Origin of the sequence: Sphingomonas sp. CFBP 8765, from assembly GCF_014841445.1 — a bacterium.
Lineage (GTDB): Bacteria > Pseudomonadota > Alphaproteobacteria > Sphingomonadales > Sphingomonadaceae > Sphingomonas > Sphingomonas aerolata.
This window is the reverse complement of record NZ_JACYTY010000009.1, coordinates 1-55,906: the sequence shown is the minus strand read 5'-3', so window position 1 is coordinate 55,906 and position 55,906 is coordinate 1. Positions and strand designations below refer to the sequence as shown.

Annotated in this window: 56 protein-coding genes and 4 pseudogenes; 34 read left to right on the top strand and 26 right to left on the bottom strand. The window is 59.5% G+C overall.

What is annotated here, in order from left to right; translation table 11 throughout:
* Window positions 1–67: 67 nt before the first annotated feature.
* Window positions 68–448 carry a hypothetical protein gene (locus IFT87_RS18000; RefSeq protein ID WP_192191463.1) on the top strand — a complete coding sequence of 127 codons (381 nt, stop codon included), beginning with the start codon at window positions 68–70 and terminating at the stop codon, window positions 446–448.
* A gap of 305 nt (window positions 449–753) precedes the next feature.
* On the opposite strand, the gene IFT87_RS17995 is transcribed toward IFT87_RS18000, so the two are convergent.
* Both IFT87_RS17995 and IFT87_RS17990 read right to left on the bottom strand, forming a co-directional pair.
* Window positions 754–993 carry a hypothetical protein gene (locus IFT87_RS17995; protein ID WP_192191462.1) on the bottom strand — a complete coding sequence of 80 codons (240 nt, stop codon included), beginning with the start codon at window positions 991–993 and terminating at the stop codon, window positions 754–756.
* 696 nt (window positions 994–1,689) lie between these two features.
* Window positions 1,690–2,043 carry a hypothetical protein gene (locus tag IFT87_RS17990; RefSeq protein WP_192191461.1) on the bottom strand — a complete coding sequence of 118 codons (354 nt, stop codon included), beginning with the start codon at window positions 2,041–2,043 and terminating at the stop codon, window positions 1,690–1,692.
* Between the two features lie 451 nt (window positions 2,044–2,494).
* Between IFT87_RS17990 and IFT87_RS17985 the strand changes: the two genes are divergently transcribed.
* Entirely contained in the window at window positions 2,495–2,872 is a 378-nt protein-coding gene (locus IFT87_RS17985; RefSeq protein ID WP_192191460.1) for a hypothetical protein, read from the top strand.
* A gap of 181 nt (window positions 2,873–3,053) precedes the next feature.
* Window positions 3,054–3,329, top strand: coding sequence for a hypothetical protein (locus IFT87_RS17980; RefSeq protein WP_192191459.1), 276 nt, complete (start codon window positions 3,054–3,056; stop codon window positions 3,327–3,329).
* Window positions 3,330–4,253: 924 nt separating this feature from the next.
* Here IFT87_RS17980 and IFT87_RS17975 read toward each other — a convergent pair.
* Window positions 4,254–4,652, bottom strand: coding sequence for a VOC family protein (locus IFT87_RS17975; RefSeq protein ID WP_192191458.1), 399 nt, complete (start codon window positions 4,650–4,652; stop codon window positions 4,254–4,256).
* A gap of 314 nt (window positions 4,653–4,966) precedes the next feature.
* Window positions 4,967–5,170, bottom strand: coding sequence for a helix-turn-helix transcriptional regulator (locus tag IFT87_RS17970; protein ID WP_082441315.1), 204 nt, complete (start codon window positions 5,168–5,170; stop codon window positions 4,967–4,969).
* Window positions 5,171–6,124: 954 nt separating this feature from the next.
* Between IFT87_RS17970 and IFT87_RS17965 the strand changes: the two genes are divergently transcribed.
* Window positions 6,125–6,496, top strand: a complete 372-nt coding sequence (locus tag IFT87_RS17965; protein ID WP_192191457.1) for a hypothetical protein — start codon at window positions 6,125–6,127, stop codon at window positions 6,494–6,496.
* A gap of 1,050 nt (window positions 6,497–7,546) precedes the next feature.
* Here IFT87_RS17965 and IFT87_RS17960 read toward each other — a convergent pair.
* The gene (locus IFT87_RS17960) at window positions 7,547–7,741 is read right to left on the bottom strand and encodes a hypothetical protein (RefSeq protein ID WP_192191453.1); all 195 of its coding nucleotides are present in this window, start codon (window positions 7,739–7,741) and stop codon (window positions 7,547–7,549) included.
* A 453-nt stretch (window positions 7,742–8,194) separates the two neighbouring features.
* Window positions 8,195–8,625: pseudogene (locus tag IFT87_RS20575) on the bottom strand (tyrosine-type recombinase/integrase); the annotation flags it as partial.
* A gap of 271 nt (window positions 8,626–8,896) precedes the next feature.
* On the opposite strand from IFT87_RS20575, the gene IFT87_RS17955 reads away from it, so the two are divergent.
* Both IFT87_RS17955 and IFT87_RS17950 read left to right on the top strand, forming a co-directional pair.
* Entirely contained in the window at window positions 8,897–9,577 is a 681-nt protein-coding gene (locus IFT87_RS17955; RefSeq protein ID WP_183936859.1) for a phytanoyl-CoA dioxygenase family protein, read from the top strand.
* 710 nt (window positions 9,578–10,287) lie between these two features.
* Window positions 10,288–10,542, top strand: coding sequence for a hypothetical protein (locus IFT87_RS17950; RefSeq protein WP_192191456.1), 255 nt, complete (start codon window positions 10,288–10,290; stop codon window positions 10,540–10,542).
* A 137-nt stretch (window positions 10,543–10,679) separates the two neighbouring features.
* On the opposite strand, the gene IFT87_RS17945 is transcribed toward IFT87_RS17950, so the two are convergent.
* Entirely contained in the window at window positions 10,680–11,066 is a 387-nt protein-coding gene (locus IFT87_RS17945; RefSeq protein WP_192191455.1) for a DUF6334 family protein, read from the bottom strand.
* Window positions 11,067–11,921: 855 nt separating this feature from the next.
* Here IFT87_RS17945 and IFT87_RS20935 point away from each other — a divergent pair.
* From IFT87_RS20935 to IFT87_RS17930, 3 genes are all read left to right on the top strand, one after another.
* Window positions 11,922–12,767 (top strand): ribonuclease E inhibitor RraB, encoded by an 846-nt coding sequence (locus tag IFT87_RS20935; RefSeq protein WP_192191454.1) that lies wholly within the window; start codon window positions 11,922–11,924, stop codon window positions 12,765–12,767.
* Between the two features lie 493 nt (window positions 12,768–13,260).
* Window positions 13,261–13,455 carry a hypothetical protein gene (locus tag IFT87_RS17935; protein WP_192191453.1) on the top strand — a complete coding sequence of 65 codons (195 nt, stop codon included), beginning with the start codon at window positions 13,261–13,263 and terminating at the stop codon, window positions 13,453–13,455.
* A gap of 252 nt (window positions 13,456–13,707) precedes the next feature.
* Window positions 13,708–14,049 carry a hypothetical protein gene (locus tag IFT87_RS17930; RefSeq protein ID WP_192191452.1) on the top strand — a complete coding sequence of 114 codons (342 nt, stop codon included), beginning with the start codon at window positions 13,708–13,710 and terminating at the stop codon, window positions 14,047–14,049.
* Window positions 14,050–14,232: 183 nt separating this feature from the next.
* On the opposite strand, the gene IFT87_RS17925 is transcribed toward IFT87_RS17930, so the two are convergent.
* On the bottom strand, window positions 14,233–15,435 hold the full coding sequence (locus IFT87_RS17925; protein ID WP_192191451.1) for a carbohydrate porin: 1,203 nt from the start codon (window positions 15,433–15,435) through the stop codon (window positions 14,233–14,235).
* 174 nt (window positions 15,436–15,609) lie between these two features.
* Between IFT87_RS17925 and IFT87_RS17920 the strand changes: the two genes are divergently transcribed.
* Complete coding sequence (locus tag IFT87_RS17920; RefSeq protein WP_192191450.1) at window positions 15,610–16,803, top strand: esterase-like activity of phytase family protein; 1,194 nt, start codon at window positions 15,610–15,612, stop codon at window positions 16,801–16,803.
* 148 nt (window positions 16,804–16,951) lie between these two features.
* On the top strand, window positions 16,952–17,920 hold the full coding sequence (corA, locus tag IFT87_RS17915; RefSeq protein WP_192191449.1) for a magnesium/cobalt transporter CorA: 969 nt from the start codon (window positions 16,952–16,954) through the stop codon (window positions 17,918–17,920).
* A gap of 210 nt (window positions 17,921–18,130) precedes the next feature.
* On the opposite strand, the gene IFT87_RS17910 is transcribed toward corA, so the two are convergent.
* Window positions 18,131–19,371 (bottom strand): IS3 family transposase gene (locus IFT87_RS17910; RefSeq protein WP_192191448.1). Its coding sequence is split into 2 segments (ribosomal slippage): window positions 18,131–19,024 and window positions 19,027–19,371, totalling 1,239 coding nucleotides; the frame shifts between segments, so codons are not numbered across the junction.
* A gap of 350 nt (window positions 19,372–19,721) precedes the next feature.
* Here IFT87_RS17910 and IFT87_RS17905 point away from each other — a divergent pair.
* A pseudogene (locus IFT87_RS17905) lies at window positions 19,722–20,870 on the top strand (hypothetical protein); the annotation flags it as partial.
* Window positions 20,871–20,944: 74 nt separating this feature from the next.
* On the opposite strand, the gene IFT87_RS17900 reads toward IFT87_RS17905, so the two are convergent.
* A complete protein-coding gene (locus tag IFT87_RS17900) occupies window positions 20,945–21,289 on the bottom strand; it encodes a hypothetical protein (protein WP_192191446.1) in 345 nt (114 codons plus the stop codon).
* A gap of 858 nt (window positions 21,290–22,147) precedes the next feature.
* Window positions 22,148–22,360, bottom strand: coding sequence for a hypothetical protein (locus IFT87_RS17895; RefSeq protein WP_192191445.1), 213 nt, complete (start codon window positions 22,358–22,360; stop codon window positions 22,148–22,150).
* A gap of 787 nt (window positions 22,361–23,147) precedes the next feature.
* Between IFT87_RS17895 and IFT87_RS17890 the strand changes: the two genes are divergently transcribed.
* Window positions 23,148–23,639 carry a DUF4145 domain-containing protein gene (locus IFT87_RS17890; protein WP_192191444.1) on the top strand — a complete coding sequence of 164 codons (492 nt, stop codon included), beginning with the start codon at window positions 23,148–23,150 and terminating at the stop codon, window positions 23,637–23,639.
* A gap of 380 nt (window positions 23,640–24,019) precedes the next feature.
* Here the strand turns inward: IFT87_RS17890 and IFT87_RS21075 are convergent.
* Both IFT87_RS21075 and IFT87_RS17880 read right to left on the bottom strand, forming a co-directional pair.
* Window positions 24,020–24,127, bottom strand: a pseudogene (locus tag IFT87_RS21075) (integrase core domain-containing protein); the annotation flags it as partial.
* Between the two features lie 303 nt (window positions 24,128–24,430).
* Complete coding sequence (locus IFT87_RS17880) at window positions 24,431–25,420, bottom strand: zinc-dependent alcohol dehydrogenase family protein (protein ID WP_192191443.1); 990 nt, start codon at window positions 25,418–25,420, stop codon at window positions 24,431–24,433.
* Between the two features lie 334 nt (window positions 25,421–25,754).
* Here IFT87_RS17880 and IFT87_RS17875 point away from each other — a divergent pair, with 334 nt between their 5' ends.
* Window positions 25,755–26,150, top strand: a complete 396-nt coding sequence (locus IFT87_RS17875) for a tautomerase family protein (protein ID WP_192191442.1) — start codon at window positions 25,755–25,757, stop codon at window positions 26,148–26,150.
* Here the strand turns inward: IFT87_RS17875 and IFT87_RS17870 are convergent.
* A complete protein-coding gene (locus tag IFT87_RS17870) occupies window positions 26,147–26,692 on the bottom strand; it encodes a TetR/AcrR family transcriptional regulator (RefSeq protein ID WP_156363483.1) in 546 nt (181 codons plus the stop codon). The genes IFT87_RS17875 and IFT87_RS17870 overlap by 4 nt on opposite strands.
* Before the next feature lie 273 nt (window positions 26,693–26,965).
* Between IFT87_RS17870 and IFT87_RS17865 the strand changes: the two genes are divergently transcribed.
* Together IFT87_RS17865 and IFT87_RS17860 are read left to right on the top strand one after the other, a co-directional pair.
* A complete protein-coding gene (locus tag IFT87_RS17865; RefSeq protein ID WP_192191441.1) occupies window positions 26,966–27,934 on the top strand; it encodes a zinc-dependent alcohol dehydrogenase family protein in 969 nt (322 codons plus the stop codon).
* Window positions 27,935–28,157: 223 nt separating this feature from the next.
* The gene (locus tag IFT87_RS17860; RefSeq protein WP_192191440.1) at window positions 28,158–28,442 is read left to right on the top strand and encodes a DUF1330 domain-containing protein; all 285 of its coding nucleotides are present in this window, start codon (window positions 28,158–28,160) and stop codon (window positions 28,440–28,442) included.
* 117 nt (window positions 28,443–28,559) lie between these two features.
* On the opposite strand, the gene IFT87_RS17855 is transcribed toward IFT87_RS17860, so the two are convergent.
* Entirely contained in the window at window positions 28,560–29,465 is a 906-nt protein-coding gene (locus tag IFT87_RS17855) for a LysR family transcriptional regulator (RefSeq protein WP_192191439.1), read from the bottom strand.
* 116 nt (window positions 29,466–29,581) lie between these two features.
* Here IFT87_RS17855 and IFT87_RS17850 point away from each other — a divergent pair, with 116 nt between their 5' ends.
* Complete coding sequence (locus tag IFT87_RS17850; RefSeq protein WP_192191438.1) at window positions 29,582–29,911, top strand: nuclear transport factor 2 family protein; 330 nt, start codon at window positions 29,582–29,584, stop codon at window positions 29,909–29,911.
* Window positions 29,908–30,681 (top strand): oxidoreductase, encoded by a 774-nt coding sequence (locus IFT87_RS17845; RefSeq protein ID WP_192191437.1) that lies wholly within the window; start codon window positions 29,908–29,910, stop codon window positions 30,679–30,681. Before IFT87_RS17850 ends, IFT87_RS17845 begins: the two co-directional genes overlap by 4 nt.
* 133 nt (window positions 30,682–30,814) lie before the next feature.
* Here the strand turns inward: IFT87_RS17845 and IFT87_RS17840 are convergent, their stop codons facing one another.
* Window positions 30,815–31,201, bottom strand: a complete 387-nt coding sequence (locus tag IFT87_RS17840) for a winged helix-turn-helix transcriptional regulator (RefSeq protein WP_192191436.1) — start codon at window positions 31,199–31,201, stop codon at window positions 30,815–30,817.
* A gap of 90 nt (window positions 31,202–31,291) precedes the next feature.
* Here IFT87_RS17840 and IFT87_RS17835 point away from each other — a divergent pair, with 90 nt between their 5' ends.
* Window positions 31,292–32,014 carry an SDR family NAD(P)-dependent oxidoreductase gene (locus IFT87_RS17835; protein ID WP_197975349.1) on the top strand — a complete coding sequence of 241 codons (723 nt, stop codon included), beginning with the start codon at window positions 31,292–31,294 and terminating at the stop codon, window positions 32,012–32,014.
* 132 nt (window positions 32,015–32,146) lie between these two features.
* On the opposite strand, the gene IFT87_RS17830 is transcribed toward IFT87_RS17835, so the two are convergent.
* Window positions 32,147–33,022 carry an SDR family oxidoreductase gene (locus IFT87_RS17830; protein WP_192191435.1) on the bottom strand — a complete coding sequence of 292 codons (876 nt, stop codon included), beginning with the start codon at window positions 33,020–33,022 and terminating at the stop codon, window positions 32,147–32,149.
* Window positions 33,023–33,071: 49 nt separating this feature from the next.
* Here IFT87_RS17830 and IFT87_RS17825 point away from each other — a divergent pair, with 49 nt between their 5' ends.
* Window positions 33,072–33,209 carry a hypothetical protein gene (locus IFT87_RS17825; protein WP_197975348.1) on the top strand — a complete coding sequence of 46 codons (138 nt, stop codon included), beginning with the start codon at window positions 33,072–33,074 and terminating at the stop codon, window positions 33,207–33,209.
* A 5-nt stretch (window positions 33,210–33,214) separates the two neighbouring features.
* Here the strand turns inward: IFT87_RS17825 and IFT87_RS17820 are convergent, their stop codons facing one another.
* Both IFT87_RS17820 and IFT87_RS17815 read right to left on the bottom strand, forming a co-directional pair.
* Window positions 33,215–33,829, bottom strand: a complete 615-nt coding sequence (locus tag IFT87_RS17820; RefSeq protein ID WP_192191434.1) for a LysE family translocator — start codon at window positions 33,827–33,829, stop codon at window positions 33,215–33,217.
* Window positions 33,830–33,850: 21 nt separating this feature from the next.
* The gene (locus IFT87_RS17815; protein WP_235518081.1) at window positions 33,851–34,450 is read right to left on the bottom strand and encodes a TetR/AcrR family transcriptional regulator; all 600 of its coding nucleotides are present in this window, start codon (window positions 34,448–34,450) and stop codon (window positions 33,851–33,853) included.
* A gap of 166 nt (window positions 34,451–34,616) precedes the next feature.
* On the opposite strand from IFT87_RS17815, the gene IFT87_RS17810 reads away from it, so the two are divergent.
* The 5 genes and pseudogenes from IFT87_RS17810 (at window position 34,617) to IFT87_RS17790 (ending at window position 37,268) form a co-directional block, all read left to right on the top strand.
* Window positions 34,617–34,916 (top strand): superoxide dismutase, encoded by a 300-nt coding sequence (locus tag IFT87_RS17810; protein ID WP_192191432.1) that lies wholly within the window; start codon window positions 34,617–34,619, stop codon window positions 34,914–34,916.
* Between the two features lies 1 nt (window position 34,917).
* Window positions 34,918–35,420, top strand: a pseudogene (locus IFT87_RS20560) (DUF2867 domain-containing protein).
* A gap of 163 nt (window positions 35,421–35,583) precedes the next feature.
* Complete coding sequence (locus IFT87_RS17800) at window positions 35,584–36,087, top strand: nuclear transport factor 2 family protein (RefSeq protein ID WP_192191431.1); 504 nt, start codon at window positions 35,584–35,586, stop codon at window positions 36,085–36,087.
* A gap of 42 nt (window positions 36,088–36,129) precedes the next feature.
* On the top strand, window positions 36,130–36,897 hold the full coding sequence (locus IFT87_RS17795) for a helix-turn-helix transcriptional regulator (protein ID WP_192191430.1): 768 nt from the start codon (window positions 36,130–36,132) through the stop codon (window positions 36,895–36,897).
* Window positions 36,897–37,268, top strand: a complete 372-nt coding sequence (locus IFT87_RS17790; protein ID WP_192191487.1) for a DUF1330 domain-containing protein — start codon at window positions 36,897–36,899, stop codon at window positions 37,266–37,268. The genes IFT87_RS17795 and IFT87_RS17790 overlap by 1 nt, the downstream gene beginning before the upstream one ends.
* A gap of 152 nt (window positions 37,269–37,420) precedes the next feature.
* Here the strand turns inward: IFT87_RS17790 and IFT87_RS17785 are convergent, their stop codons facing one another.
* On the bottom strand, window positions 37,421–38,323 hold the full coding sequence (locus tag IFT87_RS17785; protein WP_192191429.1) for a LysR family transcriptional regulator: 903 nt from the start codon (window positions 38,321–38,323) through the stop codon (window positions 37,421–37,423).
* Window positions 38,324–38,419: 96 nt separating this feature from the next.
* Between IFT87_RS17785 and IFT87_RS17780 the strand changes: the two genes are divergently transcribed.
* Window positions 38,420–39,529, top strand: coding sequence for an aldo/keto reductase (locus tag IFT87_RS17780; RefSeq protein WP_192191428.1), 1,110 nt, complete (start codon window positions 38,420–38,422; stop codon window positions 39,527–39,529).
* Window positions 39,530–39,927: 398 nt separating this feature from the next.
* On the opposite strand, the gene IFT87_RS17775 is transcribed toward IFT87_RS17780, so the two are convergent.
* Window positions 39,928–41,094: a sensor histidine kinase gene (locus tag IFT87_RS17775; protein ID WP_192191427.1), complete on the bottom strand. Its 1,167-nt coding sequence runs from the start codon at window positions 41,092–41,094 to the stop codon at window positions 39,928–39,930.
* Entirely contained in the window at window positions 41,084–42,382 is a 1,299-nt protein-coding gene (locus IFT87_RS17770; protein ID WP_192191426.1) for a sigma-54-dependent transcriptional regulator, read from the bottom strand. Before IFT87_RS17770 ends, IFT87_RS17775 begins: the two co-directional genes overlap by 11 nt.
* A gap of 110 nt (window positions 42,383–42,492) precedes the next feature.
* Between IFT87_RS17770 and IFT87_RS17765 the strand changes: the two genes are divergently transcribed.
* Genes IFT87_RS17765 through IFT87_RS17745 form a run of 5 tightly spaced genes read left to right on the top strand, consistent with a single transcriptional unit; the run spans window position 42,493 to window position 48,801 of the window.
* Window positions 42,493–43,716: an efflux RND transporter periplasmic adaptor subunit gene (locus tag IFT87_RS17765; protein WP_236701715.1), complete on the top strand. Its 1,224-nt coding sequence runs from the start codon at window positions 42,493–42,495 to the stop codon at window positions 43,714–43,716.
* Window positions 43,717–43,727: 11 nt separating this feature from the next.
* Window positions 43,728–44,408: an ABC transporter ATP-binding protein gene (locus IFT87_RS17760; protein WP_192191425.1), complete on the top strand. Its 681-nt coding sequence runs from the start codon at window positions 43,728–43,730 to the stop codon at window positions 44,406–44,408.
* A 16-nt stretch (window positions 44,409–44,424) separates the two neighbouring features.
* Entirely contained in the window at window positions 44,425–45,108 is a 684-nt protein-coding gene (locus tag IFT87_RS17755; RefSeq protein WP_192191424.1) for a head GIN domain-containing protein, read from the top strand.
* Between the two features lie 29 nt (window positions 45,109–45,137).
* On the top strand, window positions 45,138–47,561 hold the full coding sequence (locus IFT87_RS17750; protein ID WP_192191423.1) for an FtsX-like permease family protein: 2,424 nt from the start codon (window positions 45,138–45,140) through the stop codon (window positions 47,559–47,561).
* Complete coding sequence (locus IFT87_RS17745; protein ID WP_192191422.1) at window positions 47,554–48,801, top strand: TolC family outer membrane protein; 1,248 nt, start codon at window positions 47,554–47,556, stop codon at window positions 48,799–48,801. Before IFT87_RS17750 ends, IFT87_RS17745 begins: the two co-directional genes overlap by 8 nt.
* A gap of 102 nt (window positions 48,802–48,903) precedes the next feature.
* Here the strand turns inward: IFT87_RS17745 and IFT87_RS17740 are convergent, their stop codons facing one another.
* A complete protein-coding gene (locus IFT87_RS17740) occupies window positions 48,904–49,389 on the bottom strand; it encodes a hypothetical protein (protein WP_249403437.1) in 486 nt (161 codons plus the stop codon).
* A complete protein-coding gene (locus IFT87_RS17735; RefSeq protein ID WP_056677420.1) occupies window positions 49,298–49,579 on the bottom strand; it encodes a type II toxin-antitoxin system Phd/YefM family antitoxin in 282 nt (93 codons plus the stop codon). Before IFT87_RS17735 ends, IFT87_RS17740 begins: the two co-directional genes overlap by 92 nt.
* Window positions 49,580–49,980: 401 nt before the next feature.
* Here IFT87_RS17735 and IFT87_RS17730 point away from each other — a divergent pair, with 401 nt between their 5' ends.
* The 3 genes from IFT87_RS17730 (at window position 49,981) to IFT87_RS17720 (ending at window position 53,125) form a co-directional block, all read left to right on the top strand.
* The gene (locus IFT87_RS17730) at window positions 49,981–51,060 is read left to right on the top strand and encodes a site-specific integrase (protein WP_342211193.1); all 1,080 of its coding nucleotides are present in this window, start codon (window positions 49,981–49,983) and stop codon (window positions 51,058–51,060) included.
* Window positions 51,061–52,107: 1,047 nt separating this feature from the next.
* A complete protein-coding gene (locus tag IFT87_RS17725; protein WP_156363477.1) occupies window positions 52,108–52,281 on the top strand; it encodes a hypothetical protein in 174 nt (57 codons plus the stop codon).
* A gap of 541 nt (window positions 52,282–52,822) precedes the next feature.
* A complete protein-coding gene (locus tag IFT87_RS17720) occupies window positions 52,823–53,125 on the top strand; it encodes a hypothetical protein (RefSeq protein ID WP_192191420.1) in 303 nt (100 codons plus the stop codon).
* A 544-nt stretch (window positions 53,126–53,669) separates the two neighbouring features.
* Here the strand turns inward: IFT87_RS17720 and IFT87_RS17715 are convergent.
* Together IFT87_RS17715 and IFT87_RS17710 are read right to left on the bottom strand one after the other, a co-directional pair.
* A complete protein-coding gene (locus IFT87_RS17715) occupies window positions 53,670–54,101 on the bottom strand; it encodes a hypothetical protein (RefSeq protein ID WP_192191419.1) in 432 nt (143 codons plus the stop codon).
* Window positions 54,102–54,383: 282 nt separating this feature from the next.
* Window positions 54,384–55,906: hypothetical protein (locus IFT87_RS17710; protein WP_342211192.1), on the bottom strand; the 1,523-nt coding region annotated here is incomplete at its 5' end.

Here is a 55,906-nt window from a genome sequence, read left to right as displayed (position 1 = left end):
CCTGGTTCATTGCGGTCGCCCCATCGGAGCCGCCCTGCCTTCTCATAATGCCATCTCACTGCGCAATTTGGAGAAAGTGTTTTTGAGAACGTATTTTGAGAAAAGCTCGGTACATGAGGCGCGGTACCGATCGAAAGACGACAGCTATCTCGCTGGCGGTTCGTTTGTGGGAACGCCTGCGCGGCTGGTATTGCCCACCATCGTCGTTCCGATGCTGGCAATTGGCCCGACCTACCTGAAACCGATCGGCAGCTATCGGACCGGAAAGCTATACGACTACGCTTCATCTGAATTGCCCCGGATGCGTCGCAAGATACTGGCGGCTGCCCACCCTGAAACCGCTCCGGCAAAGACCAGGATCGGCGGAACACAGATTATGATGAACAAGACTCCAAAGAATGCTGGGCCATTACCGCCCGCCTCCGCTAAGGGCGCGTTGAGAAAGTAGATAAACAAGGCCAGGCCTCCGATGATCGCAGAAATCGGCAACATCAAGGCCACAATCCAGAACACTGATTGGGGCATAAGGCTTTTGACGGCTATCGCTACTATCAAGGCTGAAACGGTTGGTACCATTAAGACTAAGGTCGCGCCCCACATGAAAGACATCGCGCTTCCTCTACTTTGCTAGGCCTTCCTCAGGACGGAGACGGTCGGATCTACGGTGCCGACAGTAGGATTACCGGAGTGGTGTGCATATTTGGTCAATCCAACGGAAATGTCACAGCCAAAGCATGTTGATCCACTAATAGCTTAAAACGCCACGGCAGCTTCCCACCAAACCCAGCCGTTCATGATATTTGACCATTTTTTGAGACGGGTGAGATCGCCAGAAAGCGCCCAAAGCTGGATATTCGAGCGACATGAGAGCAAGTTTGAATGTGCCTGGCGCGGGAATGCAAATAAGGGGCCGATATGACAGTTCGTCGAAACTGGATGCTGATTCTGAATGGAATATCCATCTTTCAGTTGGTCATTCCAAATTTCGCTCACGCTGCAACGGCTACACCGATTAATAATATGAACTATTCTCGTGCCACTAAAAGTCCAATCAGAATATTAAGATCAGACAAGTTAGTCGTTGATGCGGGAACCAAGTTTTGTATTAAAGGGTACGCGGATAAGGCAACTATAGCGAGCGTTCGGCGATCAGGCGAGGAGATGATGCCTTGGACTGCCGGGGCTTTTGCCAACGACACCGTTATAGCGTTGAACACAGCCTTGATAGATGCCGGGTATCCCACGTCAACGACTCCGAGCCGTGTTGTCATAGACAGTCTGCAGCAGAAGCAGGACACTTGTGTCAACAAAGCCTCGACCATTTTCACATCGATTAACGTACAGTCACTACCAGGATCAGCCGGGTATCGAATCTCTTTATCCTCAAAGCAGGGCACACGGCAGTATGTTACTCGGATTGACCGGATGATGATGATTCCCATGTCGATGGAGTTCCGCAATGGAATAAAGTGGGATGCCGAATCCGACGACGAAGGAAAGCCATTCTGGGACGTGGGCCATGACTTTTTTAAGTTAAGAAGCAACCTGATTAACCATCTATTTCAGGATGATAGATCGCGACACGAGTAAGATCTGGTCCGTAATATTCTCTATACCGGACATTACCGAAATTTGATACTAGTGAGAAGGCGGGGAACGTCCAAAACCGCTGTATGGGTAATTACGAGATCAACGGTAACTGAGTTCTACGGGATGCGCCTCAACGATACGCCAGTTACCGTTCTGCTTTCTTAATCGCGCGATCTGTGAAACGTCACGGGCTGCATAACGAGCCGTAAATTGGCATGTTATAGTTGGCAGGTTACCAGGCTCTCGTTCGCCGCAACTCACATCCTGTATCCGCCAAACTCCCTGTGAGAGATGAAATAGGACGACCTCCCCCTTCCGGAGAGCCTCATCAGCAACAGCCCTTTTAATCGCGGTATCATCGGCCAACAGCGCGTCGATCAGTTCTGTATCGGTCGGACATAGCAGGAGTGAGGCGCAACGGCTGAGCGCGGCCAGCAACGGCATGAAGAACATGAGTCAGCCTCCTAAGAGACTCGACCGATACTTCATCCGCCGGTCCGACGCCAACTACGGCCAGAATCGTTGCTGCCCCATGCAGACATCGGGAAAGGCAGCCGGTTTGCTGCCAAGTCGTACCGCCCTCGGTCAACGCACCGGCTATCCCCAATTGCCATCCAAATCGAGAATGCCGGATCGGGCGCTACCAGCCCATTAGCGGAAGTAGCTGTTATGACGCTCATTCGGCATTAACCGCTGGCACCCATAACGGAACTCAGTTCATGGGTTAGATGCGAGCGTTGTGGAAGCCGGTCGACCGACATATCGTATCGAGTGGAAAGAAGGCGTTGAGCATCTTCGCCTCCCAGCGCAAAGGGCATGGTTCGGGTCGGCATTCCTGAGTACCTGGATACTCCTCTGGGCCTGGGGTGGGGGCAAGGTGGTAATTAATCACCTTCAGGACGCGATGACACCAGTCTGGCTTGTCCTTTGGTTGCTCGTGTTAGGCGGCACGACGCTTTTGCTGCTGGGGCAACTTGTCGGTGTCGACATCATCCGGGTCTATCAAGGCGAGTTGGCCATCACGAGACGTGCTGGCCCCGTTGCCCGCACGTGGCGGTACAGCACCGGGATGATCACTAATCTGCGGATAGATATGACCCGTTGGGACGGAGACGACGCTGACGGAGCCCAATATGTGCCTTATACGAAGCAACAATGGGGTGCCGTCCGCTTCGACTACGGTGCCGAGACGATCCATCTAGCTCCTCATGTCAACGCTCCAGAAGCAGCAAAGATTGCCGACTGGCTTCGCAGACGCTTGCCTGTCTCGGCATTCAGCTGACCCGGATATTCCCGAAACACCATCCTATTTCGAGAATCGAAGCTGGCACGGGCCGCGTCGCAAAAGGGGTCCCTTTGCAACGTCAGGAACGCCCACAACCGGTCATTCATTAATTTAAACTATTAGGTTGTGGCCGCTTTGGCGGGCTGAATAAAGTTTGCCGGGAAGGTAAGGTGACGCAATGACAGCATTCGTCTGGGCTCTAGTAACAATTATAGTTACAATACTTTTTTCCGGTCTAGACCTAAACTACAAAATGCCAAAAGGCCTTTTTCTGACGGGGCTGATAGGACCAGTATTAGGGCTACTATACTGCATTTCGGAAATAAACAAACATGGGGCTGGTGGAGGAAACGGAGATATCTATTTTGCTTGGTTTGCAAGCTTGCCTGTTCAGTTCATTGTCTCAATCATAATCGCATTTTCAATTAGTGCTTTATTTAAACTCATCTCTTGAAGTCGATCGCATCGATCTGATAATTACAGCCGGTCCGTTGCTCTCCAAACCGACAACTCCGTGATGCAAAAATCAAAAGTTTTGCATCAGCGAGTTCGCCTCAGCCGAGGGAGTAGCAGTCATCCCATTGCAGGCGTTGTGCAGCTTCGGCATGGTGGGACCATGCGGTATCAAGACCTCAAAATTCGAGATGCCGGCCGCTTAGCGGCAATATCCGTCGGTTTAGCATTGATCGTTGGCTTGAGTTGCGCCTTTCGGCAACAGGTTGAGCCGGTCGTGAACATGCTACCGATGAGGTCTCGTGAACCCTTCCTGCCCTTGCTGTTCGCTTTGGGAACTTTGGCGATATTAAGCGCCGGAATGGCTGTATATTACTTGGTCTCATCGCCTGCGCAGAACGCGTCATACCTCGCACGCATGATCCAAAAGGGCCGGCATCCGGGGGACAGGTTCGATGCGTCGTTACTGGAGCCTTCTGATCCAGATTATGGCGTGCGGACGTGGGACTATCTGCGGCGCCGGTCTAAACCCAAGCGCTAGCGAAGAGCCGATCTTCCGAAACCGTGATGCAAAACTCACGGATTTCTAATCAGCCCAAGACGGCAGGAAACCGAGGGCTACGGCGATACAATAAATTTATGCATCTAGGATACCCATTCACTGGTCGGTTTCCTGGAGTGTGGCCTCCAAAGCAGAAGGTCCGCCTTCCTCCCCAACCCAGACATTCCCGAAATTGGATCCTTTTTGGGAAAGGCAGCAGCGTCTGGCGACGTCCGCTAACCACCGTCTGCCTTCCCAAAGCGGACGGTCCGCATTCCACCAGATTGCGACGTTCGGAACGGCAATAGGTGGTGGAAAGCGGACATTCGCGGGATCGCACGATCAAGGTCCGTTGTGGTCAGAAGGCGACCCGTGCCAGACCAATCAGGCGGGAAAATGAATTCCGCACAGTTTGTTGCCATCGGGGTCACGAAAATAGGCCAGTTCGATTGTGCCCATGGAGGCAGTTTCGCGCGGTCCGGGCGGAGCTTCGATCGAAGTTCCGCCCGCGGCAACGGCGGTATCGTGAAATTGCTTCACCTGCTCGGGCGAGCCGCAGGAAAAGGCGACGGTGCTGCCGTTGGCGACGCTTGCCGGTTCGTCGTCGATCGGCTGGCTAACGATGAAGTTGGTCCCGTTGCCGTTATTGTAGATCAGACGGATATGGCCGCTGTCGGCGATGTTCCGCGTCCCTTCTCCTGCACCCAAGGTGCCGAGCACCGTGTCGTAGAAGCGCTTGGACCGTTCAATGTCGTTCGATCCGACCATGGTGTGAAAAAGCACGAACACTCTCCTGAAGACTGATCGACTTTCGATCGCCATTAGCTGTCTCACCTATCCGACACATGACCTGCGGTCACCCCTGGCCTGCGGATTGTTCTCTATTGGGCGTCATTCGACGCGATCGGCCCCGGAATGTCCGGGTTTGGTGGAAAGCGGACCTTCCGTTTTGAAGGCCGGACCCCAGGAAACTGACCGAAAGGGTATTCCAGGTGCCTAAGTGCCTTTCATCGCTAGAGCCCTGGGTTTCCTGCCGTTCTTCGGCTGACGCGGAATCCGTGATTTTTGCATCAGCACAATAGCAGTACCGCCGATGTTTAATTTTCCGGAAGGCTAAAAAGGTTCTCTACGGGGACGTTGAATAGATGAGCCAGCTTGAGCGCCAATGACAAACTAGGCTCGAACCGACCTGTCTCGATTGAGTTGATGGTTTGTCTGGAAACGCCAACGAGCGTTGCCAATCCAGCTTGCGTGAAGTTCGATTCAGCCCGGTGTTCCGGGAGTCGAGTTAGGACGCCCATTTGCGCGCAGCCGTCCGGCCGAAAAAGATCGTGAGTGCTGAGAACAGGATTAGGGGGGCAGGCCCCTGTATGGGCGGGCTAATCCCGGTCATATCTAACAGACCCCACACTGTAAGGGCAGCGGCAGTCCACGCGCCACTCATGCCGAGCGACCAGTTCTGCACCCGATGAAACAGCTCATCCTGCCGGATGCTCATGCGCCACCATAGCAGGCCAGATAAGGCAGCAAAGCCTATTACCCAAGCCGCAGGCAGATAGAGGGAAGGTGTCGAAACAGCGGTGCTTTCAATGGGCATTGTGCCCTGAAACTCGATACCCACTCGGCGCGCAACGTCAGCGGTCCATTTGAAAAGCGGCATAACGGCCACTACGGCGCTGGCCATACTCCCAGACACAAGGCGTCGGCTCTTTTGATCTAAAGCCGCCCAATTGACCCCGGCCCCCCGGTGAGTGAACTCGTACATCTGCTTCCCCTACGCTTCCGCAGAATGTCAAACATACGCGACATTCGGAGTCAAGTATGTTTGACTCACAGAGGCGACTTTCTGGGTTGAGCGATACCACCCTTCAGGACCCATAGTTCGCAATCTGAGCCCGCCATGTGATGGAAAACTTTGATTTCTTCGTATCACGAACTTCGGCTTTTAGGATCGGCGGGACAAGCCCCGAGTGACCGACTTTGGGTGCTTGCCGACCGTCTGATTCTGGAGTCTGCTTTCCCGAGCGTGTCGCAACCTGGTGGTGAGCGGTCCGGCCGCTTTTGGGACTTCACCTTGGCAAATCCGACGTCGGATGCCCACGGGAAACGCATTAGGTTTTTTCCATCGGCAGGTTGCGTGGTTTCCGCCGCTCTTTGGTCGATGGACAAGCTTAGGCTCACGTTGCAGCTTGTTGCCAAGCTCTCACCCATTCTAGCCTTGGCTGTCAAAAACTTTGGTTGAGGGGAAGCGACAAATGAGGCTGATCGGCCAGCGCTGGGAGTTTCAGATCGGCAACACCGTAATCCAGGTGGATAACGCCTTTAGCTGGACGTTGTGGGGCCAGGAGCGGATGCTGGTGAACGGTGAGCAAGTTCACGCCAGCACCGGCAGGATGCGATTCTCGCAAAAATATCAAGAGCCGTGGCTTACGTCATTCGGCGACGGTGAACTGAAAGTTTGGCTGAGAAGCACCAGCACCAAACTTCGATGCAGCGCGTCTCTAGACGGCGAGCCAATACCTACGACTGTCATGTATGCTAAAAACTGGCAGGGACTGGCAGGCAGCTGGCCGAAAGAAGAAGAATGGCAGAAACAGCGGCCGGGGGGCGGATGGGCCGCTAGCTAAAACAATCCGCACGGCATCGCATATCACAGATATTTATGCAAAAATCTGCGGGTGTGCATCATGGGGCAAAGTGCTGGAGCAAAACTTATGATTTTGCATGAGCACAGTGGCAGGTTTTGGGTTTGAAAGATCGGTCTGGAATGACCGACTTTGGGAGCTTCGGGTGCATCCGGCTTTGGGGTCTGCTTTGCCGGTCGCCAACGTCGCGAAGGGGAGGTGAGCAGCCGTTCGGCAGACGTTATCGAGCGGTGCGGCGACGCCGGTAGAACATCAATGCTGACAGGGCGCCCAACCCCACAACTGAACCAAGCGCGCGGAGTTGGAGAACGTTCTCGAGCTCCGCAGGCGCATGTCCTCCAAAATTCCCAAGTGCGAAACCGAGAGCGAGAAAGAGTCCGGCTATACGAGCATGGCCTCGGTGGCCCAACCAGCCCACGATGGCCCAGCCCAGAAATCCGTAGATCAGGACGTTTGCACAAACGGTAAAGACGGTGAGCATTCGCAACGCTTCCTCAGATCAGGCTTGGCGAAGCTAACCAACCGAGACCTAGACCGCAATCGTTCGTCCGCTTTTGGGCGTAAGCGGAACGGCCGGAGTTGGTGGAAAGCGGAGGTTAGAGGATCATACCTTGGCGGTATGCGAGCTTTGCAGATCCACGCGGTTTCTCGCCGCGGCTCGTAACTTCGAGGCTAATCTGCGCTCGATCGATGCGCGTAAGAAGCACTCCAAGGCAGTCATACTTCCGCATATCATTTTCCGCGTCAGTTTCGACGTGGACCTCTAAACGATTTGGGTCGGGGCCGAAATTGCGAATGACTGCGTCTGTTCCATAGTAGCGTTGTATCGTTTGCTTAATAAACTCGACCTCGTTCTGAGACAGAGGCGATGGAGTTCTTGGGAGCATTGGGGGTGATGCAACCGGCATATGCCTTGTTAGCAGACAAGCGAATGTCTGCAATTGGGCGACAGCGAAAAGGCGGCTTTCAGGGGCCGCTTTGACGATCGCGAACGTCGCGACGTGGTGGAAAGTCGCCGTCCCAATCCACAAGCTATAGGATGCCGACTGCACCATCGGCCCAGATCGCCAACGCAGCTAAGATGACGCCGCAAACGAGAGACATTCGTAAGACCGACTGGTCAACGAACCGAACAATCAGCTCAATCGCAAAGCCGACAACGGCGAAAATGGCGGCAGCCGCGCTGAAATCCGCACCTGTCCAACGCACCTCGTCGGTGAACAACATGGCGATGGCCGGAAGGAGGAGTAAGCCTCCGAGGCAAGCCCAGAGGGCTAGACGCCAGCGTCCGAGATCAGCTGCGCGAGAAATGGCCGATACAGTCACAGAAGCTCCTCATCGAGGCTAACTTCACATGCGCCTTCGATGTCTGCAAGTGGGCGTAAATGAGCTGCATGGATAGAAAGGAAAGCGGACGCTGGAAGTTAGTGTGAGCCGAACCACACTCCCGCGACGTAGGCTATGCGGCCACCCCAAGTGAGCGCTGTGAAAAATCCGCATACAATCAATGCTGCGTTTCCCAAATCCACCAGCTTGCGGCTCATTCTACTACGCTCCATCATTCAGGTTCTAACAGCGTATTTACCCATTCGAATGTCCGCAAGTGGGCGGCAGCTGACCGGCAGCTTTTGGAGCCTTTGAATAGCCCGGCTTCCCACGCATGCAAGAAGCCGGTGTAGGTTAGACCTCGACGCCCTCCGCTAGAGCCAGGGCATCCTCGGCATCGACGCCCAGATAGCGAACTGTATTCTCGATTTTAGCATGGCCGAGCAAAATCTGCACTGCGCGCAGGTTACCGACGCCTTGTAGATGATGGAGGCTTTGGTACGGCGAAGCGAGTGCGTGCCATACTCTTCGCGGCGCAGCCCGATAACGTCCACCCATTCCGCGACTAGCCGGGCGTACTGACGGGTGCTGAGCGGGCGAGCATGATCCGTTCGGCTCGGAAAGACATAGTCGGCCAGCGAACCACCGCATCTCTCCGACCAAGCCAACAAGCTTGCTCGGGCGTCTGCCATCCACTCAAACTGCACCGGCCTGCCCGTCTTCGCCTGAACAACGATCGCGCGGGTGCGCACACGGCCTCCAAGAACGATGTCACCAATCCTCAGCGTCGCGGCTATGGCTGTCGCACAGGTCATCGAGACTTAGGGTCGCAACCGCAGCTTCAAGCTAAATGACCGATTTCTAGGGCGCTTGGCTTCAGAGCGCCTCTGAACGAAAGTCTGCTTACCTCGATCGGTTGCTCCAAACCGGCCAGTCCGCTTTCCACCACGTAGCGACGTTCGCGATCGGCAAAGCGGTCCCTGAAAGCCGCCTTTCCGCTGTCGCCCAACAGCAGACATTGCGAAGGCCCACCGCTTAGGCTTAGCTGACGCCGTGATGATGCACGATCAGTCCCGCCTTACGTTTTTTGATCACGGCGCGGAGCTATTTGCGGGCGCTTTAGCCGGCAGCTTGGCCGATTTACGAGCGGCGCTTGCACACCTGCCGTCGGAGCAAGCCGGTATTCGCATCCGCGGCATTGAAGCCCTCCGTCCGTTTCTCGCCTGCGGTGGAGCAATCGGCTCGATCGCAGCGAATGTGCTGGGCCAAAGATGCCGCCCGGTGAGAGCAATCTTCTTCGACAAAACTGCCGAGACGAACTGGTCACTGGCTTGGCATCAAGACCGTACCATTTGCGTGCAGCGGCGGATTGATATGGATGGCTTTGGCCCTTGGACCATCAAGGGCGGCATGCAGCACGTCGCGCCGCCCTTTGATTTACTCACGCGCATGGTCACTCTGCGAGCCCACCTTGACGATGTTCCCGCGACCAATGCCCCGCTTCTAATTGCGCCCGGTTCGCATGCCGAAGGGCGTGTTCCTGTCGATGTCATCGAGCAAGTGGTTAGCAAATGCGGCACACGGGTCTGTACTGCTGATGCTGGCGACTTATGGCTCTATGCAACGCCAATCCTCCACGCTTCCGAAGCCGCGAGCCGTCCGGCGCATCGGCGCGTCCTCCAAATCGACTTTTCTGCTGACGAACTTCCTGGTGGCCTTGAATGGCTTGGCGTTTGACGCCCGCTCACGCCCAATTGCAGACATCGCGGATGCATGCCATCTTCCCGAAATGGCTGCCGAGGGGACCTCTGTGTCGCTGATTATTGCCCTTCTGCAGGTTGCGGCTGTCGAGCCGCTGCCGCATCAGTGGGCAAAGTTCAGCCGTGGTGGCGGCCTCAGCCAAAACACTGAGACCGTCGAAATATCGGTAGCAAAACGAAGCGATAGCAGAGACTCGTCTTACCGATTGCGCTTAGTCACACAGTCTATGCGAGGCGTCGCCGATATCCGGTGGGCTGACAGCGCAACCTGTCCTGGCATGCAAAGCTTAATTGAAAGCATGAGGGATATTCAGATGCCCCCTCCTGCGCCGCCTAGCCTTGCTCCCGATCAGACAATTATTTCTATGCTTGATGGCCTCGAGTATACTCTCACCACTCGAACATCAGACATAGACGGATCCGTAACATTGCGTTCGAATACTAGGTCCTCGACAGCGAAGTGGGTCGATACGCTTTTTGACAAGATTTCGCCATGCCTCAGAAGAGTTAGCCCTTGAAGGCTTGATGCGCGCAATGGCTAGGCCGAATTTACATAGGGTCGCGACGTTCTGCTGCTCTCTCTGCGTTCAGAAGGGTTGAAAGCCTACCGACCACTGCTGGGCAGGAGAGCGGCCTGGCGACAAGCGCCCATTAACGGACATTTCCATATCTGCTACATAGACGCAGATGGCCAAGACGCCCGACCCCAATCGTTTTCACCGAATTGTAGGCTGGGTCTTCGCTACTGGCTTTCTGATGCTTATAGGTCTGCCAGTGCTGCTAACCAGCACGATGGGCGAGTGTCTGCCTCACGATCATCTACAGGTGTCCGACTGCCTTGCTAACAAGCGGATTGAGTTCCTCGCATTGATATTTGGCCTTCCGGTTCTGGCCACCGTGGTTGGCTGGCTGACATACCGATGGAGCAGATTTCTTGGCTGACTATAATGTCCTGATCCGATCGATCAGAGTAGGAAGACGAGGATCGCGAGCGGCAGCTTACCACCACGTAGGGACGTTCGCGATCGGCAAGGCGGACCCTGAAAGCCGCCTTTCCGCTGTCGCCCACTTGCGGACGTTCACGAGGTTGGCGAGATGCGCCTTATGGTGATGGTCGCTGCCTCGCCTGTGAAGCACACCTGTGGCACAAGGCCGGAGAACGACAAGGTGAACATGTCGAGGTAGCCAAGGTAATTTCGGCCCACCCAGCACCACCCCACCACTGATCCGACAAGGTCGGATAGTTCGGTGACGGCGAGCCAACCGCTGTGCACGTCGGGCGCTGCCTCAAGGGCCACAGCAATCTCATCCGTGTCGGGATCGACCCGCAGCATGAGGGCGCGGTCGTCAATTACGATAGCAATACTTTGCCAGCCAACCGCTCCGTCGCGTCGGCCCAGCACTGCAATTGCAGCGTGCCCGTGGGCCTGATCGTAATCAAATTGGAGCATCGTGCGGTCGACCATAGACCGTTCTTACCTCACCGGCCGAAAGTCCGCTAACTGCCAACTCCGTACGTCCCAGAGCCAATCGCGACGAACGACCGCTGACGCCCAGTTCCGGCCGTTGCATACGGTCAACGATCGGCGCTTATGCAAGAGGCACGCCTTGCCAACCATGCTGCAAGCACTGGTAGCCCAAAGAGCAGTGGCGACAAGACGGCAAGCTTTGAAATAGCGGTTTGCGGTGGGTGCAAGATTAGAAATGATACTGGAATTATGTACGCAGCTAGCGCCATCAACCAAGTCACAGCTGGTCGAACGCCAGAATCTAACGCGCGCTGCCCACACAAGATGCCGAAACAAATTGGTAATGCTATAAGTGAATAATTTAATAGTGCGTGTTGTAGATTGTCAAATGACAAGAGAAGCAACGATGACTGGAACAGGATAAGGGTGAAAGCTATTGGAGTAAAATACTTCGACTTTAAAGGGGTATTTGGCTTAATTGCCCCAGAGTCACGTACATCAAGAAAGATCGAGTAGATTAAAGCACAATCTACTACTATGCTGAGGGCGGCGAGTATAATCAGCCAATCGGGAACCGGGCGATTAGTCACGGGCTCAACGGCGAATATAAATGCCCCCCCAATCCCGAAAGCCACAATTAGACTGCGGACTATGTTTGATCGCTTTTCGGTGGGCATTTTTGCGGAACTAGTGGCATTTGTCGGACGGATCAACTCAGCTTTCGAGCTAGGGCGATTGTCCGCTCTCCAGCAGGATCAGCCAGCCCGCTCACGCCCACAAGCGGGCGTTGATAGCCGCTTCGCTACTGGCTACGAACACTGGACCTGAACGAGGAATATCTGGGAACCTGGCGTGATTAAACGGATTGCCTCCTTGTTAGTTGGTCTCTCGTCCATTTCGCACCCTCTCAGCGCGCAGGCAGACAAGGCTGCTTCCGCAAAGAGCGAGCGTTGGATGATCTACGACCGTGTGGCGTCCGACGGCAAGCCGCTGGTGGTTGTTGTCAAAGCGGGAAATGCCAGCGCTAAGGCTCTGCTGCTCAATGGGCGTGCAACCGCCATAATCTGCCGGGCCGATCTCCCGAATGTGAATGACCAAGGAATGCCAGAAGGTACACAGCGCCTTTACCCCTTAGAAGACAACATCGATAAGGAGCCGGCGTTACTTGCGTCAGGTGTAATTCGTGTCGCGAGCGTGACGGGTCAAGGTCAGCGTCGCATATTCGTTTTGCATCGTGACCCGCTTGATCTGTCACAGATACTTAGAACGATCCAAGTGCGAGGCTTTTCCTGCGATGCCTCAGAAGTGAACGATCGATCCGCATTGGTTCGCCTTTTAACTCCTACTCCGCTCGAATTTCAGATGAACGGTGATCGAGAAGTTATCGCTAATGTCCAGAAAAACGGCGATGATGGGCATACGGCGAGAAAAACTGACTTCTGGTTCTACGGAAAAAAGAGGTCGCTTGAAAAGCTTTCTTTCGATCTCAAGTCGAGAGAATTTACGATTGATCACTGGCTAAACGATCCGACCGGGGTAGTCCTTTCGCGTAAGATGCCGGTCGACTTTGCAGTATTCCGAGAACTAACGCCGATCATAGTCGAGGCCGTCAAGCGGTCCGAGGTCGATTACGACGGGTGGGAGACGGTTGTCGTATCTCAGCATCCGACAAAGGCAGACGGTAGAAGGGATTATTAGCGACGTAAACCTAATGTCCGCTAACCACCAATTCCGGCCATTCCGCTCCCGCCCGGGTAGCGACGTTCGCGCGGCCGATCGACAACAACCCGAAGTGGCCAGTCTGCATTCGCCCACTTGCAGACATTCGAATGGATAAATACGCTGTCAGAACCTGAATGATGGAGCGTAGTAGAATGAGCCGCAAGCTGGTGGATTTGGGAAACGCAGCATTGATTGTATGCGGAGTTTTCACAGCGCTCACTTGGGGTGGCCGCATAGCCTACGTCGCGGGGGTGTGGTTCGGCTCACACTAACTGCCAGCGTCCGCTTTCCTTTCTATCCATGCAGCTCATTTACGCCCACTTGCAGACATCGAAGGCGCATGTGAAGTTAGCCTCGATGGAGAGCTTCTGTGACTGTATCGGCCATTTCTCGCGCAGCTAATCTCGGACGCTGGCGTCTAGCCCTCTGGGCTTGCCTCGGAGGCTTACTCCTACTTCCGGCCGTCGCCATGTTGTTCACCGACGAGGTGCGTTGGACAGGTGCGGATTTCAGCGCGGCTGCCGCCATTTTCGCCGTTGTCGGCTTTGCGATTGAGCTGATTGTTCGGTTCGTTGACCAGTCGGTCTTACGAATGTCTCTCGTTTGCGGCGTCATCTTAGCTGCGTTGGCGATCTGGGCCGATGGTGCAGTCGGCATCCTATAGCTTGTGGATTGGGACGGCGACTTTCCACCACGTCGCGACGTTCGCGATCGTCAAAGCGGCCCCTGAAAGCCGCCTTTCCGCTGTCGCCCAAAAGGCGACATTTGCTGCGATGTTGGCCGCACATATGGCCTGCCGCAAAATTCTGTAGTGGGTAAACGGGTCCCTCACAGGGGACACTAAGCGGGCAAATGCCGACCGCGCCCCGGGGCCTGGTTTGGGCTAGCTATCGTCTACATTTCAGGAGCTTCAGCGATGGAAGAACCAGGATACCGAAGCGATACAAAGGAGCTTTGGAAGCGTGTCGTTCCTTTAGTCGTTGGAGTGGTGGCACTTCTTGCTATACCACAAGCCGCCATGATGGCGCTCATAACGCCGATGATGTTCGACGCACCCGAGACGACTTCGAAGATTGGCCCTTATATTATGCTTGCGGTGCTATTGGCGAAGCCAGTGATGCTGTTTAGCACCGTGGTGTTATCCTTTCTTGTCTTCAAAAACTTTTCTCAGCATCGCTTTGCGGGGCTGCTCGTCGTACCCGCACTTTGGTGGGCAATTTATTGGGTGTCACTCGTGGTGGTGCGTAACGCAAGTTGATGTTTACGGCGTTGCCCTCTTAAGGAACGTCTGATCCCCACCAAAACACGACATTCACATGTCGCAAAAGGCGGGACTTACGAGACGCTCGAAATTCAGGATAAGCGCAACAAGCTGTACCTCTTGAAGGAGGGCGCAGACAACTAAATCCTTATCGGAAGTCAGACGGTCGCCCTTCCGCTATCAGCTTCCAACTTTGAAGCGCAAGCCGACCACAACGGCATCGTTCAGTCGACGATCGCCTCCCGGGTTCACCACATATTGCAGGTCGGGCTGAATGCTCAGCCACGGTGCGACCATGGCATTGTAGACCGCCTCGATCACGACCTCACGGTCGCTGATGCTCTCTCCTGCACCGCGCCTGCTGCGTCTGTATCGTTTGCCGAAGCTGGCGGAGGCGAACGACAATCCAAGCTGATCGTCGCTGCGGTTGGGTGTGAGCCCCGTGTAGACGAGACCACCACCGAGATAACTGCCGATCGGATTGTAGCGCCTGTCGGCGATGCCGAACCGCAGCCAACCGGCCAACCCTGCGGCATCGTCCGCTCGTGTTCCGACAAGTCGTTGCTCTACGAAGGCATAGACGCCCTTGTTGCCACGGCCCTGCGTGGCGGATGGATGCAACCGATCGAAGCGGGCGGTATAGCCCCAAACGCCGACTGCAGCTTTGGTGCCGCCCCTTAGGTAGTCGACTTCGCCAATTAAGAGCGCTCCGTCCTTCCCGGACAGCTCGATCGCGGTGCGTCTGGGATGCGTCGGATCACCGGGAACGCCGTCGAGCACCGCGATGCGTCCCAGCCAATGTTCGCCGAGCTTCACCTCGCCGCGAACGGCGAGTGAGGTGACCGGGAAGATCGACGGACCGTTGCGACCGGTCTGCGCGATATCGGCACCGATGCCATGCGACGAGATTAGGAAGAGACCGCCACTTTCCGTCGTGTCGAATTCAGAATTGAGATTGTAGAGGCCGGCTTTGATCGATCCACTGGCACCCACATCCTGCTCGATCCACGCCTCAAACAGGCGTGTGGCGCGAACCTTGGTCTCGATGTTTGAGATCGCCTGTACGTCGCCCACCAGCCGCGAGATCGAGGTGCCGTTGTTGTAGATCCCGTACACGAACATCCGTGCACCGTGCCACCCGACCAACCGGTCGGCATCCAGCGCGACCTGAAGATCGAGATTGTCGAGGTAACGTGTTCCACGCCTGACACCTCCCGCCAAGTTGCTGCGCAGATCGCCAGTGTAGACCACCGAGACGGTCACCGGTTGATCGCCTCGCTCATTGGCGGAACGCGGGTAGCCCGTCGGCCGCTGGTCCTGCGCGAGTGCGGGTCCCGTCAGCGTCAGTAAAAAGGCGGCGGCAAGGCCGCCCTTCGTCTTCATCGTTAGGGCTGACCGATCGATGTCATCGCGGCCCATCGACCCTGGACAGGCACAATAACCGATCCCTTGTGCAACACTGTCAGCTTACCCCCGAGAACCCATTGCAGTAAGGCGTCGTGCCTTTGCCCAATCGTGGCAGCAGATAACGGAAAGACGATACAGGTGGGAGAAGCCATGAGCTATACGGTCAGCCGCCTCGATTGGGCCGATCCGTCGCTTGACGTCATCCCGACACCTCGAGGACAACTGGCGCTCCGCGCCGGGTTCGGCTCTGGGCTGGCGATGCGGGCTGGGGGTCCTCCGGGTCAGGTCTGGGCAGTCTGTGACCGCGGCCCCAACCTGAAGGTAAAAATTGCGATCGAACGCTACGGACTCGATCAGCTCGCCCCGCTTGCCGACATATCCGGCGCCAAGGTCATGCCGGACCCAAAAATTGGCCCGGCGATAGCCGAGCTTCAGATCGACGGCGACAAGGTGAGGCTGATCCGAACCATCCGGCTCATCGACGAGGAGGGAAATCCTGTGGACGGCCTTCCGGATGCAAGTAGCGAGCATGTCGTGCTCGAGCCCGTGTTCGACATCCACGGAGAGCCGATCGGGCCATCGCGGCTCGGCCTCGACAGCGAGGGTATCGTTGCGCTTAGATCGGGTGGTTTCTGGATCGGTGATGAGTTCGCGCCAGCGCTGGTACGGGTTGATGACGAAGGACGGATCGTCCAACGGCTTGTACCGCGACGGGTCGAACATGCAGACATTGCTGACGTCGAACCCGCTCTTCCCGCCATTGCCGCGTGCCGGCAGATCAACCGCGGGTTCGAGGCGATCGCGCTATCCGGTGACGAACGGTCGCTGTTTCTCGCCTTCCAGAGCCCGCTGGCCCATCCCGACGAGGAGGCGCACCGGCGGGCGCGTCATGTTCGTCTCTGGCGGCTGGATGCCGAAATGGGGGAGGTTATTGACCAGTATCTGTATCCGCTGGATCGCCCGAAGAGTTTCCTGCGGGATAGAATTCTTGGGCCGTTCGGACGTGAGGACATCAAAGTCAGCGAGCTTGCATGGATGCCGGGCAACCGCCTGCTGGTGCTGGAACGCGGGTCGGCCACGACCAAACTGTACCGCGTAGAGTTGGATCTTAAGACCGTCCTGCCGGTAGAGCATCTGGACATCCGTACTAAGCCGACGATCGAGGAGATGAGCGCTGCGGACGAAATGGCGTTGCCCGTGCTCCACAAGCATCTGCTGTTCAACAGTGACGACGTTCCCGAGATGGCCGTCGATCTCGAAGGCATGACGTTCCTGTCCCCGACCGATTTGTTGATGGTCAACGATAACGACTTCAGTGTCGAGGGTGCAGTGACGAGCTTCTAGTTAATCCGCTTTGACGAACCGCTCTGGTCGTAGAGCAGCCGCCATGTCACAGCATCTTGCTGCGCCCTGCGCAGTTCACGCGTCACCATCGCCGCCATGGCCTAATCCGTTGGTGCGTCCCCACCATCTGCATTGTCGAGTGCGTTGAATGACCGTTGTAGCCGCATATCTGTACCGTCACGGCAAGCGCATCCGCGAGGTGACGATCGACGAGAAGATCGATTGTCCTTCCGACAAATCCGAGTTCGTGTGGATCGGTATCTGTGATCCGACCGCAGATGAGATGCATCGTCTCCAGGAGCAGTATGGACTTCACCCGCTGGCGGTCGAGGACGCCGTCAAAGCCGATCAGTTGCCGAAGATTGACGTGTACGGAGATCAGTTGTTCGTTGTCGCACGCACTGCACAACTTGAGAAAGAAGGGATCGCCTACGGGGAAACCGCAATCTTCATCGGTCACAGCCACATCATCAGCGTGCGTCATGGATCGGCGCGTTCGCACAAGGCCTTGCGCGAACAGCTCGAAGCGGCTCCGACACTGCTCGTACACGGCGTCGACTATGTGCTCCACGCCATTCTCGACTATGTCGTCGACGGCTACCTGCCGCTCATCGAATCGATCGAAGACGAAGTGCTGGCGATGGAGCAGGCGACGCTCGATCAGTTTCTTGGCCGTGACGAGGTAACCCGCATCTTCCGGCTACGGCGCGAGCTGATCCGGTTCGGTCGCGTTCTGGTGCCAACGAACGAGGTAGCAGGCAAGCTGGTCCGGCTCGATCTGCCCTGCATCGATCCGGAAACCCGACCTTACTTCAGCGATGTGCTTGATCATGTCCGCCGGGTGCAGACGATGACCGACGGCTTGCGGGACGTGCTCGCCTCCGTGTTCGAGTTCAGCAACCTCCTCGAGCAGCAACGGACCGGCGCGATCACCCGTCAGCTGGCCGCCTGGGCTGCTATCCTCGCCGTGCCCACCGCCATCGCGGGCATCTATGGGATGAACTTCGAGCATATGCCGGAGCTGAAGACGCAATATGGGTACCCGGTTGTCCTCGCGGTGATCGCTGTCATTTGCACGGCGCTCTATGTGCGTTTCAAGCGGGTGGGATGGCTGTAGCGCCTAGCTCCAAGTTGGGAGCGTGCGGCCGATCGTAAGTTCAGTTGCGACGGCAAGGGCATGCGGGTGTCGCATAATTGGATATCCGCGACGTTCGAAACTCAGGAGATTCGCGACAGGAGCGGAGGCCTTCGTCGGTTCGACCGCCTATCTGCGCCGGTATGCAACCAGCCAATCGGAGCAATATCGAAACATGAATGTTGTTGCCCCCTAAAGGCCTGACAGAGCCTCGCAGGTTTGCGCGATGAACTCGCGTGGGGATCGATAGCGCAAAGCGCGATGCGGATGCACCTCGTTATAATGGTCGAACCAGCCGGGCAGTTGGTCGATGACGCTCTGCGCATTCGGCCTGGGGTTCACACGGACATAATCGCGCTTGAGGGTGCGAACGAACGCCTCAGCCATGCCATTCGATTGAGGACTGCTGACTGGGGTCGTGCGCGGGATCAATCCGATGTCCCGGGCGAACGCACGTGTGTTGCGAGCGGTGTAGCAGCTGCCGTTGTCGGTGAGCCACTCGATCGGTTGGGGCACGCGGTTCACCCGTCCGTAGCGATGCTCGACCGTGGCGACCATCAAGTCCTGGACGTCCTCCGCGGTGATGCCGCCCGTCGTCGCCACGTGTCCCATCGCTTCACGGTCGCAGCAGTCGAGCGCGAATGCGACACGTACCTTCTCGCCATTGTCACAGGTGATCTCCAGCCCGTCGGAGCACCAGCGGGTGTTGCGTAGATCGACGGCGACCCGGCCATCGTGACGCCGTTCCTCGCGGCGTTCGCCGTCCCGCTGTAGCAGCAGCCCGTGCACTTTCATGACGCGGTAAACGCGTTTCGGATTGGGCGCTTCGCGCCCGCTCTTCTCGGCCTGCCGGCGGAGCAGAGCATGAACGCGGCGATAGCCATAGGTCGGCAGATCGGCGATGAGCGCGCGGATGTCGGCGACCAGCTCGGCATCCGGCAGCGGCGGTCGTCCGCGTGGTCGGGGCGCCGGGCGATGGCGCATTGCGGACAGGTGTGGGCGAGTAATTCCGACCGCGCCTGACACCGCGCTCACCGTCCATCCCGCGGCAACGAGGTCGAGCGCAAGAGCAGTTTTTTTGGGCCTGCGGCCCGGGACACGGCCTCGCGGAGCAGCTCGTTTTCCATGGCCTTCTTGCCGAGCAGCCGGTGTAGTTCGCGCACCTGCGCCTCGAGCGCACGGTACTCGGACGCCGGCACCACTTCCTCGCCCGCTGTCGCGGCGGTCAGCGCACCCTGCGCCATCAAGCGCCGCCAGGTGAAGATCTGATTGCCACCGATGCCGTGCCGGCGGGCGACGAGCGACACGGTCATGCCCGGTAGATACGTCTCCTCGACGATCCGGACCTTTTCCTCCGGTGTCCACCGCCTCCGGCGCTGAACACCGGAGAGAACCTCGCCATCGTTATAACGCCTGGTCGTACCGTCAGTCATATGCCTCACTCTTATCTAAGAGCGGGGCTCTGTCAGGTCATTTAAGGGGCCACCTCAGAGATGATGGAAGGGCTGGTAATCAACATCCTTGTAAAAAATACACCATGTCTTGCTACTATACATAGCCCTTCGCAGGGTAGATAAACACTTCCCGGAATCGATAAATCCCTCGAGACTCGGGGAGTCTAATGATGATTCGACGTTTGCTTGCAGCATTACTCACACTGTTTGCCATGTCGCTGCTATCGACTCAGGCAAGGGCTGGCCTTTACGTGTGTAACAACACGGGAGTTAAAGTCACGGCAGCTATTGCATGGGTCGAGCAAGACACGTAGAACTCACGTGGCTGGTACAGTATAGAACCAAGGGATTGTGCGTTGCCGATTGAGGGCCCCCTTAGTAACAGCATAATCTACCTTCGAGCCACTGCAGGAGATCTAGTTTGGGACGGGGGTGAATCATCAGCGGAGGTCTGTGTATCGTCAGACGCATATCACTATAAAGATATAGAAAATATGCAAGAGTGCGAGAAGCGGAGATTCAGAAGAAACGACACTGGTGGCGCACAAAAGTACGTCATCAACATTCAAGAAGGTGAGCGCGACCCGCTAAAAGCTGCGATCGGTTGCCAGGATAATATATCCGTTAGCGAAGAAAGCTTCGTTAACTGCTGGGTAAAAGAGGTCTCGACTTATAAGCAGCGGCAAATACTCGAATGCATGAACAAAGGAATTGACGGAGCTGCCTTCGCTATCTGTGCTGCCAAGGGCGGGATGGGGAAGAAGGAGCAAGAGATCACCGATTGCACCACCTCATACGCCGCCAATAGGCAAACTGCTTCGTTCGTCACATGTGTTTCTGAAGGGGCGCTTGGGCGGCAAGAGGCGGCACTTGTTAACTGCGCCATCAAAAATCAGGGCAGCTACGCATCGATGGCCGGCTGCGCCGTGGATGGCAGGCTTACTGACGACCAACGCGCTCTTTACGGATGCGTCGCCAACAACCTTAACGACTATAAGGCCGCCGGGCTTTGTGCAGCGGGCAGCCAGTTAAATCCGGAACAAACGCGGATTGCGCAGTGCGTCATGGAGAATGCAACGAGTTACGTTCAAATGGGAGTTTGCGCTGCAGGCCGTAGCTTGACACCGGAACAACAAGCGTTCGCCCAGTGCGCTGTTACAACCGGCGGGCAGCCATATGCTTTTGTTGCATGCGTCGGGACGCAATTAGCTGTTAACGAACTACAAAAGTGTTCTTATTTAGGAGTTGGAGGGGATGGATGTTTTGGAAAAAATAATACGGCTGTTAAGTTTGTCAGCAACTCTTGGAAGGATGTCGCAAAGGGTCCCGGGCCCAGTAACGATTTGGTAGGTAGGGACGGATTCGTAATGACGAAACTGAGGGAGATGGAGAACGACATCAAACACGGCCCGGGCGAAAATCACGATTTAGTCGGAAAAAAGGGGTGGGTCTGCCAAAATCTTTTCTTTGGCTGTTAAGGCGCAACCCTTGCCGATGAGGTAGTTCGATCCTGTTAAACAGGCCCCCTGCTCGGCAAGCTGTCGCCTTCGCGTTATTCGAGTTTCCGGATATTCGGCGTTATCTGCTTGCCGGAAATTTCGGACGGCGTTGTGCACCCAACCCTCACGGCTTCCCAATTCTTGGTGGCGTTATCAGCTGCCGCTTCGGCACAGTAGCGAACGGTGCCTTTCCTCGTGTCGAGAACGTAGATCCCGCCCCCCCCCGCCGAGACGGCGGTGAACCGGCCGACAGGATTATCGTGATCGAAGTGCTCGGCCTGCTCCTTTTCGCTGATCACCCGGAACTTGCGATCGGGCACCTGGCTGCATCCCACCGTTGCCAGTGCGAACAGGACGATGCACTGCGCCCAATGTTTCGCACTGGCTGAGTCCTTCATCTTCCGTCCTACTTGCCGTCTTTCGGCTTCGGAGCATCGGCTGGCTTTTCTCGATCTGGCTTCGGGATTACGCCCGGCGAGCGGGGAGGTTCTTGGGTGGTAAAAGTTTTCTTTTCGAGGTCGCTCATGTTCGTTTCCGATCTGCGTTGATCCTGCGCCTAACGTTGACAGGCAGGAGCGGCAATGAACAGCCTCGAACTTGCCGAACAAAGCGGGCCGACCGGCAACGTTAAAAAACCCGGTTCACACGAGCGTTCGATCAAACGATCGTTTTCAAACGGTAACGGCCCGGCCCAGAGTTAGACCAAGGACGAGCCGGCCGGCAGTCCCGGCAAAAGTCACCGTGTACGATGTTGGTTTGATTAGCGAGCCGTAACGGCGTCATTTAAGCATCGTGCGGCAGCAGCGGCAATCGGGTGCCTATTTGGACACGGCACCGCGACGGTAGTTCGATCGGGCGACGACCGCTCGGACGTTCATTCCTGATATGGTGACTTCGGCCTCACCTTCGAGATCCCGCGCTAGCTTCAGAGACCTTAGCTCATCGATCGCCTCACCCGACGGTGACAGGAGCATCCATCTTCTGCCATTAAACTTTGCGGCCAACAACACGAGCCGCGCTTCCTCGGACAGGTCACCAGCAAGCGCGACGCTCTTGATTGCTCGATCCATCACTGTGGCCTAGCGAATAAGATCATGTCGACAGCAACCGCAACGCGTCGCCAATCATGGCAGCCTTTGGGACTGGACAGGATGTCGCCAAGGGTAGCGGGCACCGCCCGCGGCGCGGCGTGCCCACTGGCCTGAACAAGCTTGGCCGCCTTCAACCAAACCTCGCGTTCTGTCATCTGCAGATCGCTAGCCAACGATCACGACCTTCAGTTCCTCGCTGGTCCCGTCCTTGAAATGCACGAGAACGCGATCATGAAGGATGTCGACGCGCATCTCCAGCACCCGGCCGCGCTCGGTGCGAACTTGGACTATCACGTCGGGTCCGAGGTCGTGCTGGAATATGGCAACGTCCTTCGTTTGATCCGCGGCGATCGTGCGGACGATCTTGCGAACCGTCATATGTCGAGGTTACGCATTGTCATCTCCAGTATCGCGTCCGGCATTACGAACGCATCACAGGGTAACGATCTGCTGCACCCGAAAGCTGCGCCGCGCGTTGGATAAGCGAGGAGATGATCATGATCGACGATCCAAAAACCGACGACGCGACCCCGGCCGAAGAGGCTGAGGAGATGGAAAAGGTACAGGAGGACGCTGCCAAGGAGCGTGAGGAAAACGGCGGCTACCAGTAGGCTGGAACACCTCGTCGGCAGCCGTGCCGCCATCCCCGCAGTGCCGCTGCTGACACTCCGATCGGTCTAGAACTAAGGCGAGACAAAATTGCGAACGAGGGAAGTAGCTAAGAGTGGCGGCAGCGAAAGCTGACGGTAGCGCGAGCGATGCGCTTTTTCACCGCCATCAAAAAGCAAAGGGCGGCACGGGGGTGTCTTGCCTTGCCCAATAATGCCACCTGTTGCATTCCGAGGAAATGACCAGAAACGCGATCACCGTCGCGTTGAGAAGTCGTTTATCGGGAGGCCTGATGAGTTACATATGTCCGCACTGTGGTATTCTACAAATACCTACTGATAAGACATCTGCCTTTTTTTCATCATCCGCAGACGTTGGAAGTTTCCATGAAATGGGAAAACGCGAACTAGCCGAGGCGCTAAAGATAGACGGCAAAGCTACACGCTGTGCCAATGATGATTGCCGTAGAATTTCAGTAATCATCACTCTGAGCTCAGGAACGTCCAATAGGCTTGGGCAATACTCGACGCTTCAAAATTCTAGCTTCCTGAACAGGATGCTTTATCCCGGTCGAACGGGAAAACCATTTCCTGAATACGTTCCTGATGCGATGCTAGAGGACTATCAGGAAGCTTGGTCAATTATCGACCTTAGCCCCAAGTCGTCGGCAACGCTGGCACGCCGATGCCTGCAGGCGATGATTCGCGACTTTTGCGGAGTAAAGCGGCGAACGCTTTTCGACGAGATCGACGCGTTGCGAAAACTAGCTGAGGAAGACAACCTACCGCGTGGCGTCGATCCCGACACGATTGGCGCAATGCTCGCACTAAAGGATGTGGGCAACATCGGCGCTCATATGAGCGAGGTGGACGGACTAATTCTAGACGTCGAGCCTGGTGAAGCTGAAAAGCTATTGGCGCTTATCGAGATGCTCTTTGCTGATTGGTATGTCACTCGCGGCAAGCGTGCGGAGCGCATCGCCGCAGTGCTAGGTGTGGGCGAGGCAAAGAAGGCTAAGCCAGACGACGCCAAATCTGGGCCGGGCTAAAGCGGACCGGCCAACCGTATCCGATCTCTGTTTTACGGGGTCGCGCTAGTATGCCGGCGTCATTGCGTTCCTGCATTTTTGACGTAGGTTATTGAGGGGTGGGGCAAAACAGAGGCGAACTCATCGAGTCGTCGGCCTCGGCGCCCCGTCTGGGATACTGCAAAGTGTCATACGGCCGGACGGGGCGTTTTTTAGTTGGGGTATATTCGGTTCACCGAGCATTGATAGGTTGCTGGGTCACTTCCCCCCGGTCGGCCCGTCTTGGCACACCTCCCACCCTCCGTTGAGACGGGCCGTTATCATTGGCCCTAAGGTGGCGCGTAGCAGGTCACAAAGCCGCGCCGTCTTAACCGTCCTTAGTCCGTGTCTGTTGTTGCCCCCTAAAGGCCTGACAGAGCCTCGCAGGTTTGCGCGATGAACTCGCGTGGGGATCGATAGCGCAAAGCGCGATGCGGATGCACCTCGTTATAATGGTCGAACCAGATCGAACATTTCGCGCCTGACGCTTATGGCCTCCTTATCCTAGCACCTGAGATTGCGCTCGGCAGTGGCTGGCTTGGCGGCGACAGGGTCGTCGGTCGCGCAGCCATCCGTGACCTGTTGAAAAAGGCCGCCCGTTTCAACGAAAGCGAACGGCAGAGACTAACTATTCATTTGCCCAGCAGAGCGCTCACGCTCCAGTTGGGTGAGGTCGAACGATACTACGGAGCGTAACACTGCTCCGCGGTGGGAGCTGAATGGATGCCCGGTTCCGAATAGCGCTTTTAGTAGGCTGAGTGGCCGGAACCAGGTCAGAGCGTAACCACGACCTTGCCGATTTGCTCGTTGGATTCCAGGAAGCGATGAGCGTTTTGAATGTCGGCGAAAGCGAAGGTACGCGCGATCAGGGGTTTAAGGGCACCCGATACCAAACCGTCCGTGATGAACGTCTTAGCGCGCTCGAGGATGGCATCGTCGGATACCACTTCGGTGTAAAGGTATCCCTTCAACGTTAGGGACTTGCTGAGGACGGTAAGCAACGGGAACGGCGTGGGATCGGCGCTGAGCACCCCATACTCCAGCAGGATCCCGCCTCGCGCCATGCTGGCCGTCAGTGGTTCGAACGAAGGGCCGCCGACCGGGTCGAATACGACGCGAGCGCCGATCCCGTCCGTGATTTCGAGAACCCTCGCCACAAGGTCTTCTTCGTCCGTCGCTACGACATAGTCGGCACCGGCATTAAAGAGGGCTTGGCGCTTGGCGCCGGTTCGCGTCGTCGCGATGACGGTAGCTCCGACAAGTTTAGCGATCTGGAACGCAGCGATGCCGACACTGCTGGACGCCGCCGAGATGATAACGGCCTCACCTTGGGACAGCTTTGCCTGTTCGACTAGCGCGCCCCACGCCGTGACATAAGGCATCCAAACCGCTGCGGCCTCTTCGAAGGACAACGTCGCCGGATGCTTCACGACTAAGCGGGATTGCACGTTGACCAGTTCGCCGTAGGTGCCGCCGTTAGTGATATCCTGTGAGGGAATGACGCTGACCACATCACCGATGGCGAACCCCTCAACCGCTGCACCGACCAGCTCGATGACGCCCGAAGCTTCGTAGCCAAGGCGGCTTGGAAAATGTGCCTCCTGTAGATAGGCATGATTGCGGAACATCACTTCGGCACGGTTAATCCCGATCGCCTTGACCTTGATCTGAACCTCGTTGGCTGCCGGCGCCGGGACGTCCACGTCATCAATTCGGAGAACGCTGGCGTCACCGTATTCGTGAATTCGGACTACTCGGGTCATCAGAAATCTCCGTGCGCATCGCTTTAGGGAGCGCATGCTCCAAAAACCGATAAGCGACGTTCCGCCAAGCGTCAACACAATATGGAGTCAGAACTCCATTTAAGGTTGTCATGCTGCTTCAGTTTCTTTCGGGGGCCGGGTGGCCCGTCACGTTGAGACTGATGCCAACGCTAGCGTCAGGAATGTCTGGGACAAGGTCATCCTCCGCTATGATCTGGAGGCTTGGCTCCAAAACTCGTTGACGATCCTGCAAATCGCAAGCAGAGCAAGTTTGTGGAGCCTCTACTCCAAATACACACGCTTCATGTAAGCACTATGCAATGAGGATCACGTCATGCCCTTTTTTAACGTACATGTGCCCAAGGACCTGTTTTCCCTGGATCAGCGTAAGGCCATTGCGGACGCCCTCGCGCACTCGCTTCAGGCCAGCTTCGGCCTGCCTCCCGAGGACAAGTTTGTTGTGATTAACGAGCATGCCGAAGGTTATCTGTTTCTCCATCCTACCTACGGGGACGTGGATCGCTCAGCGGGCGCGATCATCATCTCTGTGCACATCCCTGCATCGCGCCCCATGTCGCAAAAGCGAGCGTTGCTAAAAGAGATCGTCCAGCGCCTTCACGACAATGTCGGGATCAGGCCGGACGATGTGTTCGTAACTCTCATTCCCCTACCATCAGAGAACTTCTCGTTCGGGCGAGGTGTCAGTCCATTCGACAAGGGCGACGACTAGGCCCGGCCGCCTGGCCAGGCGTCAAGCGCCATGACACCAGTCTTTTCAAGCATCTCGCGATCTGCACCGTCACGCGCACGGACCGCCATGCCCCTGAACACTGTCTCGAAGAAGTCGGCGATCTGGGCGACGTCAGTCCCCTTAGGCAGGTCGCCGTTTCGGACGCCCTCGTCGAGGCGTTCTACCATCAACGCAAGCGACCGGCCTCTGACCTCACGCATGAAGTCGCGGAGGTCGGCGCGTTCGGGGGCGTCGTGCAACCCGGCCAGTGAGATCATACAGCCCGCAGGACCGGTATCGTCAGTATACGCGGCAGCCGTAGCTATCATCAGCCGCGCGAACGCATCGCGTGCCGAGCCCTCGCCAGCGAGCGCCTTGGGGAAGAAGCCACCCGGCCCCGTGAGGTATGCACCGACCGCCTCGCGATAGAGGGCCTCCTTGTTTCCGAACGCGTTGTAGAAGCTCGAGGGGCTCAGCCCCATCGCGGTAATCAGTTCGTCGAACGTCGTGCCCTCGTAACCCCTGTCCCAAAACACGCGCATTGCCCGGTCGAGCGCCGCTGTCCGATCAAACAGACGTGGTCGTCCGCGCCCGCGAGGGGTCTGGCTCTCAACCTTAGTCGTCATCGCGTTTCTTCCTGCCTGCGACGTGAACGGACATCGCTCAGGTCTTCTAATCTGCGACCTAACATATTCGGAGCGACGGCTCCACTTTTACGTTGACTGCGGCAAATTCGCGGACCAGGGCCTGTTTATGGAGCCACCGCTCCACTAACTAACCGATGCGGCCTTGCCGCTCGATCAAGGAGTATCCTGATGAAAGCGATCCAGATTTCCGCCTTCGGCGAGCCTCGTGACGTGTTGCGGTTCAACGATCTGCCGGAGCCAGCCGCGCCCGGCGTGAACGAGGTGCTGGTCCAACTCGAGGCCTCGCCACTCAATCCCCATGACCTCTACGTGATCAAAGGCGGATTTCCCGTTCTGCCAACCGCTCCTGGGCCTGTTGGAAACGAGGGGGTTGGCCGCGTCATTGGCCTAGGCGAGGACGTCGATCATCTCGCCATCGGTGACCGCGTGCTTCTTCCAGTCTTTACCTGGCTATGGCGCGAACGGATGACCATTCCTGCAGAGGGACTGTTCGCTCTTCCCGACGCCGACCTGCATCAGTTGTCGATGCTGGGAATCAACCCGCCGACTGCGGCCCTTTTGCTCAGCGAATATACGACACTGAAACCAGGTGACTGGGTTGTCCAGAACGCCGCAAATTCGGGGGTGGGCCGATCGGTGATCGGGGTCGCGAAAGCTCGCGGCTTGAAGACGCTCAACATTGTCCGGCGTCCCGAACTTGTCGACGAATTGAAGGCCTCCGGCGCCGACGTGGTCTTGGTCGCTGGCGACGACACCAAAGCTGAGGCAGAGAGGGCGGTCGAGGGCGGTCGCATCGGTTTGGGTATCGATGCGATCGGCGGCGAGGCGATTGGCCTTATCGCCGACATCGTCTCGCCCCGCGCGGCCGTCGTCGCCTACTCCATTCTGGGCAGCGCGACGATGTCGATCCCGGCCTGGTTACCAATCTTCAAGCAGGTGACCGTCCACGGTTTCTTCCTTGGCAACCCGGACTCGGCCGCTGCCGCTCCTGCCGCGGTCAAAGACGTCTTGCCGCTTGTCGTCAGCGGGACGTTGCACACACCGATCAGCGGCGTCTACCCGCCGTCCGCAATCGTCGAAGCCGCTATCCATGCTGAGCGCGGCGGCAAGGTCATTATCGACTTCACGGCTATCTGACTGCGTTAAGCCGCCCGGCCGATGACCTGATCGACTGGCCGGCTCAACGTCTGAGCCGGAATCACTTCGTACAGATCGTCTTTGAGGGCGTCGTTCTCGAGCCGGTCATTACACGTCCGCTCAGACTCGCGCTTTCCCAAGGCTATCCGACGTCAGTCGCGAACTGGCGTTCGGGTGGCGCGGGCGGATCACCCGCAACCCTCTATCATTAGGCAAAACTCCTATGACTGCCCTTGTCCTCATCGATCTCACCGTACGTGATCTGCAGGCTATGACCCACTACGAGGGCGCTGCGATCGCCTTGGCCGCGCAGTTCGGTGGCAAACCGCTCGTCAAAGACGTCCAGCCCGAGATCATCGAGGGACACTGGTCCCCGACGTGGCTAGTCGTGCTGGAGTTTCCGAACCGCCAGGCTGTTCGCGACTTTTACGACGCGCCGGAATACCAGCCGCTGAAGGCCGTCCGACAGGCGGCGGCGACTTCAAACGGTCTGATTGTCGTCGGCTAGTAGCTATGCAAGATGCACGGGTTCCGGGCTAAACTCCGCGCCGACGGCGCCATCCGCTCGATAAGCAGATAGCGGTTCCGAGAAGCGTATTCGGGCCGCGGATATCTGCGACTGGGTTTAGCGTCTTGTGACCGCAGCAATCTCCCGGGCGAGATCGATGAACGCTTTGAACGCGGCCGATGAATGGCGCCTGCTTGGGTAGTAGAGGCATAGCGGTGCAAGGGGCGGGGTCCAGTCTTCCAACATCTGGACAAGCCTGCCCGATGCGACATCGTCGCGGACATCCGCCTCCATAAAGAACCCTATTCCAACACCATCCAGCGCAGCAATTCGGGACAGGCTGGCCTCGTCCAATGTGATTGGGCCTTGTACATCGATCTGCATCGACTCGCCGTTCTTCGCGAAATGCCAACGATACGGCGCGCCATTGGGCAACCGCACGCGGATGCAGGCGTGCGCCAGGAGATCATGCGGCACCTGCGGCGTCTCGCGCTTTTCAAGATACGCCGGCGACGCCACTACGGAGAAGCGCCGAGGGGCGCCGAGCGGGATCGCGATCGTATCACTTGGGATCAGGTCGGCGGTGCGAATGCCAAAATCAAAGCCCTCCGCCACAACGTCGACAAGACGTCCTTCGGTGACGAGATCGATGTGAACCTGCGGGTACCGACGTATAAAATCCAGAACCAGTGGAGACAGGATTTCTCGGGCGGCGGTTGCGAAGGAATTGATGCGCAGGATACCCGACGGCGTACTCTGCTGCGATCGCGCCGTGTTCATGGCGTCTTGAATGCTTTGAACCGCCGGCGCGATCTGGCCGACAAAAGTTCTTCCGGCGTCTGTCAGCGAGACGCTGCGCGTAGTCCGATTGAGCAGACGAACGCCGAGCTGCTGCTCAAGCTTGCCGACTGCGTTGCTTAGCGCGGTTGTGGACATGCCGAGATCAACGGCAGCCGCGCGGAATGAGCCGCGATGGACAATGGCGAGGATCGCCTCCAGCTCAATCAGTCCCGACCGTGACATTGTCCCGCTTTCCGTGACGCCTCATCCCTATCTATCCTGATTATCCTACAGGCCGTCCATCCATACTTTGGTTCGGGAGAGCGGAGCGAGCGCTTCGCTGCGAAATGGAGGACGTCATGGCCATCGATCTGCCACCTGGGATTGCGAGATACTTCGACGCGGACAGGAGACGCGATGCAGCGGCGATCGCTGGATGTTTCACCGCCGATGCGACCGTGCAGGACGAGGGACACACCTACACTGGTCGCGATGCGATCCAGGAGTGGGCCGTGGGCTATCTCGCAAAATACCTCTGCGCCACTGAGCCGTTCGCCATTACCGACAAAGGCAATAAAGCCGTCGTGACAAGCCATGTAGTTGGGAACTTCCCGGGCAGTCCCGTCGACCTGCGATACCAGTTTACGCTTGCCCATGGCGCGATTGCCGGTCTGGAGATCGCGCTGTGATTCCGTTCCTTTCGCTGGAAGGCAAGCGCGCCCTCATCACCTCAGGAACCCGTGGCGCTGGCGCTGCGACGGTTTCTCTGTTTCGTGAGCTGGGTGCTCACGTTTTGACGACTGCTCGGAGCAAGCCAGAAACACTACCTAAGGAGCTTTTCTTCGCGGCCGACCTTACCACCGTGGAGGGCTGCGCAGCTCTTGCTGACGCGGTCCGCGAGCGGATGGGCGGGGTCGACATCATCGTTCACATGCTAGGCGGTTCCTCGGCGCCAGCAGGCGGGTTCGTCGCTCTTGGCGAAGAGGAATGGGCGAAGGAGCTCGACCTCAACCTGATGCCGGCCATCCGGCTCGATCGGGCGCTGGTTCCGGAAATGGTCTCGCGGGGCGCGGGGGTGGTCGTCCATGTGACTTCGATCCAGCACGTCATGCCATTGCCGGAAGCGACAACCGCCTACGCCGCTGCAAAGGCGGCGCTCTCTACCTACAGCAAAAGCTTGTCAAAAGAGGTTTCGCCAGCAGGGGTAAGGGTTGTGCGCGTGTCGCCTGGCTGGATTGAAACCGAGGCCTCCGTCGCACTGGCCAAACGTCTCGGCGGTGAGGACGGCGCTGAGAAGGGGAAGCAGATGATCATGGCCTCACTGGGCGGCATACCGCTCGGCCGACCAGCTACTCCTGACGAGGTGGCGAACCTCATCGCGTTCGTCGCTTCTGATCGGGCAGGCAGCATAACCGGAACCGAATTCGTGATTGATGGCGGCACTGTCCCGACGGCGTAAGGCTCCTGAGCGCTCTGGACGCGAAGCCCTGATCCGTCCGCTCGCAAATCGAAAGCGGGCTCATGAACGAATGGCCGAAGTTGAGGGGCAGGAAAAGGTGCCGGAACGTCTGCTTGTGGGTCAAGAATAATGGTCATCCGCGCGACCGGTCGTAGGCGACAGCAGCGGCCGCCAACGCTTGCTCATGATCCAGCGCCCACGAACAAAGCGCCTCGAACGGTTCCCGAAGCGAGTGGCCCAGCGAGGTGATCCTGTATTCGACGCCGATCGGGCTAGTTGGAAGCACGGTGCGGGTAATCAGTCCGTGGCGTTCCAAGCGCTTCAACGCGTCTGCAAGCGACTTGTGGGTGATGCCATCCAGCCGGCGCTTAATCTCGTTAAAGCGCGCTGGTTGCGGGCACAGCACAGTCAGGATCATAATCGTCCATTTGTCCGCAATCTTGTCCAGCACGGGGCGAATGCGGGGCACGTCCATCATCGCCTTGCACGATAGCGCCTCCAGGTCGGTATCGCTGACCATATCTACTCTACTCCGGGTGCGTTCTTGCTAGCAGATATGTATCATATATCTGGTCATCAATCTCGAATGGAAGGACGGAAGATGGCAAGAATGACAGGCAAGGTCGCGCTGGTGGTCGGCGGAGCAAAGGGGATCGGTTTCGCGACGGCCCGCGCGCTCGCGGAAGAAGGGGCGTCGGTGATACTGACCGGACGCAGTCAGCGCGAGGTTGCACTTGCAGCTGAAAGTATCGGTTCGTCGGCGCAGGGCATCCAAGCCGATGCGGCCATCCAAGCCGATCTGGAACGGGTCGTGCGCGAGACCCAGCAGCTGCACGGGCGCATCGATGCGCTGATGCTCAACGCCGGATTGTCGGAGCCCGCGACTCTGCTTGAGGAAACGGCCGAGCATTTCGACCGGCACTTCGCCGTCAACGTGAGAGGTGCATTGTTCGGCATCCAGGCGGCATTGCCCGTGCTGAGCGAGGAGGCATCGGTCTTGCTGGTCGGCTCGATCGCCGATACTATGGGCGTGACGCCCTTCAGCACATATGCCGCGACCAAAGCGGCGCTGCGCTCCTATGCACGCAGTTGGGCGGCCGAACTCGCGCCTCGTCGCATCCGGGTCAACGTCGTCGCGCCGGGACCAACGGACACGGGCATGATGGCCGCCGTATCCGACGAGATGCGCCAGACATTGATCGCCCCAATTCCGCTCGGTCGCATGGCGCGTGCCAACGAAGTCGCAGCCGCGGCAGTGTTTCTCCTCAGCGATGCCGCCAGCTTCGTGACAGGGGCCGAGCTTTGCGTCGATGGCGGCATGCGCCAGGTGTAGCGCGATAAGCGACGATCGGATTGCAGGTGTAATGGCGGCACGATTGTCGCGCTCAGGCCTATGTCGCGGTTGATCAACCGACGACCTCAACTGACTGCGAACAGGCAGCCAGTTGAGGTTGGGTCTTCGGGCTCAGGAAATCGGAACGCCGCCGGTGACGGCTACGACATTGCCGGACATGTAGCTGCCCTCCGCTGATGCTAGCATCACATAGGCGGGAGCGAGCTCCCCCGGCTGTCCAGCGCGTCCGATCGGCGTGTCCTGGCCGAGCGTTTCCAGTTCCTTCGGTGACTTGGCAATCGGCTGAATAGGCGTCCAGATCGGGCCGGGCGCCACGGCGTTCACGCGAATGCCGTCGCTGGCTAGAAGATTGGACAGGCCCACCGTCAAGCTCGAGATAGCACCCTTGGTCGCCGCATAGACGATCATGTTCTTGCCAGCGACCTTTGCCTGTTCGCTGGTCGTGTTGATGATCGCCGAACCCGGCTTCATGTGCGGCGCAGCCGCCTTAGCCAAACGGATCATCGCAAAGACGTTGGCGGCGAAAGCGGCCTGCATCTCATCGTCGTCAATGCTATCGAGCCCCTCGTTCATGGTCTGAGCGGCAGCATTGTTGACGAGGACATCGATGCCGCCGAGTTCCGCGATCGTACGCTCGACAAGGGTTGCACAGTGATCTCGGTCGCGAAGATCGCCCGGCAGCAAAACGCAACGCTGTCCTGCCTTCTCAACCCAGGTCTGTGTCTCTTCGGCGTCGGCCTGCTCGTCCGCAAGGTAGGAGATGGCAACGCTTGCACCTTCACGGGCATAGGCAATCGCCACTGCTCGGCCGATACCGGAGTCCCCGCCAGTTATGAGCGCCACCTTGCCCTTGAGCAGGTCCTTGCCGACGTAACTCTCTTCGCCATGATCGGGCTTGGTTCGCATCGCGGTCGTCAAGCCGGGGCTTGGCTGCTGCGGTTCATTGGGAAAACTTGTTGGCTGACTGGTGCGCGGATCGTCGGTCATATCGGTTCCTGCTGGTGGGATCAGCAGCAAACGGCTCACAAGGAATAACGTGCCCACCTACGCGCGCGATGTCCCCGAGGCGGAGATCCACCTGCTCGATGCTGGCCACTTCGCGCTGCATACGCGATGTGCTGAAATCGCCGGGCTGATTGACGATTTCCTTGATCGTCGGCTCGTCCGGCGTTGATCGTTTCAGCGGATGGTTAGAAGCCTGATGCCAGCGCCGGTAAATACCATCGCAAGCGCTCCCTCAATCCAACGGCGTAAGCGAGCATAGCCGCGTACCATCAGCGGGGTAGAGAAGAGGAGCGCGTAGCCGCCGAACACGACGACAGCGAGCGCAACGCAGCCGAGGAAGGCTGCCGCAACCCGGCCGCTCGACGCCTCCGCGCCAACGCCCAGGGTCATGATCGCGAGCCAGGCCATCACCGACTTGGGATTCCCGAGGTGCATCAGTAGACCGCGGCGGTAGAGTGCACCCATGCTCTGCCGGACCCGTGGCATGGCCGTTGCGGCGTCGTTGCTACGCAGAGCCGACCGGGCCGATCTGAGTGCCAGCCACAGTAGGTAGAGACCGCCGATAATCTTAAGGATGACCAGAGCCTCAGCATAGCGCGCCAGAAGCGCTGAAAGGCCAGTTGCGGCAATCAGGCCCCAGCAGAACGACATGGTGATGACACCTGCGGCAAGAGCGAGCGCGGGACGCCGCCCCTGTCCCATCCCGACGTTCATAATCGCCATGTTGGAGGGGCCGGGGCTCGCCGCCGCGATCACGTAAGCGGTATATACCAGCAGCAGCTCGTGCATTTCTCGTCCTCTCGCGGTCTCTCAAACCTCATCGTGGCAGGCCCATGGAAGTGGCTGAAGAGCCTCACCGCCTGCTCCCAACTGCGGCTTCGCCGCCCCAAGCAGGATTGCGCGAGCTACCTCCCGCGCAGATCCAGCAAGTTCGTCGTCGGCCAATTCGCCGGCAGTCCAGAACGAAAGCACGCCGCGGAAGCCGAAGGCGAGCTGCCGTGGAAGCGAGCGATCCGGTTGCTCGTTTCCGGCAAGAGCCGGGCACGCCTCCTTGCCAAGCGCAAGCGACCAAAATGCTTCGGAGCGTGCGAGAGCGGTGCCGGCTGCCGGACTTACAGTGCCGAGCCACCCCATCACCGACCGGTTTACCACTGGCTCCTCGAGCATGACCGAAGCTGCCGTATCGGAGGCCATGAGGACGCGCTCCAGCGCATCAGTAGGAAGCGCCGATTCTCGAAAGCGATCGGTCATCAACTCGACCCGCCTCGCGGAGATCGCGTGCATAACCGCCGCCTTGCTGCCGAACTGGTTGAACGGCGTTGAGAAGCTGACCTCGGCTTCCGCCGCGAGTTCGCGCATCGAGAATTCTGCCTTCCCCTGACGCAGCAGCCGCTCGGCCGCCTGGATCACTCGCTGGCGAACCGGTTCGCCCCGTTGTGAGGGGATAGATGATGCTCGTACCTTGCGTTCCGCCATTCCTCTTTATATCATGATCCAAATACGGCGTCGAGGGGGATGTCTGAGCCACGTGTCGTTCGACAAACCTGGCCACCCTACGACCATCTGGAGATCGTTCATGAAGTTCCTCGTCATGCTGACCCCGAGCGCGGGAAAGACCCTCGACGATTTCATGCCGCACATGGTGCCGGAGATTGAGGCGGTGTGGGCATCATACCTCGGCGATGAGCTCCGCGAGTTCTACTTTTCCGCCAATCCACAGGTGGTCACTCTCATCTATGAGCTGCCGTCGATCGAGGCGGTCCACGCTGCTGTCGACGCGCTGCCGATGGTAAAAGTAGGGCTCCTCGACCGCCAGGTCGTGCATCTAGGCCCATTCCACCAGATCGCCGCTCTGTTCGCCAAGCCCGACGCCTAACGTGTTCGGCGATCGATCCGTCCGGCGCGTCGAGCCCCCTCCTGGCAGCGCAATCAGCGGCTGGTACGCAGGTGCCGACCTGCTCGACAGCTACGCCGTGGACGCGGCGGCTGATGGCGCGACGATGCGGGCGATCGCGGACCGGGCGCTCGGAACGCCGCCACGCTGGTTCAGGGCGCTGGTGGCGGTGCGAGATGGCGCTGTCGCGCCGTTCGGCGTGCAAACAACCGCCGAGCTACGCCGTGCGCGACCGGATCGTGCGCGGATCGACTTCTTCCCGTTCTAGCCGAAAGCACTGACGAGATCGTGCTCGGGGAAGACGACCGTTACCTCGACTTTCGTCTGTCGATCCTGCGCCAAGTCGGACCGCATGGTTCGATGCTGATCGTCACCACCGCGGTCCGCACCCGCAACCGGTTCGGTCGCCTGTACCTTCGCGCGATCTATCCGTTTCACGTTCTCGTTGCGCGCGCGTCGCTAATTAGAGCGGCCGCCCGACGCTGAGCAATGCGGCAAGCTACGCCGCGCCGCGAGTGCCGCCCAACACAACTCCGCTCCTCGGGCATCCCGCGATGACGTATCGGAGCACGTTCCTGACAATTTCTGGCAACGCGCTCAGCTAAGGCGCCGAGGTTCGCAGTAATCAACAACGTACCAAGGATAGCCAGTGATCGCGCCAATCACCCGTTTGACGGTCCACTTTCCGGCGGTCGTCCTGCTAGCAGGCATGACGCTTCTGCCAAGCGTTGCCTATCCCCAACAGATCCAGCAAATTTCGAGGAAGAACCCGATGGTAGTTACCAAGCGGCAGGCGTGGGACCTGTATGCCAAGCTTCACACAGCCTGGAACTCGGAGTCGCTCGACGACCGCCACCGGATTTCTGCTGAGGTCTTGAATGAGAACATCGAATATCAAACGGTAAGACACGATACGACGATGGGTCGGGCGCTGGTCATAGAGGACATGGCAACCTTTCACGAGCGCTTTCCCGGCGGACATTTCGAGATCGGCGACGTTTCCGTGCACCACAACGTGGCGCTTCTGACATGGGTACTTATTCAAGCGGATGGCACTGAGTTCGCTCGCGGTGGCGATCAGATCACCGTTGGAGAGGATGGAAAGATCAGCAAGATCACGACCTTCGGCCCGTCTACGAAGGCGCCTGATTGATCCCAGCGCAACGCAGCGCGCATCGCCAGCACCTCAGGATATATGTCGAGATCAAGCCGCCTTTTCGAGCTGATCAACATCCTGCGCTCGCACAGGATGCCGGTCACGGCCGACGATCTGGCGCGGCAACTCGGGATCTCGCCGCGGAGCGTCTACCGTGACATCGAGACGCTTCGGTCATTAGGAGCGCCGGTGGACGGTCAGGCCGGGATTGGCTTTCGTCTGGGTGGAGGCTTCTTCCTGCCAGAGTTCGCTCTTCTGCCGGAGGAGATCGACGCGCTGATCCTAGGGCTTGGCTGGGTGCGGCAACGGCCCGATCCGGCATTAGCGCGCAACAGCGAAAGTGCCCTGGCGAAGATCCTTGCGACGACGGGCAGCCCGTCTGTTGGCCTTGAGGACCTTCCACCCTTCTTCGCGGCTGCCTCAGTTTCTCAGCGGATAGATCCACCACAGGTAGCGCAACTGCGTGATGCTGTCCGCCGGCAACGCAAGGTGAAAATCAGCTACGAGGACGCTCGCGGCTCAATCTCAGAGCGCACCGTCTGGCCTATCGCCATCGTGTATTTTGACGACGTCCGGGTCTTGGCGGCGTGGTGCGAGGCGAGGGCAGCCTTCCGTCACTTTCGGGTCGATCGCGTGCGGCTGAGCACAATGCTCGAGGACCGATATCCGGGGCGACGTCACGCTCTCGTGCAGAAGTGGCGCCTACAGGACCGAGACTGGCGCGCCCTGCTGACAATTTCTGGCGGTGCCCCAAGCTATCAACGGATCGATCCACCCGATGGTGGAGACAGCTCAAAGGATGATTGATGGTCGCGTTTTCTCTCGCCGCTTACGAGGCGTTTCTGACCGGTCATGACGACACACCAATCGTCATGTTGAACCTCCTGCGATTTGAGCCCGAAGGTGGCCGGGATCGCTACCTGCGATACATCAGCATGGCGAAGCCGATCCTCGAACGTTTCGGGGCGCGGATCTTGTTCGGTGGCAACGGCCTTCCGGTGCTTACCGAGGGTGAGGCGCAGGCGTGGGACGCCGTTGTCCTGGTTCAGTATCCACGCCGCTCCGCCTTCAACGATATGGTCGCGGATCCAGAGTACCAGAAGGCATTCCAGGTCGGATCGTCGGCGATCGCGGACATCGTGCTGCAACCGTTCGAGCGGGACAGCCACATCAATTAGAGGCGTGCGTTGGTCAGACATGACGGCATCTTCCGGGCGGCAGCATTTGCGGCGCGTCACTCGTATCGACCGCGAAGATGAATGGGCATCCGAAGTTGGGAGCCGGGCACGGCGCCGGGAGTGACTGCTTGTGGGTCAACGCAGCTGTTTGATCATGGTATGCCAGTAGGTGTCCACCGGAGCGTATCTACCAGTACGCGCAGCGCCGGCGTGATCTGTCGGCTCGGATAGTAAAGGTAGCACCCAGGAAAGGGCGGGCACCAGGTGTCGAGCACCTGAATCAATTGGCCGTTGGCAATCTCTTCGGCGACGTCATGCTCCAGCATATAGCCCAGCCCCGCGCCTGCGCGGACCGCGGCGGCCGACAGCACCTCGTCGTTTACGATCAGCTGCCCAGTCGGGCGGAATCTGATCTCGCGGCCTTCGCGCTCGAACTCCCACGGCAGCAGGCCGCCGCCGCCGAGCAACCGGTAGTTGATGCAATTGTGGTTCTCCAGATCGGCGGGGGCTGCAGGCAACGAGCGGCCTTCGAAATAGTCCGGTGTTCCGACCACGAGCGTGCGCAGCGCAGGGCCCACCGGCACCGCCACCATGTCGAGATCGACGGTTTCGCCCAGCCTGATACCCGCATCGAAACCACCCGCCACCAGATCTACCAGCCGATCTTCGACGATTACCTCAACCGAAATGTCGGGATGCTCGCGTAGGAATTGCGGCAAGATCGGCGCGAGCACAGTGCGCGCCGCATAGCCGAACGTGGTCAGCCGGATCGCGCCCGAGGGTATGCCGCGCCAATCGGCAAGCGCGGACAATCCTCGCGCCACCTCCTGCAAAGCCGGGTCGAGCGAGCTTAGCAGGCGCTCCCCGGCAGCGGTCGGAGCAACGCTTCGCGTGGTGCGCGCGAGCAAGCGGACACCGAGCCGTGCCTCGAGACTGCGCATCGCGTGGCTGAGCGCGGAGGGTGAGAGACCGAGTTCCGCCGCGGCACGGGTAAAGCTTCGCGCGCGGGCCACCGCCGCGAAGGCGGCCAGATCGTCGAGGTCGCCACGCTTCATTGCTGCAGATCTTTCACAAGGCCTTGTCGGCGATGACGGCTAATCCCCCTGCAAACAAGCACTATTCTCAGGTCCACTTTCCAAGGAGCTACAGCAATGACCCTCACCACCTATCGCACGCTCGGACGTTCGGGACTGACGGTCAGTCCGCTCGCGCTCGGCACGATGACCTTTGGCGCCGGACGATGGGGTGCGGACGAAGCGACTGCGCGGGTGATTTTCGACACCTATATTGAGGCAGGCGGTAACTTTGCCGATACGGCCGATGTCTATTCCGGCGGGCAGAGCGAGGAGATGCTCGGCCGCTTCATCGCCGAGCGGGGAAACCGCGACCGGATGGTGATCGCAACCAAATCAGGCTTCCCGCGGAGCGAGGGAACGCCGCTCGCCGGCGGCAATTCCGCACGCAACATCCGCGACGGGATCGAAGGATCGCTCGGCCGGCTCGGCACCGACTTCATCGACATGTACTGGACGCACGTCTGGGACCGCACGACCCCGCCCGAGGAAGTGCTGCGCGCGCTGACCGATGCGGTGCGGCGCGGCGACATCCTCTATTACGGTTTCTCCAATGCACCTGCCTGGTACGCCGCGCAGATCGCGACGTTGGCGCGCGCCCATGGCCTGCCCGAGCCGATCGGCCTGCAATATTCCTACTCGCTGATCGACCGCGGCGTCGAACTAGAAGTGATACCCGCAGGGCACGCGCTCGGGTTGGGGCTCGTCGCCTGGAGTCCCTTGGCGGCGGGGATGCTCACCGGGAAATACGGCCGCGACAAGATCTCCGAGGCCGGCCCGGCCGGCAGTTTGCCCAACCGTGCCGGCGACGCGGCGCCCAGCGGGAGCAACGGCCGGCTGAACGGCGACAATCCCTTTGGCGGCATGCTGTTCACCGAAAAGAATTTCGGAGTGGTGGACGTATTGCGCGTGATCGCCGCTGAAATCGGTCGGCCGATGGCGCAGGTCGCGCTCGCCTGGGTCGCGGCGCGCGGCGGTGTTGCTTCGGTCCTTGTGGGCGCAAGTCGGCCCGAGCAGCTGCTGGAAAACATTGCCGCGCTGGACATCGTCTTCAGTACCGATCAGCAGGCACGGCTCGATGCCGTGGGCGCGCCGCCGATGCTCAATCCGTATTTTATCTTTGCCTTGCCGCGCGCCCGAATTTTCGGTGGTCAGGCGATCGAGCCTTGGGCGCCAACCTTCGTATAATTGGATGAGATGGTGGCGGGGAGCGTGCTGGCAACATCCCCGCCTCTGTCCAGTTGATCCGTCACATCACAAGACTTGTTCATCACTGGTCCGAGTGGACATGAACAAGCGTCCGAAGTTGGGAGGCCCGAAGGTACGCTGAATGTCGGTTTCTGGGTCGTCTTCGTAACCGTTGCGCGTCGATAGCAGCTTGATCAATCCCTGTGACATGCCGCGCTGGCGACAAGGCCAATGCATGCTGCTGGGCGGAGCTAGAAGCTCTCCCGTGTCTTGAGCTCTAAGTTTCGAAAACAACGCCTGTTTGGAAAAGAGGCCGCGACAAACGGCCGGCGGTTTGTCCAACGCGCAGGCCTTCTCGCATAGGTTCTGAGCCGAGATAAAGCGCTTGGCTTATGATGTCAGAGCGGCACCGAAAGGTCGAAAGTCGTTGGACGAGTAGCACGTAGCGTCACGTCTCCACCATGGCTTTGAGCTATCTGGCGCGCAGCGGCTAACCCGATTCCGTTGCCGTCGGCCTTCGTAGTGAAAAAGGGCAGGAAGATCGATGCGTGATGGGCGGGGTCGATGCCGGGGCCGTCGTCGGCGACATGAAAGGTCAGGCGATCCGTCGATACCGTAGCAGACAGTCGCACCATCGGCGGTAAATCTGTTACAGTCGTCGCTTCGACGCCGTTGTGCAGCAGCGCCAGCATTGCCTGCACCATCTGGCTGCGATCAAGCGAAACGATCAGGCTGCCCACCTCCGCGATCGTTAGCCGCGCTTCCCCGTGCCACTGTCCGTCGAAGAGCCGCGCGAGATCGGCGAAGAGGTCGGCGACGGAAACCGGGGCAAGTGTAGGTTCGGGCAGTCGTGCTACCTGGCGATAGGCTTCGGTGAACCGGCGCAGGCCATCGGCCCGGCGGGCTAGCGTACCAAGGATCTCGGGTAGGAGCCGGTCACGCCGCTCGGGCACCGCCAGTACCGCGAGCGCGGTCTCGGCGAGCGAAGCAATGGGTGCCATTGCGTTCATTACCTCGTGGCCCAGGACTCGCAGCAGGTCGCGGGTGGCTCGTGCCTCAGCGGCATGTTCCTGGGCCTCGACGTCGATCAACGCAATCAGCATGCCCGGCACAGCACCCTGGACGGCGACGCGATCGATACGCCAGCTTCGTCCGTCATGGCGGAGCCGCGCCGCGTCGCCGGACAGCAGTGGGGCGGGCGCTGGCAGGACGAGATCGTCGGTCGCGAACAGCAACCGTGCGGCACGGTTGAGCGCACGAACACGCGTCCCTTCAATCGCGAGCAGCGCCCCGGGCGCTTGGTCAAGGAGAGTGCGCAGCATGAGCCGCTCGTCCTCGTGTTCTTCGTTTCGCTCGCCGGTTGCTACGGCTGCGGTATCGCGTGGTTCGCTAGCGCTCCACCACAGTAGCGTTGTAAGCCAGATCGCCGACAGGACACCGAACACCATCGTGCCGTAAAACCCGTAACGCAGTGCCCAGACGGTGAGACCTCCCGCAGCGATCAACCCTGTTGCAGCGGCGATGGCGCCCAGACCACGGGGGTTGAGTGCCCGGTCAGAGACCATAGCGGGTCATCCGGCGGTACAAGGCTTGCCGGGTAAGCCCAAGTGCATTCGCGGCGTGGCTGACATTGTGATGATACTGGCGCAGCGCGGCCTCAATCATCACGCGCTCTGACGCGGACAGCGACACGTCGAGAGGTGCTGCCGGGTCGGGCGCTGCGTTGGCAATCGTCCGGACTAGGGTGGGTGCCAGCGCACTTCCATCGATAACGCCGTCGTCATCAAGTAACACCGCACGCTCGACCGCCTGAGCGAGCCCGCGCACTTCGTCGGTCCACTGCGTCGACAGGATGAGCCCCTCGGCAGATGCGGTGAAGGGTGGGGCGATCTTACCGTAACGTTCGGCCGCGATGCGCGCAAAATGCCGCGCGAGCAGCAGCGCGTCATCCCCGCGCGCGGCAAGGGGCGGTAGTGCTAGGACGATCGTGGCGAGCCGCGCCCGCAGTCGAGAAGACAAGCGAGCGGCATCCTCGACGATGCTGATCGTGCGCAGGTTGTCCGGCAAACGGTCGAGCAGCCGTGTCTGTGCTACGGCATCCAAACGATCCGGATCGCGTAGTATCAGCGTGCCGGTGATCCCGTCCATGCGCGACCACGCCCCCTCGTCGGGCACGTCGATCGTTACAATCGCAACCTCAGCATGAGGAGAGCTCTCGTGGATCTGCGTGGCAGCAAGGTTGCGGCCGCTGCCGGCGGGGCCCTCGATGAGCACGCTCGCGGACGTCGGTGCGATGCGGCGGATGAGGTCACGTGCGGCGAGAATGGGCGGACTGTCGCCAAGCAGCCGGTGGGGCGTGGTGGGGATGGCGGCCGCACCGGCGACGGGTCGTAGGTGCTTGGCGATCGCGGCCTCGACGCGCGCGATCAGGTCGTCGTTGCGCCACGGCTTCATCACGAAGTCCACCGCGCCCGCCTGCATTGCAGCGACAGCAATACGGATGCCGCTGTGTGCCGTGATGACGACCACGGCCGCGGCGGGATCGTCGGCAACGATGCGCGCAAGGCAAGCGAATCCCTCCGCGCCGCTGGTTTGCCCTTGCGTAAAGTTCAGATCGAGCAGGATCGCATCGAAGCGCCGCTGTGCCAGCATCGAAAACGCCTCTTCCGGTCCGCCTGCTACGTCGACTGCGTGCCCAGCGCAATCGAACGCCAGCGCGATCGCGCGCGCAACCTCCGGATTATCGTCGACGAGTAGAATCGTTGCACCGCTTGACACATAGTTTTCTGTCCGCTGGCGGACAGCGTGTCCGGGGTCGGACAGCACGGACGATGGGATGTTCTGCTTAGTCATTGTAATTGGGCCTTTTCGGCATTTCGGCATTCTTGCGCGACACTGTCCGCATGATGACCGAACAGCCCGTACACGCAACCACCTCTCCCGGTGCCAGCATGGATCGCAGGGTGGCGAGAAAGGCGACGCCGTGGTGGCGGCGCCGGACAGTGCTGATCTCCATCTCGGTGGTAATTGTCGCGTTGATGCTGTGGCGTTTCCTGCCGGCGAGCGGATCGACTGACATCGAGCTCGCCGACGTTGAGATCGGCACAGTCATCCGCGCGCCGTTCGCCGATTACCTCCCCGTGCGCGCCACTGTAGCGCCGCGCGTCACCACGCTGGTCGGCGTGTTGTCGGGGGGGCAGGTCGAGACGCTACTAGTGCAGGACGGTGCGATGGTGGCCACCGGTCAGCCAATTGCTCGCCTTGCCAATCCGACGCTCAAGCTCGATGTTCTGACACGCGAGGCACAGATCGCCGGGCAGCTCGGCGACGTGTCTGGTCAGGATCTGGGTATCGAGCGCAACCGCCTGGACCGTGCGGGCCAGATCGCGCAGGCCAATTACGACCTCATCAAGGCGCGCCGCGAACTCGGCATTCGCCAGCAGTTGCACGACCAGGGCTTTGTATCCGACGCTGGTGTGAAGAGCTTTGCAGAAGAAACTGCTTATCAGGAAAAGCGCGTGGCGCAGCTGCAATCGGGCGGTGCGGCGGAGGCGCGGATCACCGCGACACAAGCCGCGCGGCTGGCAGATACGCGTGGACGGCTGTCGGGCAACCTAGCCGCGGTACGCGCCGGCCTCGACGCGCTGACCGTGCGCGCACCTACCGGCGGGCGGCTGACCAACTTCACGATCCAGCCCGGCCAAACCCTAAAACCCGGCGACCCGGCGGGACAGATCGACAGCGAGGGCTCGTGGAAGTTGGAGGCGGACGTCGACGAGTTCTATCTCGGCCGCGTGGCGGTCGGGCAGCGCGCCATCGCCGATGGTGCGCGGCTGACGGTCAGCAAGGTGCTGCCTGCGGTCAAGGATGGCCGCTTCCGTGTCGAGCTGACGTTCGACAGTGCCGCGCGCGTCAGGCTCAACCGCGGCCAGACGCTTGATATCCGCATCACGCTCGGCAGCACCGCGCCAGCGCTGGTTGCCCCCGTGGGGGGCTGGCTAGAGGCGGGGAGCGGATCTTCGGCCTTCGTCCTAGATGCCGACGGTCGCCATGCCCGCCGTCGGGTGGTGAAGGTCGGTCGCCGCAACCCCGAGCAGGTCGAAATCCTGTCCGGCCTCTCGTCCGGCGAACGCATTACCACCTCGAACACTTCGTCCGTGAAGGGCGACATCCTCAACCTCCGCTGAAGGGCCGTTCCATGATCCGTTTAGAGAGCATCCAGCGCCGCTACGTCTCCGACGAGGTCGAGACCACCGCGCTTCACGACATCGACCTGCACGTCGGAGCTGGCGAGTTTGTCGCGATCATGGGCCCGTCTGGCTGCGGCAAGTCGACACTGCTCAACATGCTCGGCACCGTCGATCGGCCGACCGGGGGGCGATATCTGTTCTGTGACCGAGACCTGGCAGCCCTGGACGAGAAGGAGTTGGCGAAGTTCCGCGGCAGCACGCTGGGCTTCGTGTTCCAAAGTTTCAACCTGATCGACGAGCTGACGATCGCCGAAAATGTCGAGCTTGGTTTGGCCTATCGCAAAGACAAGGCGGGCGACCGCCGCCAGCGCGTTGCGGCAGCGATGGACAAGGTCGGCATTGCTCACCGTGCGCGTCACTACCCGCACCAATTGTCCGGCGGGCAGCAGCAGCGTGCCGCCATCGCCCGCGCGATCGTCGGCGACCCGAAGCTGATCCTTGCGGACGAGCCCACCGGCAATCTTGATACCGAAAACGGTGCGCAGGTGATGAACATCTTGACCGGCCTCAACCAGGAGGGGGCGACGATCGTGATGGTCACGCACTCTCCTAGCCACGCCGACATGGCGCGGCGCCGGATCGACATGCTCGACGGCCGCATAGTCACCTCCGTCGCCCGCGCCCTCTGACCCGAAAGGACCGATCATGAACCGACTTACCCATGCCGCCGCCCTCACGCTCGCCGTCGCTTCCTCCCCGGCCTCGCCGCAATCCAGCGAGCAACGCTTCAACGTCCGCGGGTTCAATGCAGTCGAGCTGACCGCGTCAGACTCGATCCAGATAGTTCAGGGGTCGACCGTGTCGGTGGTCGCGACCGGCGATCCGCGCGCCATCGCCGCGCTAGCGATCGATGTCCGCGGCGAAACGCTGCGCGTCGGCCGGCGCCCCGGTACGTGGCGTGACAAGGGCGCGCGCATCACCGTTACGATGCCGTCGCTGCGGGCTGCGCTACTCTCAGGGTCGGGTGAAATCCGCGCTGGTGCGATCGAACGCCGCGACTTCGCTGCCAGTATCTCGGGTTCCGGCGGGATCGTACTGACCGACCTGCGCGTCGGGACTGCTCGGTTCGACCTGTCCGGATCGGGATCGATCGTCGCTAGCGGCCACGCAAACACTGTAGCGATCGACATGAGCGGCTCGGGCAGCATCAATACGCGTGGGCTGGCTACGTCGGCGGTCACGGTGGATCTGGGCGGATCGGGCACGGTCACCGCCACGGCGTCTCGTACCGCTACGATCGGCGCGGGTGGCTCGGGCATGATCCGCGTTTCGGGCGGTGCACGCTGCGACGTTCGCAAGGGTGGCAGCGCCATCGTCCGCTGCGGCTGACCTTCCTTTCTCAAACACGGACGAGACAGATGAACCGCTTCGCCCTGCTGACGCTCTACCGCTCGCTGACCCGCCACAAGCTTTACGCTGCGCTCAACGTCGGCGGACTGGCGGTGGGGATCGCGGTATTCCTAGTTCTCGCCCTCTACGTCCGGTTCGAGACAAGCTATGAGAAATGGCTCCCGCGTTACAACGGAGTCTACGCGGTGCAGACCGTATGGAACCTTCCGGAAAGCCCGTTTAATGGTGCTTATCCCTGGACGATGGGGGGCCTCCTTGATCAAATGCGCGAGGATTTCCCCGGCACGGTCGGCACCCGGGTACGCGGCGGCAAGGGTGCCGGCAACGTCTTGCGCGGGGGCATCGCGGTTACCGACGACGTAGCTCAAGTCGATCCGTCCCTCTTCGAAGTGTTCGACCTGCCGATGTCGCGCGGCAACGGGCGCGATGCGCTACGCACACCGACAAACACAATCATCAGCGAAAGTGCTGCCCGCAGATATTTCGGAGCTAGCGACCCGGTCGGTCAGACCTTGACGGTCGGGATGGACAGCTCCGACGCCTATCGCGTCGCGGGGGTCTTCCGCGACCTCCCCAAGAACAGCGACCTTAACTTTTCCATCCTGATCCCGCTTCCGCGGACGCCGCCATCGGAAACCTGGTTTCATTGGGGAAGCTCCTCCCTACAGACCTTTCTCCGCTTCGACACACCGGCCACGGCACAAGCGTTCCAGCAGAAGCTTGGAGCGTTCGTCGATCGTCGCGGGCTGAAGGACATGGGCAAGGACGCCTCGAGGACGCAACAGCTCAAATTGCTCCCGATCGCGAGGATGCATCTCGAACCCCAGGGGACGCAGAGTGCGAGCCGAAATATGACGGTCACGACGCTGGGCGTGGTCGGGTTGCTCACCTTGCTGATCGCGATCGTCAACTACGTGAACCTCGCGACCGCCCGCGCCGGACTGCGCGCTCGCGAGGTCGCGATGCGCAAGGTGCTTGGCGCCGACCGGCGCGCGCTGGTCGGCCAGTTCCTCGGCGAGGCGATTCTGACGGTTGCAATCGCCGCCATCATCGGCCTGATGCTCGCGGAACTCAGCCTGCCGCTCGTTAACGCGGCGGGCGGATTGTCTTTGACGATCCCTTACGCGCTGGTCGCGCCGGCGCTAGTCGCGCTGGTGGTGCTCGTGGGCATCGCCGCTGGCTCCTATCCGGCGATACTGCTGTCGCGTTTTCCAGCCGCCACCGTGCTCGCTTCGGCGCGTGCGCCGGGTGGCGGGCGGGCCGGCAACCGTATTCGTGAGGCGCTAGTGGTGCTTCAGTTCGGCCTCGCCATCGCTTTTACCATCGGCACCTTCGTACTGGTTTCGCAGACCAGGCACGTCCGCCAGACCGATCTGGGCTTCAAGCGCGACGGACTCTTGGTGGTCCGCTCTTTGGCCGATAGTCTGATCGATCCGGCACAGAAGAGTGCGGTCGTCGCGGCGATCCGGGCGATACCCGCAGTGAACGATGTTACTGTCGGCAACAGCGCGGTGGGCGGCAGTGGGGAGAATAACAGCGATAACGTACCGCTGCCAGGCGTAGTCGGACCTGGTCCGTCATTGCGCTGGGTCGTTGTCGGTCCGCGTTTCTTCGATGTGTACGCCAGTCGACTGATTGCGGGGCGGGTGTTCGACGACGCACACGGAGCCGATGACTCGAAGCCGCTCGGTAAAGGCGCACCGATCAACATTGTTATCAATCGCCGCGCTATACCGACGCTCGGCTTCCGCTCAGCGCAGGATGCGATCGGCAAGACCGTAGGCGGCGACCGTCCGCGAACGATCATCGGCGTCATCGACGACATGCAATTCTTCGGCCCACGCGAACCCAATAGCGCGACCTACTACGTCTACTCTCGACAGCCGGAGAAGGCTGGTACAGCGGTGGCGTCGATCCGCTACACGGGCGATCCGCACGCAATGGTGGCAGCTGTGCGCAGCATCTGGCAGCGGATGGTACCGCAGGTTCCGTTTGACGGCGACACTGCCGACAAGTGGCTGGGAGAGTTCTACGAGGACGATGATCGCGCGACCCGACTGTTCGCCATCGGCGCGGGGCTGGCGGTGCTGATCGGCTGCGTCGGGCTGTGGGGTCTTGCCTCATTCAACACGGCCCGGCGGATCAAAGAGATCGGCATCCGCAAAACGCTAGGTGCGTCGTCCGCCGACATCGTCAGGCTGCTGGTCGGCCAGTTCCTGCGCCCCGTGATGATCGCCAATCTGGTCGCATGGCCGCTCGCCTTCGTCGCGATGCGGACTTGGCTTGCGGGGTTCGAAGATCGGATCACGCTGTCACCGCTTTATTTTATCGGGGCGAGCGTCCTCGCGATTGTCATCGCTGTGCTGACGGTACTCGCCCAATCGTTGCGCGCCAGTCGCGCCGCGCCGGCTTGGGCGTTGCGCCATGAATAAGTGGCCCTTAATTGCTGCAGGACTGGTTCTGGCGACTCCAGCCTGCGGAGAGACGCTGCGCGAGGCGGTCGCCACGGCTTATGCCTCCAACCCTGAGCTTGCAGCAGCTCGTGCTCGGCAGGAAGCGCTGGCGGAGGCGCCTGAACAGGCGCGCGCCCTCGGTCGACCGTCCGCTGATGGCGGTGCCACGGCGGGTTATGACCGGCTCGGCGTCGGTCGCGCCGGCACGGTGAGTGTAGGCGCTACACTGCCCGTTTGGACCGGGGGCCGAGTATCCTCAGCGGTACGCGCGGCGAACAACGACGTGGCGGCCGGGGCCGAGGGTCTGCGTGATACGGAGGCGGCGATCCTTGAGAGCGTTGTCGCCGCCTACGCGGACCTGCTTTACAACCAGCAGGCGGTGGAGGTGGCGCGGGTAGGCATTGAGCGGCTCGACGCCCAGGTCGCCGAGGCGCGTTCGCGCTTCGGGCTGGGCCAGGCGACCCGCACCGACGTTGCCCAGCTTGAGGCGCAACGCTCAAGCGTTGTCGCTAACATGGCTGATGCGGAAGGAACCCTCGCGACCGTGGCTGCGGCATATCGCTCGATCGTCGGGCAGTCGGCAGACGTACTGTCCACCGAAACTCCGCCGCCGACGGCGCTACCAACGAACTTGGAAACGGCGCGCGAGGCCGCGCAGGCTCGTAATCCGCTTCTGCTCCAGCAGCGCCGCGTCGCCGATGCAGCAGCGGCGCGAATCGGTCGAGAGCGAGCCGAACGCGCGCCGTTCCTGGCGCTAAACGGCGCTTATGGCTATGGTGGTCGGATAGCCGACGAGCGCGTTCGAGGTTATGAGGCCGCGGCCTCTGCGGGGCTGGCACTTCGGGTGCCACTGCTGACCGGCGGGCTGGTGTCTTCGCGGGTGAGGCAGGCAGAAGCGACGTACCGCGCCGAGCGATTTCAGATCGATGCCGCTGCGCGGGAAGCGATACGCGGTGCAGATGCCGCCTGGGCGACGCTCATTGCCGCGCGTGCCCGACTGAAAGCGAACGTAGATGGGTTGGCTGCTGCCGACCTTGCACTCAAGGGTGTACGCGCTGAATATAGCTACGGTTTACGCTCAACGATCGACATCCTTGTTGCTGACCAGAGCTTCCGTGCCGCGCAGCTCGCCGTTGCGCGCAGCCGCAGCGATGTTCTGATCGCCCAAGCCGCGCTTTTGCGCGCGACGGGGCGTCTGTCCGGAGAGGCTTACGCATAGACTCTCCGACCGACATCACTTCCCTAATCGCAACTCTCAGTGTCGTCGAAAGCACGAAGTCCGAGGGCGATCGACGTTTGATTTCGATCGATGCCGGTTGTGTCAGTCGCGATCCACCGGACGGCCGATGCCAGCAGCCACGATCGCATCACGGACCCGCCGAAAGAAGCTTGCTGGTAGGTAGCCATAACTGACAGCGGGCTCGCGCCCCGGAATCGGTCGGATGTCGTAGCCGGGCCAGGCAAACCGGTTCCACTCAGTGATGATGATCCACGACCTATCGCCCGACAGGCCGAGATCACGCCGAATGGCGTCGGGCACTTCGATCGCCAACTGATCGCGGGTAGGGGCTTTCGTGGTCAGCGGCACGACGTGCACCTGGTCGATCCCGTCCTTCTGACGAGTCACCAGAACAACGGCAACGGGCCGGTCCTTTAGACCTTCATCCCGGCCTTTAACGTACTCGTATTCCCACAAGTAGCTGTAGTTGAGGACTTCACCCGGTTGCGGCGGGGTTGAGCCTTTTTTCGGCGTCTTGGGCGCCGCGGCCGGGTTCGACGCCGCGGATGGCTTCGAGGGTTTCGTCATCAAGATCCTCCACGCGGCCTGCGATCCGTTCACGACGGCGCAGGCGTTCGTATTCATCGACGGGGACCATGACGAAGCGCACGCGGCCGTTCCGACTAACGCCGACCGGGCGGATCATCGCCTCGTCGGAATAGCGGCCGAACTGCTTTTGCAATTCGCCCGAGGGTACGATTTCCATGCTCGTCGCCATGAGCGGGTGTTCCTGTGCTGAATGCTTTGCAGGCTGCTGCCTTGCGGGGCGGGATCTCGATCGCATGCAGGCTGCTGCCTGTACGCGGGGGGCTCGGTCGCGAATGCGGGCTCAGCCTGCATGCGCGGATCGTGGTAGAAGCACTACCGGCTTAAAGCCGATATCGATCAAATAGGGAAAGTACGGATAACCGTCAAGTAACATATAAAACGCAAAATCAGGCAAAATCGTGAAAGTTGGATTGTCGGGATAAAATCACAAGCGCGGATTATCCGGCAAATAATTCTAGCGATAAACCCCATTCCCGCTAGAAACGTGTAGCGTGGATTTTGGCGAGCGCGTACCAGTCAGGAGCCACGAAATATGGCATCGGGCCCATTTTAATGATCGAGCGAACCGATGTGTCACACGATGCCGAAAATGACATGAGCCCGGTCGGCGACCTCGTCGTGGCCGATCAAGTCAGCGCGCTCGCCACATACCTACCCGATCTCGCACCGGATGATCGCGAGCGGGTCGATGGCTATGTCGCTCGCGCGTCGGCGGAAGCGACGCTGCGCGCCTACCAATCCGACTGGCGGCTCTTTTGCGCCTGGTGCGAGGAAAGCGGATATCAATCGCTGCCCGCGACGCCGGCGATCGTCGCCGCCTTCCTGACCTTACTGGCTGAGCGCGGGTTTGCGCCACGGACGCCGCGTCGGGCGCGGGGAGGGCGCGAGGCTTTGGCGAAGCCGCTCGGGCGTTCAACGATCGGTCGACGGCTATCGGCAATCGTCTTTGCGCACCGCGCAGCGGGGTTCGATCCGCCGACGCAACAGCCAGACGGCGCGCGGCTGGAAAAAGCCATGCGTGCCATCCGGCGCGACAAGCGCGACGATCCGTCGGGTAAGAAGCGCCCTGCGGATGGTGACGTGTTGCGTGACATGCTGCGGACGATCGATGGCGGGGATCTTCGGTCGTACCGTGACCGGGCCCTGTTGGCGATCGGGATGGCCGGGGCGTTTCGTCGCTCCGAGTTGGTGGCGATTACCGTCGGCCGGGTGTCGGACGATACACGCGGTCTGCTGGTCCGCGTGCCGACGTCGAAGACCAACCAGGAGGGCAGGGGGCATAGCGTCGCCATTCCCGATGGCCGGCGCCTCGAGCCGGTGCGGCATTATCGTGCCTGGCTGGAGAAAGCCGCGATCGACAGCGGTCCGGTGTTTCGCAAGCTGACCCCGCAAGGGCGGCTCACCGAGCAGCCGATGAGCGCGCAGGGTGTGGCACTTGTCGTGAAAGCCGCTGCCCGATCCGCGGGCTATCCGGCAGCCTTATTCTCTGGGCACTCGTTGCGAGCTGGGTTCCTGACGGAGGCGGGGCGGCAGAATGCCAATCTGTTCAAGATGCGTGAGCATAGCCGGCATGCCTCGATCGATATGGTCGCCGAGTATGTCCGCGATCATGAGCGATTTCGCGAACATGCTGGAGAGGGGTTTTTGTGATTCCGTCAGTCGCCGGGCTGGGGAGAATAGCGCGAGTGGCACCAAAAGTTCGTGCTTTCAACGACACTCCGGCTGCTCACCGCTTCGTCATCCCAAAATACGTCCGGGTTAAACTCGACGATTCAAGAATCAGGTAGCGCCGTCCCAGTCGATGCCGCGGCCCGCTGAACGACCTTCGTGTCGCCGGCTGTTTCGTCGTGCAAAATAAGATTGATGTCGTTGTCGGAGACAGGGGGCGGTGCACAGAACGGAGCCAGTTACACGCTAACGATCGATAGTGACGGAAAACCTCCGAAATCGGGTTTACGCCTACTCGGGCAAAGCGACACGGTTTGTCGCCCAGGCTGAGCCTCAATTAATGGCTGCGTCAGTGGCCACGGGGGTGCCGTCGGAAATCATGTGTTTTCTGACAGGACGCGGCGCAAAAAAGCTGCCGGGCCGTTCCCGCCCAATCTCGGCCATTTAAAGGCTGGCGACCGCATCGGGAGCGGTCATTCAAATTCTACTGCTGCGCCGCCTGTAATAGGAGCAGGCTTTGGACCGAAAGGCGCTGGCGCGGGTTCGAGCCCGCCTTCGTCACCATATCCCGGCCGTCTTTGTGACGGCATACCGAGACGCCTATGTAGTTCGATTAGCAGCGCCTTGTCTTCCGAGGTAGGAAGGGGCGGACCGACGAGATCCTTTACTGGCATTGCGTGCCTCGCTCAGTAGTTAGATCGCAGGCATACCACACTGGCCGCGCGACGTCCGCTTTCTCCAATTCGCCGCTAGGAGCAGACTGTCGCTTTTCCACCCAAAAGCAGACGTTCCGGCCTTGCGTTAGGTAAGGTGAAACCGCGCCGTACGAGGGATGTCTTATTCGCAGAGGCGGGTTGCGCGTTATCACAACTCGCAGCAACGAGCGAAACCGGCCGCTTCCTGAGGCTTAATGACGCATATATTGAGATCTCGCATCATAACTGCCATAACCAATCGATCTCTACGACTAGTCTGAAGCACGGTAGGGATGGACGTGGTCGACATGTCCGCTTGCCATGGAGCGAAACCATGCCTGAGGTAAACGAACGCGCATATTACGCACAGCGCGCTTCTGACGCCGCTAAATTAGCGGAGTTGGCTGAAGATCCGAAAATTGCTAACATTCATCGTGGCATGGCCGCAAGTTACCGTGAGCTGGCAGAAATGACACCCGCAACGCGACAGCTTCGCTGGGCCGATTAGGCATACATACGCGATATCTAGTACGATGTTAACGTAACAGCGATGGATCCCTTTTCTTGACCCCGAGACATGCCTTACAAAGGTGTTTTGCTAAAGCAGGCGCTACAAATCAGCGACCCATCAGCTGGTCTTTGGACGCCGAGTTTGTCGTTCGGCTTGCCATCGATACCGAAGCCGTATTGGGATATTACCCCGACTCCATCGAGAAGTTTTTGGGGTTGCCCGTTCGATTGCAGCCGTCAGGCTATGGTAATCGACTGATAACGGAAGAAGGCTGGATCACCGTTCCTGACCATGCATTGATCGAGACGCGATCGGGGGTATTACCGCTATCAATTTCAAAAGTGTTAACATACTCGTAGAGCTACGGCTAAGCCGAGAAAAAGAAAGCAGACGTTCCGGCTGCACCTTAAAAAGAAGAAACCACGCCGTACGAGATGACATCTCATTCTCGGAGGCGGGTTGAGCGTTACCACAACTCCCAACAAACGTCCAAAAAAGCCCAATTGCGGACATTCACGCCCGGCGTATAGTCGCCCAAATGATCCTTTACCGATCCGTTCACGCTTTGATCGCTTTTGCTGTACTGAGTGCCTGCGCATCAACGATCAGAGAGGTGCCGCCATGTTGGCGTGCAGCGGATTTTAAGCAGGGCGAGGGCTTCCACGGCAGTGTCTTCATCCTCGCCGGATACGATACACGATCGATGATCTTCCTGGTCGGCTGCGACGAAGGAGTTACCGCCGATCTGCCGGAGGGTGTGACTCTTCCCGGCTACAGGGGCGCAGATTTCAGCGTTCCACCCGAACGTCTCTTCTACGAGCTTTGGTGGAGGGAAAAGTAGAAGAGACCGCGATCGGGAGGCCAAGCGTTCGGCTTACCCGCGTTGTGGACCCGCAACAGAAAGCACCGCGCTGGCTTGTTGGGAACGTCCGCTAACCACCAGTTCTGGACGTTCCGGAGTCGATCGCATCGAATAACCGCTTTCGCCCAATTGCGGACATTCGACATCGCCCCTAATCTCCGGCGATGCGCTGGGGAAACCTTCTGCCCTTGACGGCAAGTCTGCCGTGGCTGGTGCTTACCGCGATCACCATCAGCACCCTGAACAATAATTCGCAGTGTTCCTCCGCGTGTATGGGAGCCTTCGATCAGTTACAGGCCGTAGGGGTGCCTACGCTTGTTCTTTCTGCACTTATCGTGGCGGGCGGATTGTTCGCTCGACGCGTGAGACGATCTGGATGGTTCCTAATTGCAGTCAGCATTTCGTCGATGGCCTTGTGGCCGTATCAACTCGTTTGGGTAACGGGAGGCGTATGAGATCGACTTTGCCTGATTCCGCTAGCCACCAGTCGCGTACAAAACGCGCCCCGCCATTGCTCAGTCTACTATGGGGGTGGTGGTGCTGCTTTAAGGTGAAGATAAAAACCGGCTATTTTTTCCCCTTTTACAAAATACGTACAAATTAGTTCGTGCTCGCCGGATCGGTCTGACGCAGAGCCATACGGACACATGCGCTTAACATCGACAAAGCGAATGTCTGATTGAACTCGATCCCGTTGATCCGTTTCGTGCGTGCTGGTTATGCGGCAACCATTCTTTTCTAGTACACCTAGGATCGATACAGTCTCTTTATTAAGTGGGCCGCCAACATCACCCATTCCAAGCTGAGCATCAGCTGTCAGCATAGCGAGTACGGTGGGCCAATCCTCCTTCGCACTTGCTTCCAATAGACGTTGGACAACTACGGCTGGCGTTTCGACGTTCGACATCACCATAATAGGAGCGGTAGCAGCCAGTAATGCGACAGTGAGGCTCATAATCGTCTACCTCGGCATCAAAGCACTAACTTAGCTGTAAAGCGGACTGGCGCAAATCAATCAAAAATTGGCCGATCGGCTCTTGCCCTGCCTACCGAACGAACGTCCGCGCACGCCATCTGCCTCCCCAATAGCGGACGGTCTGCATCCCACCAATTATTGCCGTTCAGCGGTCAGATGTGTGGAAAACCCGGTCGCTAATACGGCTGTACGACAAACGGGTGATTTTGGACGGCAGCCGCAGCCGCTGAATGGTTTCCGGGAAGCTGGCTACAAAAACCGCTACCGTGCTAGCCTTTTCCACCCAAGCCAGATACCACTTATCGACGTCACAACACCGGCGATCGAGAACAGCCAGATCAGTCCATCCCAGGCCGGCCGGTGCAATGTCAGCGTGTTCAGATCCCATCTGTGGAGGAGGTTGAATACCCAGCGGTACACCCTCTGTCGTTCATCGACCGTCCGGAGAACTTCCCCGGTAGCGGGATCGACATAGAACCAAGTCTGTGCCGGATCGGCAAAACGCAGCCGCAACACTGGTAGACGCGGTAGCATCCCGACCGCATACCAGTATGCATCGGGCGCCGTCAGGCAATCGACCGAGAGTAGCGGCGCGGAGCTCTCCAGATGACGTACGGCCCTCACGATGGCCACCTCTGTAGCTTGGGATGGCGCGAGTGTGACCGCATTCAACACTACTCGCCGCCCGTCGTGATAGGACAGCAGGACGAGGGGGGTTCCCGCATGGTGAGTCAACTGCGCTATCACCGCACCCTCGCCTGCTATGCGGAGCCGGTCGAGTGCTAGGTCCGGCATCGGATCAGAGGCCTGATAGATCCGCATCGCCGCATCGTCTGGCTTCGTCCCGCGAAACAGATGGCCGGGATCGACCGACAGCCAACCGCTAAAGATCCAGGCGACTAGGAAAGCACCACCCACCAGCCCCGCGACATGATGCCAGAGCATCCAGCCGTTGTAGGGTGTCATTCGCCCGCCTTTGAAGCGCCGTGCGCCGATGCGGGTCCGCAGGATGCCGATCCACATCCCCGCGACCGCCGCGGCGATGCAGGGACCAGACACCCATAGCACGACCTGACGCCAAGCCCTTTGATCCTGTCTTAGAACCGTCGGATAGAGCCAGTGCGGCACCGAGCCGAGCCAATTCCAGAACCGCTCGCGACGGGTGGTCACTTGAAAGACGGCGCCCGTATTCGACGACACATAGGCCTCCGTGCCGGACGCGTCGGCAAGCGCAACCTTCCAAAGTGGACGGTGTCGATCGAAGCCGCCAGCAACCGTCCACTGATCCCGGGTCAGCCGTTCTACGTGCCTCGTCGGTGCGTTGGCAAAGCGGCCAGCGACCCGACCGGCGTAACGAGCATCGACTGGCCGCAGGACGGTACCGCGACTGGCGGCGAGAGTGGTGTGCGTTCCATCCCACCCGGTCACGCGCCAGACAGGCGCGCCGTCGCGCATCTCGAGGAACAGCTCCTGCGATAGCCGTCCGCCGTCCAGCGGGGGCGGCACGTTCACTGCTGCCCAGTCGATCGCCTCGCTCCCAGCCAGCTTATCGGCTGGCGAGAGGGAGGGATAAGGCACGTAGACCATCACCAGCCCGGACAGAAACCACATGGCGAAGAACAGGCAGCTGGCGATGCCGATCCAGCGATGAACGAGGTACAGCCAGCGCCGGGCAGTCTTGCCAAGCGCCGGCCGCCTGAGGGCGTTAAAAGCTGGCACGAAGCGAGACGTCGACCGCGCGGGGACGGCCGAGCACCCATTGCTGGTTGTTGTACGTGCTGATC

Bases quoted from the DNA above. Each gene is read 5' to 3' on its own strand.
- IFT87_RS17990 (WP_192191461.1), bottom strand. From the start codon at position 2,043: ATGTTCTTCATGCCGTTGCTGGCCGCGCTCAGCCGTTGCGCCTCACTC.
- IFT87_RS17985 (WP_192191460.1), top strand. From the start codon at position 2,495: ATGACACCAGTCTGGCTTGTCCTTTGGTTGCTCGTGTTAGGCGGCACG.
- IFT87_RS17980 (WP_192191459.1), top strand. From the start codon at position 3,054: ATGACAGCATTCGTCTGGGCTCTAGTAACAATTATAGTTACAATACTT.
- IFT87_RS17970 (WP_082441315.1), bottom strand. From the start codon at position 5,170: ATGGGCGTCCTAACTCGACTCCCGGAACACCGGGCTGAATCGAACTTC.
- IFT87_RS17965 (WP_192191457.1), top strand. From the start codon at position 6,125: ATGAGGCTGATCGGCCAGCGCTGGGAGTTTCAGATCGGCAACACCGTA.
- IFT87_RS17960 (WP_192191453.1), bottom strand. From the start codon at position 7,741: ATGTTGTTCACCGACGAGGTGCGTTGGACAGGTGCGGATTTCAGCGCG.
- IFT87_RS17955 (WP_183936859.1), top strand. From the start codon at position 8,897: ATGATGCACGATCAGTCCCGCCTTACGTTTTTTGATCACGGCGCGGAG.
- IFT87_RS17950 (WP_192191456.1), top strand. From the start codon at position 10,288: ATGGCCAAGACGCCCGACCCCAATCGTTTTCACCGAATTGTAGGCTGG.
- IFT87_RS17945 (WP_192191455.1), bottom strand. From the start codon at position 11,066: ATGGTCGACCGCACGATGCTCCAATTTGATTACGATCAGGCCCACGGG.
- IFT87_RS17935 (WP_192191453.1), top strand. From the start codon at position 13,261: ATGTTGTTCACCGACGAGGTGCGTTGGACAGGTGCGGATTTCAGCGCG.
- IFT87_RS17930 (WP_192191452.1), top strand. From the start codon at position 13,708: ATGGAAGAACCAGGATACCGAAGCGATACAAAGGAGCTTTGGAAGCGT.
- IFT87_RS17925 (WP_192191451.1), bottom strand. From the start codon at position 15,435: ATGAAGACGAAGGGCGGCCTTGCCGCCGCCTTTTTACTGACGCTGACG.
- IFT87_RS17920 (WP_192191450.1), top strand. From the start codon at position 15,610: ATGAGCTATACGGTCAGCCGCCTCGATTGGGCCGATCCGTCGCTTGAC.
- corA (WP_192191449.1), top strand. From the start codon at position 16,952: ATGACCGTTGTAGCCGCATATCTGTACCGTCACGGCAAGCGCATCCGC.
- IFT87_RS17900 (WP_192191446.1), bottom strand. From the start codon at position 21,289: ATGAAGGACTCAGCCAGTGCGAAACATTGGGCGCAGTGCATCGTCCTG.
- IFT87_RS17895 (WP_192191445.1), bottom strand. From the start codon at position 22,360: ATGACGGTTCGCAAGATCGTCCGCACGATCGCCGCGGATCAAACGAAG.
- IFT87_RS17890 (WP_192191444.1), top strand. From the start codon at position 23,148: ATGCTTTATCCCGGTCGAACGGGAAAACCATTTCCTGAATACGTTCCT.
- IFT87_RS17880 (WP_192191443.1), bottom strand. From the start codon at position 25,420: ATGACCCGAGTAGTCCGAATTCACGAATACGGTGACGCCAGCGTTCTC.
- IFT87_RS17875 (WP_192191442.1), top strand. From the start codon at position 25,755: ATGCCCTTTTTTAACGTACATGTGCCCAAGGACCTGTTTTCCCTGGAT.
- IFT87_RS17870 (WP_156363483.1), bottom strand. From the start codon at position 26,692: ATGCGCGTGTTTTGGGACAGGGGTTACGAGGGCACGACGTTCGACGAA.
- IFT87_RS17865 (WP_192191441.1), top strand. From the start codon at position 26,966: ATGAAAGCGATCCAGATTTCCGCCTTCGGCGAGCCTCGTGACGTGTTG.
- IFT87_RS17860 (WP_192191440.1), top strand. From the start codon at position 28,158: ATGACTGCCCTTGTCCTCATCGATCTCACCGTACGTGATCTGCAGGCT.
- IFT87_RS17855 (WP_192191439.1), bottom strand. From the start codon at position 29,465: ATGTCACGGTCGGGACTGATTGAGCTGGAGGCGATCCTCGCCATTGTC.
- IFT87_RS17850 (WP_192191438.1), top strand. From the start codon at position 29,582: ATGGCCATCGATCTGCCACCTGGGATTGCGAGATACTTCGACGCGGAC.
- IFT87_RS17840 (WP_192191436.1), bottom strand. From the start codon at position 31,201: ATGGTCAGCGATACCGACCTGGAGGCGCTATCGTGCAAGGCGATGATG.
- IFT87_RS17835 (WP_197975349.1), top strand. From the start codon at position 31,292: ATGACAGGCAAGGTCGCGCTGGTGGTCGGCGGAGCAAAGGGGATCGGT.
- IFT87_RS17830 (WP_192191435.1), bottom strand. From the start codon at position 33,022: ATGACCGACGATCCGCGCACCAGTCAGCCAACAAGTTTTCCCAATGAA.
- IFT87_RS17820 (WP_192191434.1), bottom strand. From the start codon at position 33,829: ATGCACGAGCTGCTGCTGGTATATACCGCTTACGTGATCGCGGCGGCG.
- IFT87_RS17810 (WP_192191432.1), top strand. From the start codon at position 34,617: ATGAAGTTCCTCGTCATGCTGACCCCGAGCGCGGGAAAGACCCTCGAC.
- IFT87_RS17795 (WP_192191430.1), top strand. From the start codon at position 36,130: ATGTCGAGATCAAGCCGCCTTTTCGAGCTGATCAACATCCTGCGCTCG.
- IFT87_RS17790 (WP_192191487.1), top strand. From the start codon at position 36,897: ATGGTCGCGTTTTCTCTCGCCGCTTACGAGGCGTTTCTGACCGGTCAT.
- IFT87_RS17785 (WP_192191429.1), bottom strand. From the start codon at position 38,323: ATGAAGCGTGGCGACCTCGACGATCTGGCCGCCTTCGCGGCGGTGGCC.
- IFT87_RS17780 (WP_192191428.1), top strand. From the start codon at position 38,420: ATGACCCTCACCACCTATCGCACGCTCGGACGTTCGGGACTGACGGTC.
- IFT87_RS17775 (WP_192191427.1), bottom strand. From the start codon at position 41,094: ATGGTCTCTGACCGGGCACTCAACCCCCGTGGTCTGGGCGCCATCGCC.
- IFT87_RS17770 (WP_192191426.1), bottom strand. From the start codon at position 42,382: ATGACTAAGCAGAACATCCCATCGTCCGTGCTGTCCGACCCCGGACAC.
- IFT87_RS17760 (WP_192191425.1), top strand. From the start codon at position 43,728: ATGATCCGTTTAGAGAGCATCCAGCGCCGCTACGTCTCCGACGAGGTC.
- IFT87_RS17755 (WP_192191424.1), top strand. From the start codon at position 44,425: ATGAACCGACTTACCCATGCCGCCGCCCTCACGCTCGCCGTCGCTTCC.
- IFT87_RS17750 (WP_192191423.1), top strand. From the start codon at position 45,138: ATGAACCGCTTCGCCCTGCTGACGCTCTACCGCTCGCTGACCCGCCAC.
- IFT87_RS17745 (WP_192191422.1), top strand. From the start codon at position 47,554: ATGAATAAGTGGCCCTTAATTGCTGCAGGACTGGTTCTGGCGACTCCA.
- IFT87_RS17740 (WP_249403437.1), bottom strand. From the start codon at position 49,389: ATGACGAAACCCTCGAAGCCATCCGCGGCGTCGAACCCGGCCGCGGCG.
- IFT87_RS17735 (WP_056677420.1), bottom strand. From the start codon at position 49,579: ATGGCGACGAGCATGGAAATCGTACCCTCGGGCGAATTGCAAAAGCAG.
- IFT87_RS17725 (WP_156363477.1), top strand. From the start codon at position 52,108: ATGCCTGAGGTAAACGAACGCGCATATTACGCACAGCGCGCTTCTGAC.
- IFT87_RS17720 (WP_192191420.1), top strand. From the start codon at position 52,823: ATGATCCTTTACCGATCCGTTCACGCTTTGATCGCTTTTGCTGTACTG.
- IFT87_RS17715 (WP_192191419.1), bottom strand. From the start codon at position 54,101: ATGAGCCTCACTGTCGCATTACTGGCTGCTACCGCTCCTATTATGGTG.